The organism is Spirosoma oryzicola, from assembly GCF_021233055.1.
Classification (GTDB): Bacteria; Bacteroidota; Bacteroidia; order Cytophagales; family Spirosomataceae; genus Spirosoma; species Spirosoma oryzicola.
This window is the reverse complement of the sequence record NZ_CP089542.1, coordinates 115,343-173,013: the sequence shown is the minus strand read 5'-3', so window position 1 is coordinate 173,013 and position 57,671 is coordinate 115,343. Positions and strand designations below refer to the sequence as shown.

Here is a 57,671-nt window from a genome sequence, read left to right as displayed (position 1 = left end):
ACTGGATCGTCAGTCGAGCTTTAGGACCAGTTATGGGTAGCGCTGAACTAGCTGCTTCGTTTGTCCAGTCGAGCGAATCCAGATTATCCGTTTTGTACTCCACAAAAACCGAGTCGGAAGGCTGGGTCTGTAACGCTTGCTTTTGGCAGGATGACAGGAACCCGGAAAAAGCAACCATATTAAGCGAGCCTATGGCCAGCACTAGGGCGACGAACCTATTTTTTATACACATGGTCTATACATGTACACTTACCGTGTAAACATAGGCTATGTAACGAGAAATAAAAAATAAGATACTTATTTCGGGAGTTAGCAATTCTGGTGGTGCTGCTGTATTATGAGAGTGTATATTTGGGCCGGGCAATCAGATAAGCATTCGGACTAAGTACCGAAGCTTTGGCATCGTTGCAGTCGCCCAGCGCCATGTTGTCGTCGCGAGTAGAGGTGGTGTTCCCTAGTGTCGGGGTTGTCGGCACTGATTGAGGCAGACCAGAAAGAAAACTTCCAGATAGGTACGTATCAATGTGCGCATGTATTCAGCAGCGGATTATTTCTAAAAAAATAATCCGCTGCTGAATACGAATTTTTAGCTACGATTTTTGTCAGAAACGACTCTATCCATCAGCAACTGTATGTTGCCCCGACAGGTAGGGAAGGTTTTACTCGTTATTTCAAACTCCCCATACCGCCATCGACGCCAATCACTTGACCCGTAATCCAGCTAGCCTGGTCCGAGAGTAGGTAGGCGGCCATACTGGCGATATCATCGGGAGTTCCAAACCGACCCAGGGGATGCCGCTTGTTGGCAGCCTCCCGCTTCTCGTCGTTGCCCAGCAGACCTTGCGCTAGTGGCGTATCAGTCAGGGAGGGGGCCACTGCGTTGACCCTGATCTGGATGTTGGCGAACTCAGCGGCCAGCGATTTTGTCATGCCTTCTACCGCCGATTTGGCGATGGCTACCGACGAATGGAGTCCCATCCCTAGCCTGACCGCTACCGTACTAAACAGTACCACGCTGCTACCTTTGGCCTGTTTGAGAGCCAGGTAGGCTGCATGAACGGCATCCACTGCTCCTAGCACGTTAATTTCCAGATCACGTCGGTAGTCGTCGATGGTGAGTCGCTGGAAAGGTTTCAGGTTGATCGTACCCGGACAGTATACGAGTCCGTGTAATTCGCTGGGAAGTTGCGTGAGGGCGTCGGCTGCGGACGACTGTGTCACATCCCAGGTCATATGGGTCGAGGTTATGCCTTCGGGAGCCTGGCGTCCCGCTGTAAACAATGTTGCGCCCTGGGCTTGTAATTGGTTGGCAAGCGCATGCCCGATACCCGAACCGGCTCCGACAATCAGGATATTTTTTCCATTCATAAAACTGGTACATTAGCGTCATGGGTTGACTGCTTGTTGGACCAGAAGGTTTGAATCGCCCTCCGAAACCGAGTCAGATTGAGGATAATACCTTACTCTACTTATCCTCCGAATAAACCCACGATCACGCCAAGGGCACCAACCAGCGAGAGAATCAATCCAATAAAGGCAACCGTCCCCGTACCCAGAATAAGCAGCAACAAACCACCAACTAGCAATACGGCTCCCCCGATTAGCTGACCCATGCTGTTAATCATGGTTTTATTAGGCTGATTTGGAGCGAGTTGATGGGCGATTCGTTTGTTTAGTTTACGAATGATCAGCCGGTCTACCACATTCAGTTTGTGGGACTTCTTAACCGGCGCAGCTACCTCTTGCTCGTGCGACGCGATCAGTAGTTGCCTGGCCCGGCTTAGGTGCCCGTCAATTGCCTTGTTCTCGACCAGATTCTGATCGTTTCGGACATAGGCTTCACCTTCGGAAATTGGCTGAACTGGGAGCGCGGCCGTCTGATCCGGTATTGCTGTGGGTACGGTCTGGGTGTTTGCCCGCGTAGGAGCCACTGCTGAACCCTTTTGAAAATAAGCGACCGGGCGGCTACAGGATGAAAGCACCGCGATTCCGAACAGAGCCGCGTAAAAATGATGGGTAATTAAAGTCGTCATGTGTTGAGAACCCGAAGCAAATGCATATCCCGCCCCGGTTGCCTGCAAAGAAACGGGCATTTTGCCAGGCCGGAATTAAATCGGCGTTAACTCACCTCATGAACTTATTTAAACGTTTTTGTACGTCTATACTAGCTTTTCGAACCTCTGCGTTCCTCATGACGCGTATGCTGTGTCTAGCGGTTAGTTTTACAAGAGCGCAAAGTGACCGCCAACGACAACCAAAATTGATTGTCTTTGCGTTAAATCAACGGGCTAGTCGTTGCAGCTCTGCCAGAAGCAGCTTATCACTCGGTCGTTTGGCATCCGCTGAAATTAGCTTGCCCTGCTTGTCAAAAAGTAGGTAACGAGGAATGGATTTGAGTTGATAGCGTTTAGCCAGAGCCGATTGAAACGAATTGACTAGCAAGTAACTATCAGCCGTCGATACACCTACGGCCTTTGCCGCATTACGCCAGGCATTGGCGTCTTCGTCCATTGATACGTAAATAAAATCGATTTTATCGTTGGCTAGAGTTTCTCTTAAACGGTGAGAAGCCGGTAGCTCAGCCCGGCAGGGCGCACACCAACTCGCCCAAAAATCTACATAAACTACCTTGCCCCGGTAGGCCGCCAGCACGTCCGTCCAGGTTGAAGAGCGGTTGGAAACATCCAAAAGTAGAACGTCAGTTGACCCCGCATTACCGCCCATTTTTAGAAACTGCATGGATTGATCGATGTAGGTAATGTAATCAACCGTTTGGCAATCCGTCTTAAAATGGGGCAGTAGTTGTTGAGCCAACACCGGATCAAATTCGGGATTAGCTTGTCGTTCCTGCTTGCGCCGGGACAATGTTTTCATGACATGAAACAGCAAATAGTCACGCGTGCCAGCGGAAAAAAGGCGATTGGCTTGCTGATACAACTGGGCAAAATCGAGCTTTCCGTTCGACTGCTGACCCATCAGTCGTAGCAACGTGCTCGCAGTTTCGCGGTATATCGGCATTGGCAGACAACGCTCATGCTGAAAATAAGTAATATAGCGGGCGATTGAATCGGGTGGAATCTGGCTGGGCTTATGGTAGAGCAACCCGCGAACATACTGGTAGAAAAAGAAGTCTTTCCAGGCGATTAATTGATCGGGGTCCAGATGGTGTTGCCGGGCATAGTGCTTAAGGAAGTTCAGGCGGCTCTGGTAGCGTTGGTTCAGTGTATAGGCGCGGTGGGTAAAGGTTAGCTTTGCGTAAGCAGGACCTGCCAGATACTCGGTAGTAAACTCCCAGATTTCTTCTTTTGCGGGTTTGTTCGTCAGCTTATAGGCCTGGTGCAGATTCGCCGTGGCAGACAAAGAATCCGAAGTCGTTTTTAAAGCTACATGCTGACCTACGCCGGACGTGATGGTGTATGAAGTGTTGGGCGTGAGCAGGTAAGACGCCTGATTATGAGCGTTTCGCACGAACAGGGGCTGTCCATCGGTTTGCCAGCTCGCCTGTTCAACAGAATTGGATAAAATAGAAAGCTGTTGATTATCGAAGCGGTCCATCACCTCCAGATAAACGGGTCCTTTCGTTTGGTTAATCAGCACTACCGACCCCGGCGATTGCCCGCAACAAAGTTGAGCCAGCAGAAAAAGTCCTGCCACTATGCTTACCGCATTCATAGTCAATAGTGATTTATATTACCTCGCTAAATAACTGGTTGAAGCATGAAATAAAAACCGTACTTAGCCACAATAGCTATGTATTTATCGTTCGTGATTTTTTATTTTTCTGAACGTGCTCATGGATTTGGTACAACCGTATAAGAGCTACTGCTTAAACCATTCGTAACATCCGTTGCGACTTCATAATCGGTAGTAAGTTGTTCGACTCAAACTTATCTCAAAATGACGAGCGTGTAGTCAGGTAGTTTCTCTAGCGCAGGGTAGGTAAGGAGATATTACGATATGGTTTGTATTAACTTAGCTGGTGTGTTACTCCTTTAAATGAAGGATAAAATTTGCCGTAAGGTCAAGCACCATCAATAGCCCCAAAGCTGAATCGATTTTATATGTCCGCCAATTTCGACGCTTTTCATCAAGCCATCTTACAACTCAATCCCAGGGTTACTCAGCTCGAATGGGATTACTTCCAGCAGGGCTTGACCGAACATACCTTAGCTCCGAAAACTTTTTTCATTGAGGCTGATAAGCCGAATCAGTTGCTCGGCTTTGTCACCTGTGGACTCATTCGCGGCTATTACACTACCGAAGCTGGCGAAGAAATGACCACTATCTTTGTCAGCGAAAATAACTGGGTTACTGATTATCCATCCTTGCTGATGAACAAGCCTAGTCGCTATAATTTTCAATGTTTAGAGCCGACTACGCTGATCACTGTTTCCTACGGGCACATCCAGCAAGGCTACGAACAATTTGTTGGTTTTGAACGAAATGGCCGCCTAATCGCCGAAGCCATTCTCCAGCAGCAACAGCAACGCATCGAAAGCTTCCAGTTTGATTCCGCCGAGCAACGTTACCTAGACTTTATCGGCCAGAACCCGGACTTATTTAACCGCATCTCCCTGACGCACCTGTCTTCTTTCCTGGGCATTGAGCGGCCTTCGCTGAGTCGTATCCGTCGAAAAATTGTGGGTCTGTAACGCTTTGTAACTTAAGTTACAGGTAGAGGTCTGCGGTCCAGGATACCTTTGTCTATCACGTAAACGCAGGAACTCATGTACCACTATTTTGTCAAACAACAAGTAAAAAAATCATTCGAACTGGTCAACCAACGCCGTTTCAGTGAACTGATCAACGATATGGTTCTGAACGTCCGTCACAGCTTTGCGGGGGACCATGCCTTGGGCGGGGTACGAAACGATCAGGCTGCGGTTAAAGCCTGGCTGGAACGCTTAGCCCGCGTTACGCCCAATCTACACATTACCATCCATCACATCAATATCGAGGGCTGGCCTCACAACACATTAGCCATTGTTCGCTGGACGGCAACTGCTACCCTGGAAAACGGAGATCCTTATGTAAACAAGGGGGTTCATTTCATAACCCTGAAGTGGGGAAAAGTAGTCGAGCTGGATGTGCACGAAGATACCTTGACTGTCTATAATGGACTGGAAAAACAGTACCAAGCTGGCATTCAGGAAGCCAAAGCCCCACAGATCATTAGCTAATGTAATTCGTCAATGATAAATAGAAAACGATTCGATTGATTACATCTGTCAGGAAGGGGGACATGTGGACATAGTTCAAGAAGTTATCGTCCTGTATGACCGTCGATTCTCAGCCAAAGTAAGTCAGAGCCCTCATCTCCGACATACGAAGCAGGAAAAGAGATTTAGTTTAACTTGGCCTTTAGTGTTGTTAACAAATACACGTATAGTTCGTCAGATCCACTTGTTGAAACAACGTGGATCTGATGAACTATACTGCTAAGGAGAAAGAATCTAAAACCTTACTATTAGCGGACTAGAAACGACTTTCCGTTGACGGTGATCTGAGTAGCTTCTACGACAGTCTGTTTCGAGAGTCTGACTTGTCCTTCGCCAACTGGATGCACATAGCCTTCTACGGAAATGGTGCTTTCTTTTGGTGCGATCGACACGAGTTGACCAGCTACGTGAGGAGGTACCCGTACCAGCGTCTGGTCACTCAAACGCAGGCCGTTTACCTGTCCCTGTCGGTCAACCTGATACTCGACTACTTTCCCTTTCACGCTAGTAGGTGTTGGGGTAGGAAGGACAGCCGGAGCGGCAGGGGGCGTGTCGGTCACAACCGTGTTACCGTTCGTCAGGCTCACCAGTCGAAACATCGTTGTTCCTTCAGGAGTCGTGTCGGATACACCGCTCACCGTTACTTTACTACCTGTTTTGCCAGCGGCCTGGATGGCCTGTCCTAAGTGAGAAGGAAACTCGACCGCCACTGTTTGCGATCCGGTGTTCAGCGTAAACCCATTCAGAACAGATTCGTCGTTGGCAGTGAACTGTTGAACCGTTCCTGAAAGGCTTGTCAGAGCAACGATGCCTGACGTTTGAGGTGGGCGAGGACCTGCGAGTGCGATTGGTCCGGGTTTACCGGGGCCAGAGCCTACGGGAGGTTGTGCCTGTGCGGTAAACGTACCCGCTAGTCCAACTACTAAAAGCAGAAATGGGATCTGATGTTTGCGTTTCATAACTTTAAATGATTGATTACGAAGGCAAACCTACCATGCTTGTCTGGGTACGATCTGAAAAAAATATTAATTAATCTTAAGCTTAAACTTAAGGGAGCGGAGTAGCGCGATACTCTAGAACAGGGCCTTATTTAGTTGCTTATCGTTGATCATCACGTTGAGTGTCTGTTTGTAATCAAGCATTATTTGGGACAAATAAATCGTTGATGATCCAGCCGAAGTGTCGTTCGGTTGAATATGTCTCTGACGTAGTATCCCTCCTGTTTTTGCCATTCAGTAACCGACAATCCGGTACACAAACGTGATTGCTTTATCGGGTACGAAAAAAGACCGGTCATTCCTTTGAAACGACCGGTCTCCTAATGTGAGCGGGACTACAATCAGCAGTACAAATGATAATTGCTTATTAGAAATAATGGTAATACAGCCAGATTGTGCCCAGCGTGCAGAGTAATGGAATAGTCATTACTAATGCGCCTAACTTAAGGAATTCCCACGCACTGACCACTTGCCCTTCCCGACGTAGGGCTACCAGCCAAAGGATCGTAGCCAGCGAGCCTGTCACCGATAGATTAGGTCCCAAATCGATGCCAATCAGGATCGCACTTTTAATTGCTTCGGGGACTTGACCAGCCTGAACTACCGTACCCGCAATCAGACCAGCAGGCAGATTATTGACCAGATTACAGGCAATTGCCACACCAATGCCACTAAGCCAGGTTGTGGTCGATACCGAATGAGCGGTACTGGTCTGTAGTATTGTGGTCAATTCCTGAATAACGCCCGTCTTGGCTAGGGCCTCTACCAGTACAAAAAGACCAGCCACCAGGGGCAGCACCGCCCAGGACACGTCTTTGATGACAACCCAGGGATTTTTTCTGGCCCGAATCAATACCAGTGCTGAGGTAAGAATACCGGTGATGGCCGTTGGCAGACCCAGAGGTTTATCCAATGCCGACGCTCCTAATAGAATAAGCGCGGTGGCGGTAATACCGATAATAGCCAGCCGCCCCCCTGGTGATAGAGTCGGAATCGTAATATCCTGAGCGACAGACTCGCGCAAGGCTTGCTGTTGCGTAAAGTGCAGAATTACGTAGGTAGTAACAATCGCTACAACGGAGGGCAGGGCATAGTGCGCTAACCAGACCGTCAGAGGGGGCATGTGTGTGCCATAAATGACCAGATTAGCAGGGTTGGAGATGGGTAATACAAACGAAGCGGCATTAGCGATGAAGGCGCAGATAAACAGATAAGGCAATGGATTTTTAACCTTCGCAGTTTTTACGGCAGCTGCTACAGCTGGTGTAAGCACAACGGCCGTAGCGTCATTCGACAAAAAGGTAGTGACTACGACACCTACCAGGTAAATCAGGGCAAAAAGCCGGCTGGCCGATCCGTTGGCCCGCTGCGTTGCGTGGGCGGCCAGCCAGTTGAAAAGCCCCTCTTCCCGAGCGGTTTCGGCTAATAGCATCATGCCCGTCAGAAACAGGTATACATCCATTCCTTTGGCAATACCTGACAGGCTTTCGGTAGGGGTGATCAGGCCAAAGATGAGCAACAAGACGGCTCCCCCCACAGCCCAAATAAATTCCGGAGTTTTAAAAGGTCGGAAGATGACCCCGGCAATTGATAAAATAGTGATCGTCCAGATCGAAAAAGAAGTCATATGTAGTGGGTTGATCGTACTTAGGAAGTTGGCTTGCCATTTCGGTTAGGGCCTAGCTGAGTCCCGAAAATTCCGTTCTCAGGACAGGCTCCTATTGAATCGGCATCGCTTCCGTTTTTTACGCGTTTAACTTGGTTTGTGTGTGGTGGTGCAACTTGTATAGTATGTCGCCCCGGACGGCCGCTTATGTCGATTGCTTCAACTGTCAGTTCCATCCGCTGACTAGATGGAACGCTAATCGTGGCCAACCAACTGCGTTGATCGCTCGATAAGGTCATTGGCGTCCAGTCATCTTCATTAAACCGGCAGGCCACGGATTGAATCGTATTGGCACCTAGAATACTGGCTCGTTCCTCCACGGTGTTAGAGGGCGCGGGGGTTTCGTCACGGCGAAGCCGGTAATCAGCGGGATTTGTAATCATGACGAACGGAAAGGCGTCGTGAAGTGCTTTAAAACGCCAACTGACAGTCTCGTTGTCAACGGAAACCAACGAATAGCCAACAGGACCTTCCTCAATCTGGCCCGTAGACCGGGTTGCCGAAAAAACCACATGCCCATCGTTGGCCAACTCGTTATAGTGCGTATGACCCATATCGACCAAAACCACATCATGCCCGGCGATCAGACTATTCAATAAATAGGTTTCCTGTGGATCGACTAGATCAGCCGGATATGTGTGCATGAAGATAATAATCCGCTCACCATTGACATGAGCTGTTGCTACCTCGCGGCTTAACCATTGCTGCTGCGTATTGCCCAACCGGAAATCAGGTCCCCCACTGCCGCTACCACTCATATCCAAAAAAAGGCAACGAACGCCCCGTATAACACTCGATATTGGCAGGAGTTCTGCTTGTAATTGTCCATAAAATGCTGCCAGACTTTTCTGCTCCATGTCATGATCACCGGGAATACAGTAGACCGGAACGCTTAGCATCTTCAGGGCCGTAGCCACCCATTTGTACTGGATCGGTAAGCCGTTATCCGCATTATCACCCGGTAAAACGACAAAATCAAGCGCCGAGCCGCATTCAGTTTCAAGCTGGGCTACGATTGATAAAAAGTCTACGTAGTTCTGCTGTTTGGGCTGGGTAATGTGTAAGTCGCCTAAATGGGCAAAAAGTAATGGTCCTGTTGGATTCATAAACGCTGGCATGCGTATTTTCTCAAAAAAGTTGGGTAAGTGCCATCAATACTTTGAAACCAGATAGATGCCTACTACCAACAACGTGGCCCCGGCAATCCGACCTAGGCTAAGCGGATGCTGCTCCATACCAAACCAGCCATATTTGTCGATTAACAAAGACATCAGTATGTTAGCGGTGATTGTCAGCCCCGCCAATGTCCCAGCCCCGACCTTGTTGACAAACATTAGCCCGACCACGACGGCACCAGCCCCTACTAGGCCACCCAACGGTGCCCACCAGGGCATTTCGGAAATACCTTCTCCGGTTGGCATAGGTTTGGGTAGACACAAAAATACGCAGCTCAACAGGGCCACGACAGGCAGAAACGAGATAACACTGGCCAGCCAAGGGTTGCCAATTGATTTTAGTAGAGCCCCGTTCATGGGAGGCCCCCAGGCTTGCAGCGCACCAGCCGCAATGATAAGTGGATAAAGCCAGGCTTGGTTCATCGGTAGTATAGTTTGAGTTGATTGTTTAATGGATAAAAACGGGATGACAGCGATTTGTGCATTTGATTGAACAGGCAGTCGCTAGTGGAGTAGTGATGTATAGGCTTATTTCGGCCATAAAAAAAAGCGCCTTATGAGGCCAGTGAACGTCGTACTTATTTAGGTTTTTAGATGCAGATTGAGCCATATATCGAATTTTGTTGAGTAATAAATTGACTCCTGCTCTAACAGGATTCTTCCAGCGCATAGACGCCAACTACGAGCCGTGGTAAAGCAATTCTGCTTCAATGAAGTTTCGCTTAGATTACTATTAATTTATCTTCAGTTATCGAAAAGAACGGCTCTCTCTTCGATAGAATGACGATAAACGTTACGGCCAGTGCTTACTTCATTCGAAAAACTATGCCACAATTACTCGACTTCTTCCAATCACTTGTCTGATAGTGCGTTAGTGATCGAAACGCGAAAAAACCTCGAATTATAGTGGAGTATTTTTACTCAATGATGTAGAGGTGTAGCTACGTAAGACGTTGTTATAGAGTATATTATATTAAAATTTAATTAAAAATTGCTGTAATAATACTTATCGATAAAAATGGCGTTTTCTACCAACTGTCCCCACATGTAAATAATTCATTTGAACTCCGACAGGCTGCCTAAATACTGGCTAATGCGCTGACTAGAGTATTTTGTAAAAAAATGTGACTACAAGTGATCACAAACGCAAATGGCTAGCTATAACTATACTAACGGGGCTAAAAGATGAATTTGTAGATAAAGAGGAAATTAGTTGGAAATTGAAGATTGGTTAGTTTAACTGAGAAGGAGGGCAATTATGTTGGCTTGCTGTCGCCACACCTTAATATGTATAATTAATTGCTTAAGTGCGTTTACTCAATTGTTCTGCTACAGCAAATGAATGCATAAGTTTGTTGGTTGGTTAATTATTAGGTTTTCTTGCTCATTCGACCGGATTGAATTCGTCAGTCTGATATATTAATCTAAGTTGTAAGAAAGGGTTTGATTTGACCGAAAAAACAGACAGAGCTTGACGTAGACTACCTTTGAAGTGGGAAAACAAGAGCTAAACATGGCCAGCTATGTCTGAGAAAGCAATGCCAATTTGTTGTTTTTTACCGAGCTGACTTCTGTAGTTTTTACAAGAGGTGAGACCTAGTTTTTGTCATATTCTTCACCCTTGGCCACAACCGCATACACGCGATGGATGAGCTTATTAGTGGGGCTTTCGCAAAGCCGTTTGTCGAGAGTAAGCGTTGGACTGATTACTGGCTGTACATTCAGAAAAGCTTTCGAGCCATCATGGGTAAAGGCATAGATGAATACAGTCAGGAAAACTAAGCCGTCACTTATCAACATTCGCTGGTTGTCAACGAGCTTTTGGCGAACGCAGCCGATGCTATCATTGGTCTCTACAATTCGCTACTGCACGATCTACGTATATCCACTTTGCTATGCATACTGGCCAACTCGGCCTATGAGTCCTTGAAACCTGTACTGACACCTATTGAACTGGTTTCTGCTTCCGCAAAACACGTTGGACAGATGGGCCATGAATACGCCCTGTCTATTTCACCGCGAAAAAGCCTTTATCACATCAACCATGTTGGTCGTGAACAGTCCACCGGGAACGAGCAAGACAACTTTACAGCAAAGTATTGTGGCGAATGTAGTCGTTAAACATGCCCTAATGGGGGGCGACCCGGTCAATATTCTGGCCTATTCGACTAATAACCAGGTAGTGACCAGTGTCATAGATAGCTTTTCGACGGTCAAACCGAAAGTAGGGTTTTTCTACGAGCGCTGGTTACTCCAGTTAACCGGCTTTGGGTCATATCTATCCAGCGAAAGTAAAGTGATCAATCCGAAGGTGTTGCACCTTGAACGAAGACAAAGCGGGTTTCATCGCGAGGTTGAAAACGGGAACCCTCTCATTGGTGATGAGGCTTTTAAACGGGCGGAATAAGGGCGGTAATCTTATTTTTATGATGAACTGGAGCGGGGCAGAAAATATAACATGTTTTATTTATCGGTTCATTACTGGGAAGGCTGCTAGATTACTGCCAGGCGCTGGATTGGGATCAGCTGTCAAAGTAGGGTATTAGGCACAGTAAAAATCGTTAGCATTGTTTTGCCATGCTGACGCCCTATTTTGTCTCTACGTTTTATATCGCTCCTCGTTTTTTCATCTATTCAAAATTTGTCACTAGAACCACCAGTGGTAATGTTTATGAAACCCCACCTTTGCAGGCTTTCATTGATTTGTTGATCGTGTACGAAGCGGGTCAGGTATCGCCTGAGGTAGGGGCGGCTACCTTTGCCCTAGCTAGGCGATCCCTCGTTGTGGGCGACACCTTAAAGATCGAGCCGGTATGGAACGTACCTAAAAAAGTGGACTACGCTAATTTGGTCCGGTATGAACTGATTCAGTCTGCGGATGATCAGACCGCTATTGAAGACCTGCTAAATAAAGGCTTCCTTAGCTGCTCAGGAAGTTTGATGAAACCGTCTCCCTATCAGTCATATCCTCAGGGCGAGTGGGGGATGCTGCTGATCGAACACCGCCGATTTTTTGACGAAATCATTAACTACTGCAATAAGCTGGCCTATAATGGGTTGTTGTTGACTAAGTCGTCCTTCGGTGAAACGTCGGTGATGGCCGAGCGGACAGCGGCAAACATGCCATTAGTCATGCCGTTGCTGAAGCGGTTAACGAGTAGCTAGCCCGCTTTGACAGGAATCAAAAAACCGTTAGCCAGCAGCGTACCCAGCGTTGATACGATCAGAATGGGGCGTCGGCCAATTGCGTCAGCGAGTTTACCCAACAGGGGGCCGGAAAATAGTTGTAGTCCCAGAAAAAGGGCGGTAGCCCCCGCCAACCACAGCGCTGGATAAGTCCGATTTTTAACAAATTGAGGCATCACGGGCGTAACCACAGCACCAACGACCACATCAACCAACACAAGCGAATAAACCAGCAACAACCGATACCTTTTGCCCATGTCCGAACAAAACTTTGTGCTAACAATATGTTTGGTTAGGTCAGCTTATCGACTTGATAATCTGTATACTGGCCTGTACGCCCCGGTGGATTGACACGGCTCTTTTCAATTGCCGGGGGCCTGTTCCATCGTGAACCGATTAGGCGTAGAAGAGCCGGTGAGTAGTCTAAGCGCTAGCCAGGCACCCAGCATTGCCAGGCCACACCCTAACCCGATAACCCAGCTGGGGCATTGACTGTAAAGCACGCCTGACAGATAGATGCCCACCAGATCGGCTTGATTACTAAGGGCCATGTAGAAGGCGAACTGCGCTCCGGCTACCTGCGGACGGCATAATCCCATCAGCACGGGCAGGGCCGCAATACTGAATAAAGGTTCCAGCGTTTGGCGCACGACCAGCCCGCTCGTGGCCACAGCCGGGTTGGCCCAGCCACTATGACCCAGTGAAAAGCCAACATGCAGGGTGGCCATCGCCAGTACCATTCCGCCCAGCAGTCGTTTTGAGCCGATGCGGTCCGATAGCCAGCCGCCAGCCAAGGCCAGTGCTAAGGCAACCAGCGTGCCATAGGTGCCGCTTAGCACCGAAACGGCCGTGTCCGTCCAACCGGCTTCTCGAATCAGGTACAACCCATATACCCGTTGAAACAGCCGCTCGCCAATGAAAACAATCGCTACCGATCCGAACACGATCAGGCTGTGCCGGTCCAATAAGGCCCGAAGTAGTTTGCCGATCAAGCCACTCATGGAGGTAGGTTGATTCGGACTGGCGGCAACAGGAAGCTGTCGAAAGGAAAGCCACGCATCGCCGGCCCGTTCACGGATAAAGAACGTTAGTATCGTTAGTACGAACAATAGGGTTGATTGAGCCAGCGCAGCCGCATGGAACCCTTGGTGATGAATCACCAGTGCCAACCCGGCGGCTCCCATCGCCTGGCCCGTCACCATACCGCCCTTCATCAGGGCGTTGACGCGACCCCGTTCGGGCGTGGGAACACTCGTGATCGCCATTGCGTCGACGCTTACATCCTGCAATGAAGCAAAGACGCCGTGTAAGGCAAACGACCACATCAATTGATCGATGGTATGAACCGGGTCGGTGGGCAGGAGCAGCCCTAACGAGGCCAGAAAGGCCATGATTTGAGCGCCCAGCACCCAGGGGCGTCGTCGGCCCATAGCCGAGCGCTGAAACCGATCGATCAGGGGACCCCAGATGAATTTGATTCCCCACGGCAGACCCACCACCGTACCGAAGGTGGCCAGACGACGGGCATCGACCCCTTCAGCGGCTAAATAGTTGGTTAGGGCGGTCAGGGCCAGGCCCGACGGAATACCCTGCATCACATACAGGTAGAAGAAGGTTCCGTAGCGAAGGTGTCGGCTTTGGTCGAGCGTAGTCATGCCGGTTGAGGTGGCCGTTTTTGTTTAGGAGCGTCTTGCTGGTGGAATACTAATACCCCGGATTCTGCACCAGAGCTGGGTTTGCCTGCGTTTCCTTCAACGGAATGGGCAGGAAATAGTTGCGGTCGCTGAACCGGCGTTCCTGCACGGAAGGATACTCGTAGCGTAGCTTTCCTAAACCGTCTTTGGTAATACTGGCCCGGCGAATCGGCAGGTTTTCGGTTGTTGGGGCGATTTTCCACCGCCGTACGTCGTAATAGCGATGTTCTTCAAAAGCCAGCTCGATCTGACGCTCCCGTCGAATGCGTTCCCGCATTTGCGCCTGCGTCAGCCCCGCCCGCAAGGGAGGCATCGATACCCGGGCGCGGAGCTGATTGAGAGCGCTGTACACACTGGCGTCCGGGCCGACGGCTTCGTTCTGCGCTTCGGCGTAGTTAAGCATAATCTCGCCCAGTCGGAAATAGATCCAGGGGGCCTGACTACCGCTGGCCGACCCAAAATCGCGGGTTTCGTTCATAAACTTACGCAAATAGTAGCCCGTGGGCGAGGTGTTGAACGACTCAGGCCCATCCGGACTATCTAAGCCGCCCGGCCGAAACGTTTCCACCGCCCGACCCCGATAAGAAGCTCCATTGTACAGAATGGTAGCCGCCAGCCGTGGGTCGCGATTGGCGTAGGGATTTTGGGAGTCGTAGCCCGAACCTGCTGCGGTGATGGACAGGCCATCCATCGTTTCGTAGTCATCCACCAAATTCTGCGTCGGCACATTACCGCCCCAGCCGCCATAGCCATTGGGACCGTTCCATCGTTCGAGATTCTGAAAGCTATCGCCCTGTTGACTGGCTTGTCGATTAAAAATAACTTCGGAATTGTTAGGCGTTAGAAAGAGTTGCTGGTAGCTTGGATACAACTGGTACACATTCAGCTCCATGACCGCGCGGGCCGCCTGAGCGGCTGTTTGCCAGCGTGTAATGTCGTTCGTGCCCGCGTAAAGTGGCGAGGCCGCATAGAGTAGCATTCGGGCTTTCAGCGCCAGCGCGGCTCCTTTCGTGGCCCGGCCCACATCCGCTCCCGTGTACGTTGCTGGTAACAAGGCGGCTGCCTTGTCGGCTTCACTGACCACAAAGCCGATGCTCTCCGAAAGGCTGGCCCGCTTCACCTGCGTATAATCGTCGCCCAGGGTGAACCGTTGCGTGAGCAGTGGTACGCCCCCATAATTGCGAACTAAGTCGAAATAGCGAAACGCTCGAAGGAATGTCATTTCGCCCGTCAATTGCCGACGCTGAGCCGAATCCATTGGAACGGTGCCGATGCGGTCAAAAAACTGATTGGCATCCCGGATATAGCGGTAATTTTTGCTCCACGGGTTCATGTTGCCATTGTATTCGGTTGGGCCACTGCCCAGAATAGCTAGATTGGAGGGCGTTATTTCGCTTTTATTGATGGCCCACATGCCGTAGTCGTGACTAAACAACGACTCGTCCGAAGCCGATGCCCACAACAACTCGTCGCCGTTCCAGTTGAAGCCAAAACCCAGGTCGCGGTATTTAGAATTGACGAACGTTTGCACTAACGCCGGATCGCTCCAGACGGCCTCATCGGTGATGCGATCCACGGGCGCTTTGTCTAACAGATCGTGCGAGCATCCGCCCAGACCTAGTAACGCCGTAATAATGACCAAAGAAAATAATGATTTCATCTATGTTGACGGAAAGAACGTTTGACCGTGGGCGAAAAGGTGCCGGACTAACTTTTCAATAAGCGCGGTCCGGCGCTCCGCGTGTGGATGAATTAAAACCGGGCGCTGAGTCCCAGATTATACACTTTCTGCTGGGGATAGAACCAGCCCTGCGCCGAACCTCCTTCGGGATCAATGGTTTTCAGCTGATCAATCGTCAGTAAATTAAAGCCGCTCAGGTAAACTCGCAGGGATTGAATCTTCGCTTTGGTTAGCAACGTTTTGGGCAAGTTATAGCCTAGTTGTACGTTCTTCAGGCGCGTAAAAGCCGCATTTTTCAGCCAGTACGTATTCTGATAAGCCCCGTTGACGCTGTTAAGCATTTCGCTGGCTACGCGTGGAAACGTGCCGTCTGGATTATCGGGTCGCCAGCGATTGGCCGCGTCCTGAGCAAAGAAATTGCCTGTTGAGCCTGATTCCAGCAGCAGGTACTGCGCTACATGAGCCTGTCCCTGCACCAGAATGGCTAAATCGAGCCCACGCCAGCTTAGGTTGATGGGTACACCATAAACGATCTCGGGTACATTGCTGTATCGTGGCCGAATCCGGTCATTAGCATCGATTGTTCCATCGCCATTTCTGTCTTCCAGCTTGATATCGCCCGGACCGGCTCCCAGTACATGCGGATAAGCGTCAACCTCGGCCTGATTACGAAAAATGCCGAGGCTCTGATACAATAAGCCTCCGTAGCTCGGATCGCTGATTGACTGCCCCGTTTGCTGCTGGTAATCAGGCAGGCCCGCCACCTCGTCAAGAAACTGCACCCGGTTGCGGGCAAACGTAAAATTGGTACCCACCGACAGGTTGATCGGTCCGTAGGTATTGTTGTGAGTAATCTGAAAATCGAATCCCTGATTGGTTAGTCGGCCCAGATTTTCGTTGGGAAGCACAAGCCCCGTGTAGTCCGGCACAGATACGTTTCGGCGGATCAGAATGTCATTGCGGGATGTGTGAAAATAATCGAACGTTACGCTTAGTTTACCCTCGAACAAGGTCGCGTCGAGCGCTACGTTAGCCGTCCGGGCTTTTTCCCAGGTAACATTGGTATTTGGTTCTGAACCGGCGGTTAGCCCCGGTTGCCGGATGGGTGTATCGCCCAGAATGTAGCCCGCATCGAAGCGATAAGCCGCCAGGTATTGATATTGCGCAATGCGGTCGTTACCCAGCAATCCATACGAAGCCCGGAACTTCAGGCTATTGACGAAAGCCGTTGTCGGGGTTTTAAACCAGGGCTCGTCGGAAATGCGCCAGCCCAGCAGCAAAGCCGGAAAAAATCCAAATCGGCGCGCCTGAGCAAAGTTCTGCGAACCGTCGTAACGGCCCTGTACCTCGACCAGATAGCGGTCGTTGTAGTTGTATTGCAATCGACCAAAGTAGTTCTGTCTCGCGGAGTAAAACGGCTGTCCGCTCACCCGGTCGCTTTCACTTCCCGCAAAAAACTCTGGAATCTGGGTACTCACAAAATCACTGCGGTAGGCTGTAAATACATCAGTTTTGTAGGTGCTTTGTTCATAGGCCAGGAAACCACCGAGCCGATGCAGACCCAGAACGCGGTCGTAGTTGAGCCGGGCGTTCAGGGTAATTTGCGTCGAATTGGTTTGCCCTTGCAGCAGTCCCGGCACCGATGGCGCGTTGAGCTGTGGGGTATACTGACCGGTGGTCTGGTTGTAGTTGTAAGTGGTCCAGGGAATAGACCACTGCTTGTTAGCCTGATACACCTGATCAATAGCGGCAAACCCATCCACGAATAACCCGTTCAGAAACGGTATATTCTCCCGGAACCGGATGGTCGAATTGATGTAGCCCCGCCGGTCCCGCTGATAACCGAGGGCGTCGGTTACTTGGAGCAAGGGATTCCGTCCCTGGTCGGTACCGGAGCCCGGCAGACCGTTCGGGTACCGATCGACCAGCGTTGGATAAGCGCGTAACGCATAGCGAAAAATACGCCCTGCCGAATCGAGCGGATAGTTGCGATCTTCCTGCCGCCCGTTCAAGTCGACCCCGATGGTCAGGTTTTTGCCGACGTTCGCGTCTATATTAGCCCGCAGGCTGTATTGGTTGTACTTGGCCGTTCCGTTCCGGTAGATACCATCCTGAAACACATTACCCACCGATACCAGATACCGAACATCATCATTCCCTCCGCTAATGCCCAGCGTGTGCCGGTGTTGCGGGGCAGCGGACCGAAGCACCGCCCGCAACCAGTTCGTATTGGGGTAGTTGATCGGATCGGAACCATTGCCAAACTTTTGAATCTGCTCCGGCGTGTACCGCTGGTTCAAGCCGCCAGCCGGGTTTGCGTAGTACTGAATTTCGTTTAAGATTTGACCGTACGTGGCGGCATCGGCCATCTGGGGTAAGCGCGTAGGAGCCGACAATCCTTGATTAAAACTATACGTGATTTGTGGTTTACCCTTCACACCCCGGCGGCTGGTCACCAGAATAACCCCGTTAGCGGCCTGCGCGCCGTAGATCGACGCCGACGCATCTTTCAATACCGATACACTTTCAATTTCATTCGGGTCGAGCCGGTCCAGACCACCCAGTCGATTGGCGACACCGTCGATAACAATGAGTGGATTGGCATCCCCCAGCGTCGAGCGGCCCCGGATAAAGAACTGCGAACCGTCGCGGCCCGGCTCGCCCGACCGGTTCAGCGCAATCAGACCGGGTGTTCGTCCCGCCAGCGAGTTGGCCAAGTTAGGCTGTGGACTCTGTACCAGGTCCCGACCGGCTACCTCGGCTACGGCACCCGTCAAAGTCGACCGTTTTTGAGTACCGTAGCCAACTACAACGACTTCGCTGAGAGCCTGCGCGTCTTCTCTGAGTTGTATGGTTAGCGACGTTTGGGTGCCGACCGGAACCTGCTGGGTTACATAGCCGACAAAACTAATCGTTAGCGTGGCTCCTCCATTCGGGAGTATCAGCCGAAAACTACCATCTGCCCCCGTAACGGTTCCCTGATTGGTTCCAGTTTGGCGAACCGTTACGCCCGGTAGAGCCTCCCCCGTTGTTGTCGTAATGAAACCGGTTATCGTGCGTTGGGAGTTGGCCGTAACTGCTGACTGGGCTGGCTGAGCGGACAGCGTAGCCAAGCCGCCGGGTAGAAGTCCTACTAACAAAGACCATAACACCCAGTTGGGTAGCGAATCGATCATAAAAGAAGGTAAGATTGCTTAACAGTTGATTTTGTAAGGAGCGCTATTGTTCAAGCGTGAGGAATGGTTATGAAAAAAACGGTGATGCGCCTAGCTGCGAGCCGCTTAGGCTTGAAGCTGATCCTGTTCGTTTACGCAGTGCGCTTGAAAAAGAACGGCAGCCCTACGACTGGCCGGATTGAAGCCACTGCTGTTTAACAGTTAGAATGAGTTGGTTTAAATGAGATACGGTGGAAGGTTTGACAAAATAACCGTCGGCTTTTAGCGCTTGAGCGCGCGCCCGATCCTCTGCGCTATCCGAGGTAGTCAGCATAATTACGGGTAAACCGGTGTAGAGTTGATTTGATCGAATGTGCTCAAGGGCTTCCAAGCCGCCCATCCGGGGCATATTCAAGTCGAGCAATACGAGATGAGGCAGCATAGATGCTTGGCTTAAAGACCTGAGTAATGCTTCACCATCAGCGAACACGTCAATGGTTACCAATGGAATATGCTCAGCCAGTGCCTGATGAATCATAAACTGATCGTCTTCGTCGTCATCTACGACAAAGATCTGCTGAGGGAGAACTGGCGTCATCAAAACAATTGACTGGTTAATGGGTGCAAGCTACCTATTTTATAGTTAACTTGTATACTATATATGCTAACTAAAATATAATAAATTGAAGCGTTTAATAGGACACCAATTGTTTTGATAATGTATTATAGCTTATAGTTGCCGTGCTCCTTATTTGCAATAGATCTTTCCAAAAACGGAGGACATCATTAGGTCCCTTATTTTTGGATAACGCCAAGCGTGGCTATTCCAGCCCTCTAACTGGTTCATTCGCTGGAATATCTATCAACTCTGCGATGTGAGGGTCGGTAACGATTGTATCCGTTAGGCAATACGCTTGGGCTCTGGAGCTGTTGCTGCAAACCCAGACAAGCCCTTCCGCCTTAGCCATCAGTTCCTTTGACGTGCATTTTTCTCAACTCAAGGTTTAGCTAGCGGCTTCTTTAGCCTATCCATGGCCTCATCAAGCTGTCCATCGCTCAGAAGTGGCTTTGCTATCACGATTTCACCCGCTTTTACCGCTTCATTAGCGCCGGGCTGGGGTGTCAAGGAAACTCTTTGATCAACTACAGTTACCCGCTCACTCCACATTAGCCGATGAGTTTGCTCTTTCGATACGATAAGTGAAACGATGAGTCAAAACGGCAAGTGGAATTAGGGCTAAATTAGTGAGCCGCTTGGCTCGCTTTTAGGCTGTCCCTAAGCAGCCTTGGTAACAGCCAATCTCGAATTTAAGCCGTTTAACCTACAAGTTAGTAATACAGATCAAAGCTATTTTTCGCGGGATTTTAAAGCTTTTATTAGCCTTGCCCACAGCCCTTCGTATCTGCCCATTAGCGACTTGTATCAAGCATCAAATTCCATAGCGGCTTAGAATGCTCAAAATCGCTGGCCGGATCGTTTGGAGCATTCGATCGAAACCCAAATCGTTGGGATGAATCCCATCCGTTGTGCCTTCCTGGTCATGCCCTAATAGACCATCCGCCCGGATCAAATAAAGGTGTTTATCCTGCTCCTGAAGTTTCTTAATCTCTTGATTGCTGTAAAGATCTTTTAACGCTACGACTGCCGCAACCTGCTGGTCAAAAGTACCCTTCTCACGCGCCACAGTTTGAATAACAATGATAGGTACCTGTGGATGAAACCTACGAATGGTATGAATCAGATTGCTCATGCGGGCTAAAATTTCCGCTGGGGACGGGTTAGGAAGGCAATCCAAAATATAAGCATCCATTGCCAAGGGCGCGATCATATCCGCAACCTCCGGTTCCATTTTGCCGCTACCGCTGAAGCCCAGGTTAATAAAATTATAGCCCGTTTCTCGAGAAAGCCGGGCCGGATAAGCTAGTCCTGGTCGGCTGGCGGACGCACCCTGGGTAATACTGGACCCATAAATCAGAATATTTTTCTTGAATGGGTTATCCGCTGGACTAATCGATGCGCCAGAATCAATGCCGATTTCAAGCGAAAGAGTCTCATCATAGGTAGGTAAGAAGAGCAAACAGGTTTTGTCCCCCGACGCCATATGTTCCACGATCGTAGCTTCCGAACAGGTGTGGGATTTTGGACTCGCGACGCCGGCGTATTGCCAGCGATTATCGCGCTGGATGTACAAATCCATTCCTTCGTAAGCAATCCCCGTCATGTTGCCACTTGGGGCATGCGAACTAGTACACCACTTAGCCAAAATGCGGGTGCTATTGGTCTTAAAGCTGATCGCTAATCCTGCTGAATTCGTAGCCAGTCGCTTGACATTGGCTGGAATGGCCGGATAGGCAGCTGTATCCAGCCGGTGGTAAAATGGTTGGCTGTTCCAGGCCTTGCCAGTCAAGGTAAGCCTACGGGCATCAGTAAAGATAACCGACGGCTGCTGCGCTCCTACCTTACCCGTTAGACCAAGAGCGAAGCAGATTAGGAACAGCCGACACCAAAATTGAATCATAGTTTCGACCAAAAGGAATAATTTGGCTATTAGCTGCAATGAAACGATTGAATGCGTGGCTCTTCGGTTGTAAAAGTAACCGCATGGTAAGCGATTCAAGAGCCTTTCCAACGTATAGCACAACCTATTAGATCGTACATAAGGCTATAAAGTGAGACGAGATAGCTTCTTACCCCCTTGAAAAGCTTTTTCAGTAGTACATAGCCAACTAAAATACCTGACCGACGCAGGCATTTCACTAAGGAGTAGCTGTCCACCATCTCTGGTCATCATCACCCTACTCGTTTGGATAGCATTGACCAGGACAACGATACGAGTCGTCTTTTCGTCTTGTGTTCTCCGCCTTGGCTTGACTATTTATATACCTTACTCCCTACTTTTTAGCGTTACAATCGTGAATATTTCATTCTTCTCTTCGGAGGATAATGCCAGAAAGCGTTCGTACTGCTTTAGTACATCAGCAATAACCTCTCGTTGCGTAAAGTATTCAATGTTATAACCTAATCGGTTGTCACCAAAGTATGTTCTAGGAATATACGATTTGTTGCCAATTACGCCAGGAATGTTGCCTTCATTGACTAGAAAGCTGGAGATTGTTTTGGCGTGATTACGAACCCCATAGGTGAAATCTTCAAGTCGTTCATGCTTGATCGTTAGGGCGACATCTGCTGGTTTCTCTTTCGTCTGCACGGTGGTAACAATACCCTTGCTGTTAAACTCAGCGGAAAGCTCTTCCAAGGCGGGGGCAACCGTTTCCATCATAAAGTGATCGACATGGTCCTTCGTCTTAAAGGAAACAATCCGATCAAGCCGTTCTTTCCAAAACTCACCTGACCAATTGCTGGTGGCGGGTGAAAAGCCCTGGTTTTGGTAATGGTTATCGACAATCAGGCCTTGTATCAGGCAATAGCAGAACATCAGCATAATCATCGAAAAGGGCAGCGCTGTAATGAGGGTCATCGTTTGTAAAGATTGCAGCCCACCCGCATTGAGCAATACCAGGGCCAGGAGAGCCAGCAGTGCGCCCCAAAAGATTAATTGCCATTTAGGCGATTCGGCCGCATTATTAGAAGCAATATTGTTCATGACAAAAATGCCTGAATCGGCGGAAGTCACAAAAAAGACAAAGATGATGAAAATGGCTAACGCACTGCTAATGCCTGCTGCAGGGAAATAATCTAAAAACCGAAAGAGCAACTCATCGGCACTACTGGTTAGCTTACTTAGTGAGCCTCCTGCGTCATTCCGATCCAGCCAGGTTGCGCTATTCCCAAATATGGTCATCCATAAAAAGTTGAAAGCTGTTGGGATCACAAGCACAGCCGCGATAAATTCCCGAATTGTGCGCCCCCTTGATATTTTCGCAATAAACAAACCTACATAAGGTGCCCAGGAGATCCACCAGGCCCAGTACAAGATTGTCCAGCGAAAAAACCAAGGCTGAGTGGCAGGCTCATACGCATGGGTGTCAAAGGTTAAGTTAAAAAACTGATTCAAATAATAGCCAACTCCCTCTGAGAAGGTACCTAGCAAGAAGACGGTTGGTCCCACTACAAGAATAAATACCATAAGCAAAACCGCACTAGAGACATTAAGTTGGCTCAGGAATTTAACGCCTTTATTCACCCCAGAAGTGGCCGATAGGGTGGCAATAATCATGATAACAGTAACAATAGCAATCTGGTAGCCAAACCCTTTACTTTGCATTATACCGACTTCCACAAGTCCGGCATTAAGTTGTACAACGCCAAAACCCAACGTCGTTGTAATGCCGAAAAAAGTACTGCACAAGGCAAAACAGTCGATAATGTCGCCCGCCCTACCGTTTATTTTGTTTTTCAGAACTGGATACAAGCAACTGCGCAGCGATAGGGGTAGCTTATAGCGGTAAGTAAAGTAGGCTAACGATAAACCTACCACGCCATAGATTGCCCATGCATGAATTCCCCAATGGAAAAACGTATACAACTGAGCATCTTTGGCCCGCCGAATATCATCGAATGCCCCAAAGGTTGGGTCCGAAAAATGAGCGATAGGCTCGGCAACGCTGAAGTACATCAGACCAATTCCCATTCCGGCTGCAAAAAGCATCGATATCCACGAAAAAAACGAGTACTCTGGCTCAGAATCATTGTCGCCCAGGGTAATCGAACCGTATTTACTAAAAACCAGGGCCAGAAGAAAAAACACAAATAGGGTTACTGACCAGATATATACCCAGTTTAGATTAGTAAAGATCCACTGCTGAACTTGTCCTAGGAGAGTAGCCGTCAACTCAGGGAAGAAGCTGGAAATAAATGTAACGGAGAGTATAAAAAGTAAGCTAGGTACAACAATTCCTTTTTTAAATGTGGTCTGTGCCGATACTTGTTTTAGCCTGTTCATAAATCAGTTGTCGATTTCATCCATCAGCGATAACGTACACTTGCCGCTCCATGTTCTGACGTGTTTGGTCCCTTAAGCTCTCTTCTTTTAAGGTATTCCGTTAGTGGCTTTATGCAGTTGGGCTCTGTGAGAAGCAGTTCTCTTTATGACTAACACGAATTAATTTCCTGTAGTTATAAAGGCCGCTGAGTATAATGAATGACCATTCATATATCGGCTACTTGTAGGGGCATTTGATAAATGTTTAAAGCACACTAATGTTTTTCTAATCGTACTCCAAGCTCGCTCTAACCTTAATTGCCTAATTTGGCCGTTTAATCAAAATCCTTTGAGGAGGATAGGGTCTTTTCTCGCTCAGAAGAAAAGTACTTTACTGACGTTTTTATCTGCCTACTATGCTTACGACGCTGGTTATTCTGTTTTTGCTCGGTTATGCCCTCATCACCGTAGAACATTCGATTCGTATCAATAAAACCGCAACCGCCCTCATTACCGGCGTCCTTTGCTGGACGGTGTATAGTCTCACCCTATCTGACCCGGAGCCGGCTTTGGAAGCCCTGGGCCACCATCTGGCCGAGATTGCCCAAATTCTCTTCTTTCTGCTGGGGGCCATGACCATCGTCGAACTGATCGACATTCACGGGGGCTTTACTATCATTACCGACCGCGTCGCTACCCGCAACCCCCGCGTCTTGTTGTGGCTCATTGGCGGCTTGACGTTCATCTTATCGGCCCTGCTGGATAACCTGGCGTCGGCGCTGGTGATGGTCTCGGTAACCCGTAACCTGGTTCGGCAGGCTGAGCAACGAAAGCTAATTGCCGGTATGATCATCATTGCCGCTAATGCCGGCGGAGCCTGGTCACCCATTGGCGACGTAACGACAACGATGCTTTGGATTGGTGGACAAGTGACAACCGTCAACATCATGAGCCAACTCTTCTTGCCCAGTCTGGTTTGTCTGTTAGTACCTTTGCTGTATCTGAGCTTTACCCTGAAGTCTGAATCCCCAGACCGGGAGTCTAAAGGGCACAAGTATACCAGCCGCCCCTACATTGATCCCACTGCCCGGCGTGATCGACGCGTGATGTTTGCCGCCGGTTTGTCGGCCATCGTTATGGTGCCCATCTTTAAATCCATTACTCATCTCCCCCCCTATATGGCGATGCTCTTGGCGTTGGGCTTTGTGTGGGTGGTTTCGGAACTGATTCATGCCGATAAAGACGAGCAGGAGCGGCAGCGCTTTTCGGTAGCTCATGCGCTGAGCAAAATTGATGTGCCGAGCATTTTGTTTTTTCTGGGCATTCTGCTGGCAGTTGGCAGTCTGGAATCGGTTGGAATCTTAGAGCAGGTAGCCACTTCCCTAAATGAATCAGTGGGTAATCTAGATGTGATTGTGGGCATTATCGGTGTTGCCTCGGCAATTGTTGACAATGTGCCCATTGTGGCCGCTGCGATGGGCATGTATGATCTAGGGGCTTATCCTGCTGATCATAAATTATGGGAGTTTCTGGCCTACTGTGCAGGAACGGGCGGCAGCTTGTTAGTGATTGGCTCAGCCGCAGGCGTGGCCGTTATGGGCATGGAGCGGTTAGAGTTCGGGTGGTATCTACGACGAATCAGTGGTCCAGCGTTACTAGGTTATTTAGGTGGTGCGCTAACTTATTTGGCTGTGTATGCGGTGAGCCACTAAAGCACAAGATGAAGGAACACGGTTGATCCAATCCATCGTCAGGCAAATCCTAGGTAAGGCTTTTGATATTCTCTACCCGTTTATTGCAAACCTTGAGAACTATTTTTCTTACCTTAAAAACAATTTAGTGAAGCTTAGCGGAAATAGTTTGAACACAGATTAGTTGCAGATGTGTACTAACATGCTTGATCAACTTTAGTTGTTTGATGGGACGATCAGTCAGGCTTTACAAAGCTTGCAATGAGTCCTCACTTACTATTAAGTCGTACATTTAGTCTGTATCCAATCCATACGTTCGTATGAAAGTACTGTTAGTAGAAGATGAAGAGCGGTTGGCTTTGTTTGTGCAGAAAGGATTGGAAGCTGAATCGTACCGGGTTGATGTTGCTTACGATGGCTACGTGGGTAAACAGCTCTTCACGCACAATGAATATGATGCTGTAGTACTGGACATAAACCTGCCTCAAATTAATGGTATCGAACTTTGTCGCCAATTTAAGGCCGATAACTCGTCGATGCCTATTTTGATGCTAACGGCGCTGGATAGCCTGGACGATAAAATGAACGGATTCAATGCCGGAGCCGACGATTATCTGTCTAAACCCTTCGAATTTATTGAGCTTCTGGCCCGGCTTCGAGCCATTACAAAACGATACAATATCAGTAATCAATCGCTGCTGCGATTAGCGGATCTGGAATTAAATCTGAACACGAAAATCGTAACGCGGCACGGCCAACGAATTGATTTAACGACCAAAGAATACGCGTTGCTCGAATACCTGATGGCTCATCGGGGAAAGATCATTTCCCGCACTGAATTAGCCGAAAAAGTCTGGGACCTTTCCTTCTACACAAGTACGAATGTCATCGATGTGTACGTGAGCTACCTTCGTAAAAAAATAGATCGCGATTTCTCGCCTAAACTGTTGCATACGGTTGTTGGTATGGGCTATGTACTTCGCGAAAATTAACCGTACGCTATGCTGATTCGTAACAAACTGACGCTTGTTTTTATCCTGCTTGTGATTACGATTCAGCTGGCTTTTTCGACTTTTATTTACCTTTTTTATTCGATCTACCGCGAACGGGCCTTCTACGTACGTCTCCAGGCAAAAGCGCAGCTATACGGCCGTATCATTCTGGAACGGAAGGCGTTGCGTAACCCGCTCAATAGCCTACAAGCCATCGATTTTGCGACAATTACCGGAGAGCATACCAGCCTTTTTGATTCCACGGGCACTATTCTCTTCACGAACCAGAGCAAAGACTACCAGCAAAAGGAAACGAGTTTACTGGCTACGCTCAGCCAGAAAAAATCCGTTCAGTTCAATATCGAAAATGAGAAAGGGATTGGCATTACGTATACGTATGAGAATCAGCCTTATTCGATTTTTGTGACCGGCATTAATCGGCTCGGTGATACCAGTGACCAATACTTGCGGGTGCTGCTGCTAATCGCTAACCTGGGCGGTGGGGTGCTGATTATGGGGGCTGGCTGGTATTTTTCGGGCCGCTTTTTACAGCCCATCGCACGCATGGTAGCCGACGTTAACCAGCAATCCGATTCGCAATTAACCATACGGCTCGATGAAGGAAACAAGCGGGACGAACTGGCGCAACTGGCGATGACATTCAATGAGATGCTCACCCGCTTGCAGACCAATGTTGAGAATCAGCGGAGCTTTATTTCGCACGCGTCCCACGAGCTTCGTACGCCCCTGACAAATATGCTCGGTACACTCCAGACGTCGCTTAGTTACGATAAAGTACCGGACCAATGGCGCAGGAGTATGGAGTTAGCCGTGCTGGATAGTAAGCGCATCATCGAACTAACCAATGGGCTGCTGAGCCTATCGAAATCCGAGAATGTAGCCGTTGCCCGTCAGCCCATCCGGCTAGACGAGTGCATCGAAAAGGCGATGGCGCAAACCAAAGCCAAATACCCCGATACAGCCCTGTATTTTCAGTTTGGAACTCTGTCAGACTCCGACTATTTTGAGATCCTGGGTCATGAGCCGTTGCTAACCACCGTATTGACTAACCTCCTCGATAACGCCTGCAAATACTCACAGCAACCCGTCTGGATTGAACTAAGTACTGAACAGGCGAAGGGGCAATACGTTATTACCATTACCGACCAGGGAAGAGGTATTCCGGCTGAGGACCTGCCCTATTTGTTTGAGCCGTTGTATCGGGGCCGCAACGTAGGCAAAACCGAAGGATACGGCGTCGGTATGGCCGTGGCCAAGCGGCTTATTGCGTTTCACAAAGGGACCATCAACGTTCAGTCGGTATTGGATCAGGGAACGACCATCACCGTCCGGCTGCCCATCTACTCCGACACCGCTACGCCGTCGGAGCCCGCTACGATTTCATAAGATCTAATGCCGTTCTCAGACGGTTCTAATCTCGCGACAGCATCTTTGTGGAGTCAACATTACTTGTTCTCCCAATGCATGATACCCACACACGTTCTCTTTCTCAGTCCAACCCGACAAGCGGATCAACACGTCCGTGTCTACTGATAATGAGTTTGTTGCGGTTCTGTTTCTCAAAAAACGATGCTAGGCGGAATCCACCAAAGGTCATGGTCGTTAATCACGTTAAACGAATTATATATGGTATCGTAGGTCTGATCGGAACCTGCGGTCAGGTGCAGGCGCAGGACCCAGTTGTTCAACGGCTAACCTTGCCGCAGGCAATGGAACTGACGCAGCAGAACTATCCATCCATCAAAGCCAAACAGGCCCAGCAGGAAGCCGCCAACTACCAGGCCGAAGCTGTCCGTAACCAGCGGCTGCCCGAGGTGCAGTTTCAGGATCAGCACACCTTCGCCAGTTTCAACAACCTGGCCGGTGCGTACTTCCCGAATGAAGGGTCGGTGATTCCGGTTTCGGGGGCGGCCCGTCCCGCCAGCTGGCAGGGCGTTTGGGGCAGCTTTACCAGCCTGCTGGTCAACTGGCGCGTATTTAATTTCGGGCGTCTGCAAGCCAACGAAGCCGTGGCCCGGCGGGGGCAGCAAGCGAGTCAGGCCGATACCGAGAATGAGATCTTTCAGCAGCAGGTCCGGGTGGCCGACGCGTACCTGAACTGGCTGGTACTGCACCGGGTTGTTGCCGTTCAGCAGGCTAATCTCGCGCGTACGCAACAGTTTGAACAGGCCGTCACCACGCGGGCAGCCGCTGGCCTGCGACCCGGTGTAGATTCATCGGTGGCACGGGCCGAATCGGCGAAAGCGCGGCTGCTGTTGCTCGAAAGTCGTCAGAATGAACAGACGCAACTGCTGCAACTTCACGAGATGATGGGCGTTCGAAGCGGTGTCTACCAACCGGATACGTCGTTCTACAGCCGTCAGCCTCAACTGGCCCTCGAATCGGCTAATGCTGGCGAAGCGCCATCGCTGCGGTTCTTGCAGGCGCAGGCTGAGCAGTCACAGGCGCAGGCCGAAGCCATTCGAAAGTCCTACTGGCCGTCCATTTTCGTGCTGGGTTCGTTCGGGGGACGGGGTTCGGGCATCGACAACCTAACGGGCGAGGTTAGCGGCAACTTCGGTCAGGGGATACCGTATCGAATTGGCAATTACCTGGTCGGCGTGTCAACCCGCTGGAATCTGTCGGCGCTACCCCGCATTCGCAACGAAACCCGGGCGGAGCAGCTCCGGGGTGATGTGTTCCGGCAGCAGTATCGACAGGAACAGCTTCGCCTAAATCGCCAGTCTGAAACGGCTGATTTACGCACCGCCTATGCGCGGCAGCAACTGCTTGAAGCGCCGATACAAACCACGGCGGCCCGGAATGCCTACACGCAGGCGACGACACGCTACCAGACCGGGCTGGGTACGTTGGTCGAAGTAGCGCAGTCGTTTGTGCTCGTGAACCGGGCAGAGGTAGACGAGGCCGTCGCCAACAACAACCTGTGGCGATCGCTCCTGCTGAAAGCCGCTGCCCAGGGCGACCTGTCTGTTTTTCTGAATCAACTTACTCACTGATCTATGCATGGTTTAATCAAAGCAGCCTTACGCCATCCGATTGCCGTGATGGTGGGGATGCTGGCTATCGTTATCTTTTCGACCTTATCGATTCGAAAGATTTCCGTCGATATTTTCCCCGAGCTGGATCTGCCCACCATTTACGTCATTCAGCCGTACGGGGGCATGGCGCCGGACCAACTGGATGGGTTCGTCGCGGCTCAGTACCAGAACCTGTTTCAATACGTAACGGGCGTTCGCAACATTGAAATCAAAAGCACGCAGGGCCTGGCCTTGCTGAAGCTGTCTTTTTATCCGGGAACGAACATGGGACAGGCGGCCTCGGAGGTGACGACTAACGCCAACCGGGCCAGAGCGTACATGCCCGATGGCACCGTACCGCCCCAGATCGTTCGGTTTGATGCCAGCTCGGTGCCCGTTGGTCAGCTGGTTTTCAACTCGTCGACACACTCGCTAAACGAAATCCAGGATTATGCAGCGTCGCGCATTCGGCCTATGTTTTCCACGATTCCGGGGGTTGCGTCTCCGCCACCCTTTGGCGGTAACCAGCGAACGGTGGTGGTGCGGGTTGACCCCAGTCTGCTGCGGAGTTATAACCTGACTCCCGATGATGTTGTCGACGCGATTTCCGACAGCAACCAGCCCTCGGCGGCTGGTAATGTGCGCATTGGCAAGCTGGCGTATATGTCCCCCGTTAATTCGCTTATTCAGAACGTCAGCGATTTTCTGGACGTACCGATCCGGAAAGGAAACGGGCCGAATGTGTACGTCCGCGACGTGGGTACGGTTGCCGATGGCGCCGACATTACCGTTAGCTACGCGCTGGTCAACGGGAAGCGGGCCATCTATATTCCGGTGGTTAAGAAAGCCGATGCGTCAACGCTGGACGTGGTCAAGAACGTACGAAACACGCTGCCCGCTTTACAGGCTGCCGTTCCGGAGGATGTGAAGCTGTCGTACGAATTCGACCAGTCGGTTTACGTCGTCGAAGCGGTCAAAAACCTGATTAGCGAAGGGATTCTGGGCGCGGTGCTGACGGGCCTGATGGTCTACCTGTTTCTGCGCGATCTGCGGAGTGTGCTGATCGTTGTCGTCACCATTCCGCTGGCGATTTTATCGGCGGTGCTGATGCTGGACCTGTGGGGGCAGACCATCAACACGATGACGCTGTCGGGGCTGGCTCTGGCGATCGGCGTGCTGGTTGACGAAGCCACCGTGACTATTGAAAACATCCACCAGCATCTGGAGACGGGGAAGGCGAAAGGCCGCGCCATCTGGGATGCCTGTAAGGAAATTGCCTTACCGAAGCTGCTGATCCTGCTTTGTATCCTAGCCGTTTTTGCACCGTCGTTCCTGATGGAAGGCATTCCAAAATCCATGTTTTTGCCGCTGTCGCTCGCCGTTGGCTTTGCCATGATCGCTTCCTTTTTGCTATCGCAGACGCTCGTGCCGGTACTGGCAAACTGGCTGATGAAGAGCCACAACGGTCACGCTACCGCCGATCACGCTCATGAGGACGAGGCCCCTGAAGTCGAAAAAATTCGTCTGGAAAACCAACAGATTCAATCCGAAGCCAGACTGGTAGATCAGCACGGACCCGATACCCAAAAAGTGGGTGGGTTTGAGAAATTTCGGGTGCGCTATACCCGGCTGGTAGAGCGGATTCAGCCGTATCGAAAAGTGACGGTGCTGGCTTATCTGGGCATCAGCCTGGCGTTAGTTGTCTTCGGTTTCAGTCGGTTAGGCACGGATATTCTACCCAAGGCCAACACGACGCAGTTTCAGATGCGCTTGCGGGAGCCCGATGGTACCCGGCTTGAGGTGACCGAACGGGCCACCCGTCAGGCACTCAAACTTATCAACGAGATTGTCGGGCCGGAGCACGTGCGGATTACGTCGGCTTACGTGGGTACGGTCCCGTCCAGCTACGGTACCAGTTCTATTTTCGTGTACACCAGCGGGTTCCACGAAGCCATTATTCAGGTGGCGCTTCACGAAGATTACCACGTCAACAATGAACAGCTGAAAGAAAATATCCGGGCGCGGGTTGCTCGTGATATGCCCGACACGAAAATCTCGTTTGAGCCCATTGAGCTGACCGAAAAAATTATGAGCCAGGGGGCGTCGACACCCATTGAAGTAACCGTCGGGGCTAAAAACATTGGTCAGGCGCATCAATTCGCGAAAAAGGTTGTGAGTGAGTTACAGGCCATTCCGTACCTGCGCGACGTTCAGATCACCCAGCCGCTGGCCGTGCCTACCCTGTCGATGAAGGTCGATCGGGTGCGGGCTGCAAAGCTCAACATGACGGCGGAAGAGGTGTCTCAATCGATGGTAGCGGCTACTTCGTCGAGCCGGTTTACGGAGCGCAACTTATGGATCGATCCTAAATCCGGCCTGGGCTATCAGGTGCAGGTCACCATCCCGGAGTACCTGATGAACAGCGTCTCGGCGGTTGAGAATATTCCGATCAAGTACGAAAACGGCAACCGGCATATTCTGGCTGATGTGGCTTCGGTAAGCACACGACTCACACCGGGCGAGATCGATCGGGAAGGTCCCAATCGGCTGGTTACCGTGACCGCCAATATTGTGGGTAAAGATCTGGGAACCGCCGGGGCAGCCGTTCGGAAAGCGGTCGACAAGGCGGGCGAACCACCTCGTGGCGTTGTGGTTAAAACCAAGGGACAGATTCAGCTGCTGGCCGATACGCTTAGCAGTCTCCAGACCGGTCTGGCCATCGCTATCGTCGTCATATTCCTCTTGCTGGCTGCCAATTTCGAGTCGTTCAAATTGTCGCTGGTGGTCCTGTCGACCGTCCCCGCCGTGCTGGCTGGCTCGCTGCTGATGCTGCTTGCCTGCGGAGCAACGCTGAACCTGCAATCGTACATGGGCATGATTATGTCGGTGGGGGTGTCGGTGTCGAATGCGCTGCTGCTGGTGACGAATGCTGAGCAGGTCCGCCTGGTGAACGGCAATGCCAGTTGGGCGGCCCGGATGGCGGCCAACACCCGACTGCGCCCCATTCTGATGACGGCCATTGCCATGATCGCCGGTATGATTCCTATGGCGTCCGGGTTCGGCGAAGGGGGCGATCAGGTGGCTCCGCTGGGGCAGGCCGTTATTGGCGGACTCTTTTTCTCCACCGTAGCCGCGCTGCTGATCCTGCCAAACACCTTTGCCTGGGTGCAGGGGAAATCGTCGCTCGATTCTACGTCGCTCGATCCCGACGACGAAAACAGTCAATATTATCACCAGGAACACGCCTTGTTGTAGGCATTCGAACTATGAAACCACGCACCATACATACGAGTCTCTTTCTGCTGCTTATGATGAGCCTGATGGCTTGTTCACACGATGAAGAGAACGAGAAAAAGGAGGAATCAGCCGCGCTGCCGCCAACCTACACGCTGGCAACCGTTCGGGCTGTGAACAACTCCCGCGACCTGACGCTACCCGCCGATTTGAAGCCGTATTACGCAACCCGCATCTTCCCCAAAGTGAAAAGCTTTGTGCAGAAGGTGGCTGTCGATCGGGGTTCGCGGGTGCGGAAAGGGCAGTTGCTGGCCGTTCTGGAAGCCCCCGAACTGACGGCTCAACTGGCCGAAGCGCAAACAAAAATTACGCTGGCCAACAGCTCCCTCACCAATGATAAGGCGCTCCTGAACCGCTTGTTAAAAGCGTCGCAAACGGCGGGAGTGGTGGCGGCCTCTGAAATTGATCTGGCCCGGAGTCGGGTAGCCGCCGACAGTTCGCTACTGGCGGCTGCCCAGGCAAACGTGAAGGTTGCCCGTCAGATGACAACGTACCTGCGCCTGGTCGCTCCGTTCGATGGCACCATCACCGAGCGTAACGTATCGGCGGGGGATCTGGTCGGACCCGACGGCAATACCGCCAACGCCGTGCCGCTTTTTGTGCTGGAAGACAACAGCCGGTTGCGTCTTACCCTGGCGGTGCCGGAATTATACGCCGATGCCGTACGGGATGCTGTGGGAATCACCTTTTCGGTGCCCGCGCTGCCGGGGCAGACATTCACGGCCAAACTGGCCCGAACGTCGGAAAGCCTACAGGAAAACGTCCGGGCGCTGATTACGGAATTTGACGTGCCAAACGCAAACCGGAAGCTCAGCGCGGGTATGTACGCCGACGTTACGTTGCCGCTACACCGCCGGGTGGCTACGCTGGTTGTGCCCGCAACGGCTGTCGTCAATTCAACCGAACAGGTATTTGTGGTCGCTGTCCGCGATGGGAAAGCCCACCGGGTAAGCGTGCGGAAAGGGCTGGATCTGGGCGAAGAAACTGAAGTATTCGGCTCGCTCCGGGTGGGCGATCAGGTCGTGCTGGCCGCTTCCGACGAAACGCAGGATGGCGACATCATCAAGGCCGGTTCGGCGCTATCGGCCCATGTCAAGTAACGAAGTAACGGTTCAGGGTGAATCGATTCGCATAAGCTAGGTTTTTTCTTTTCGTTATGTTTTTCTCTCGTCGCTCAATCTATCTATTCTGGGTTGGCTGCTGCTCACTATTGCCGTTGTGGGGAGCCGCCCAGCCTGTTTCTGACACGCTGCGGGTTAGCCTGCCTCAACTGGAAGAACGGTTTCTGAGCCGTAATTTCCAGCTGCTGGCGCAGCGTTATCAGATTAGCGCGGCCGAAGCCGAGGTTATTCAGGCGGGTTTGCGCACGAATCCAAACCTGGAGGTAGCCACCAACCTGTATAATCCCAACACGGGGAAGGTGCTGCCCCTGTCGACACCGCCAGTCTCCGACATCAACAACGATGTCTACAACAGCGGTTATTACGCGGCTGAACTTCAGCAGCTTATTCGGTTGGCGGGTAAGCGGACCAAACTCGTGGCGCTGGCCGAAAGTAACCGCGCGTTGGCGTCGATCACCTTCCGCGACATCCTCCGAACGTTGCGGTATCAACTCTATACGTCCTACGCGAACCTGCATTACGACCTGGAAGCGATCCGGCTGCTGCGTGGCGAAGAAGAGCGGCAGGGACGTCTGATCGAATCGTTTCGACTGGCGCTGAAAACGGGTGGCGTTTCCCGCTACGAGTTAACGCGCCTGGAAGTGGATCGGCGGGAACTGCGCACCAACATCGCCACGTATCGCAGCCAGATTGCCGAAGAGCAAGCGACGTTGCGGGTGCTGTTGCGGCAAACGACCCCTGAATTCATCCTGCCCGTTCAGGTTCCTGACGCAGTCCCGGCCTTGCCAACGGTCGAACTGTCGATTGATTCGGCGCTGGTCAACCGGCCGGATGCCGCCCTGGCACGGGAGCAGATCATCAACGCCGAACGGCGACTGAATCTGGAACAGGCCAGCCGCACCCCTGACCTGACGGCGGGAGTGGCCTACGAGCGGTATGGGAACACGTACGTGAACTTCACGGCCATTAAGCTGAGCATGGACCTGCCGTTTTTTAACAGGAATCAGGGCGGTATTAAAGTCGCCAAACTGGGCATAAAAAGTGCGCAGGCTGGGCTCGACAATCAGGAAAGCGTTGTCCGCAACGAAGTAATCGAAGCCTATGAGAAGCTGACACTCTATTACGAGCAGAACGCCACGTTGCCCCCCGACTACCTGATTCAGTTGCAGAACATATCCGTCGAAGCCACAAAAGCCTACAATAACCGGGTCATCAGTTTGCTCGACTATCTGGATAAAATCCGTACGCATCAGTCGGGTATCCTCAATTACATCGCCCTGCGGAACAACATTTTCCAGGCGCAGCAGCAACTCAACTTTACGACGAATACCCGTTTTTTCTAACAAGCTATGAAATCCCTAAACGCCTTACTACTTACTGTTTTCGCGGGCAGTGCGCTGCTTTCGGGCTGCCAGAAGCGGGAGCATAGTGCCCCGACGTCGGCGGCCGATTCGACCAGTAGCTACCTGATCGATACCGTCCGAAGTATGCCTCCCCAGCAGCAGTTGACGCTCAACGGGTCGGTCACGTTCGACCGGGACGATGTGATTCAGGTGTTTCCGCTGGTCAGTGGGAACGTCGAAAAAATCAATGCGCCCCTGGGTGCTTACGTGCAGAAGGGACAGGCGTTGGCGACGATTCGGTCGGGCGATATTTCTACGTATGTCAACGATTACCAAGCCGATAAGGCGGATCTTGAAGTAGCCCTGCAAAGCGAAAAAAACGTAACGGCGCAGTACAAAGCCGGGTTTGCCTCGGAAACGGATTACCTGACGGCGCGCAGTGCGGTCAAAAAAGCGGAAGAAGAACTCAGTAAGTCGGCCAATATTCTGCGGGTCTACGGCGGCAGCAGCAGCTCGGGCAACCCGTATTTCACCGTAAAAGCGCCCATCGCGGGCTACGTTGTGCAGCGGGACGTCAACGCCGGGCAGGACCTACGCTCCGACAGTCAGAATCCCTTATTTACCGTTTCCAGTCTGAAACAGGTCTGGGTGATGGCGAATGTGTACGAGCAGGATATTCCGCTCGTTCGGCAGGGACAGCCGGTAACGGTTCAATTGTTAGCCTATCCGGACAAGGTATTCAAGGGCACCATTGATAACGTGAGCAGCGTGCTGGACGAGCAGGCCCGCGTGCTAAAAGTCCGGGTTGTGCTGGCGAATCCAAGCGGGCTGCTCAAACCCGACATGTTTGCCACCGTCCATGCGCAGCTGAACAGTACCCCCAACGCCCAGTCGCAACTGGCCGTCCCGCAAAAAGCCATCGTCTTCGACCGGGATCAGTACTACGTGGTTGTTCAGACCGCTCCGAATAAATACGCCGTCCGGGAAGTGGCCATTAGTCAGAATACAACCCGCTACGCATTCGTTACCGGCGGTGACTTAAAAGCCGGCGATCAGGTGGTAACGGAAGGTAGCCTGCTCATCTACAACGACTTAATGGGCTAAGCCAATTTTGAATGAGTGAATGAGTGAATGAGCGAATATGGCTGGCGCAAGCTACTCTGCCGGATGGTATTCGCTCATTCACTCATGCGCTCAATCATTCATTAAACTATGAATAGCTTCATCCGCAGGATTATCACGTTTGCGCTAACCAACCGGTTTGCTGTTTTTTTCGGTGTTTTTCTCATTGCCGTCTGGGGGGTGATCTCGTTTCTGAATACGCCCGTCGAGACATTTCCCGATGTGACCAACACCAACACCATTGTTATTACGCAGTGGCCAGGTCGGTCGGCCGAAGAGGTCGAACGGTTCGTTACGGTTCCGCTCGAAACCGAGCTAAATTCCATTCCCCGCAAAACGACCCTGCGTTCGGTGTCGCTGTTCGGGCTGTCGGTCGTGACGATGATCTTTGAGGATGGGGTCGATAATTTTACCGCCCAGACCAACGTCTCGAACCGGGTTGCGGGCGTGACCTTGCCCGAAGGGGCCGACGCCGAAGTGCAGCCGCCTTACGGGCCCACCGGGGAAATTTATCGGTTTACGCTGGAGAGCAAAACAAAGGACGTTACCGAACTGAAAACCATTCAGGACTGGGTCATCGACCGGCAGATCAAGAGTGTTCCGGGTATTGCCGACGTGGTTAGTTTCGGCGGAAAAGTAAAGACCATCGAGGTCAGCTTAAATCCAACCTTGCTGACGAATTACGGCTTTTCGGCGCTCGACGTTGACGAGGCTATTCAGCAAAGCAACGTCAACGTAGGCGGGGATATTATCAAAAAAGGCAATCAGGCGCTGGTCGTTCGCGGCATTGGTTTGCTGACCAAGCCGGAAGACGTCGCGGGTATTATCATCGACAACGTCAACGGGGTACCCATCAAAGTGAGGGATGTAGCGACGGTCAAGGAAGGGTTTCAGCCCCGGCTGGGCATCGTCGGGCGCGACAAACAGGACGACGTGGTGGAGTGCATCGTAGTCATGCGGAAGGGCGAAAACCCCAACGAGGTGATCCCGGCCCTGAAAGCAAAAATTGAGGACCTCAACACGCGCATTCTGCCGAAAGATGTCAAGATCAAGACGTTCTACGACCGAACGACTCTCAACAATTATACGCTCCATACGGTCGGTGAAAACGTCGTCGTGGGGATTGTGCTGGTGACGTTTATCCTCCTGATTTTTCTGGCCGACTGGCGGACCACGCTGACTGTTGCCATCGTGATTCCCCTGGCGCTGTTGTTTGCTTTTATCTGTCTTCGACTGCGGGGAATGACGGCCAACCTGCTGAGTATCGGGGCGCTGGATTTTGGGATCATCATCGATGGGGCCGTGGTGATGGTCGAGGGGTTGTTTGTGATGTTGGCCCACCGGGCCGAAAAACTGGGCATGACCAAGTTCAACGGGCGGGCCAAACTCAGTTGGATCGCGCAGACGGCCACCGAAATGGGTAAATCCATTTTCACGTCCAAGATCATTATCATCACGGCGCTCCTGCCCATTTTTACCTTCCAGAAAGTAGAGGGTAAATTATTTAGTCCGCTGGCGTGGACCATGGGTTTTGCGCTGCTGGGATCGCTGGTCATTACCCTCACGCTGATTCCGTTGCTGTGTAGTCTGCTGCTCAGGAAAAACGTACGGGAACGGCATAACCCGGTCGTTGCGGGCCTGACCAAAATATACCAACCGGCTCTGCAATGGGCCATTCGGAAGCCACGCACCATCATTGGCATTGCGTTGAGTAGCCTTGTTTTTTCGCTGTACATATTCAGTGCGCACATAGGGTCGGAGTTTTTGCCCCAACTCAACGAAGGGTCTATCTACGTACGGGCCAGTTTACCCTATTCCGTATCACTGGACGAAAGCTATTCATACACCCGAAAGCTACGGGCCATCTTCAACGAGTTTCCGGAAGTGCGGGGCGTTATCTCGCAGACGGGCCGACCCAACGACGGAACCGACCCGACGGGGTTCTTCAACAATGAGTTCTTCGTGGATTTGTACCCAAGCGAAGACTGGACCCGGTCGATCACCAAGGACGAACTAGTCGAGCAAATGCAGCAGAAGCTGGCTCGGTTTAAAGGGATTTCCTTCAATTTCTCTCAACCCATTTCGGATAACGTGGAAGAGGCCGTTTCGGGCGTAAAGGGCTCATTGGCTATAAAAATTATCGGTGACGATCTGACCACGCTGGACAAACAGGCAACCGAAACGTTCAACGTCATGAAGCAGATTCGGGGGGTGAGCGACCTGGGCGTGTTCCGTAACCTGGGGCAACCCGAGTTCCGCATTACGCTTGATCCACAAAAACTGGCCTTGTACAATGTTCCCACGCAGGATGCACAATCGGTCATTGAAACAGCGGTTGGTGGCAAAACCGTAACGCAGTTTTACGAGGGCGAGCGGAAATTCGATATTAAAGTCCGCTACGATGAGCGGTTCCGGTACACCCCCGAGCAGATCGAGAATTTGCTGATTCCGTCGCGTTCAGGCAGTAAAATTCCACTGCGGGAGCTGGCGTTTATCGGAACGCATAGCGGGCCGGCGTTTGTGTACCGGGAAGGAAACTCCCGCTTCATTGCCATCAAATTTTCCGTCCGTGGGCGCGATCTGGGCAGCACCATTGCCGAAGCGCAGGAGAAAGTGGCGCAGACGGTCAAGCTACCCGACGGCTACCAGATTCGTTGGGCGGGCGAATTCGAAAATCAGACGCGGGCCGAGCGGCAACTGGCGATTGTTGTGCCCATCAGTATCACCATCATATTCCTGATTCTGCTGTTCACCTTCAGCAGTGCCATCGACGCGGCCGTTATCATCCTCAACGTGCCCTTTGCCCTGATTGGCGGCATTTTAGCCCTGTGGCTGACCGGTTTCAATTTCAGTATATCGGCCGGGGTGGGGTTCATTGCCTTATTTGGCGTCTCCGTACAGGACGGTGTGATTCTGGTGAATCGATTTAAGGAAAACCTGCGGAATAAGATGCCTATGCTCGATGCCGTGCGGGAGGGGGCGCTCTCGCGGGTTAGGCCCGTCGTCATGACCGCTCTGATGGCTTCGCTGGGTCTGCTGCCAGCCGCCTTATCGACAGGCATTGGTTCCGAAACGCAAAAGCCGCTGGCCATCGTCGTTATCGGCGGACTCATTACCTGCACCATTCTTTCGCTGCTAATCCTGCCCGTCGTCTACAACCTGATTTACAGACACATTGACAGGCAACGGATGAAAAAAGAAAAGGCCAGACTCACCTCAGACATAACGGTATAAAACACGGAAAAATGCTCAGATTCCACTCTTCGGTAACCATGTATTGTCTGACGGCCGGGTTAGCCTGCTCTACTGGCGAATTACTGAAAGCACAACCTGTTGCTGGCAACGAAACACCTGTCAACGGCTTTATCGAAACGGGGGGCTTCGTCGTGAATGGAGCTATGCCGTTCTGGTTTCGGGCGAATCAGTCCGGCATAGTACCGCTATCCGGGTCAACAGGGCAGTTGCGAATGGGCTTGTACCGAGACAACTACCGCGTTGATCGTAGGGATAGTTTGATAAGGCCAAAAAACATTGACTGGGGGTATGGCCTTGAAGTGGTAGGCAACACTGGGCAGCAAAACCAGCTGATACTACCCGAAGGCTACCTGCGTGTACGCTGGAAACAATTCGAAATCTACGCGGGCCGCCGACGGGGGATGGTTGGTCTGGTTGATACGTTGCTTACGTCAGGGTCGTATGCCTGGTCGGGTAACGCCTTACCCATACCCAAAATTCAGATTAGCACCATTGGCTATGTTCCTATTGGCCTCACAAAGGGTTTCGTAGCGATCAACGCCTTATTCAACCATGGCTGGTTCTCTTCGGGATTTGTCAGAAATAGTTACCTGCACCAGAAGGCACTTTACATTCGTCTCGGAAAGCCTACCGCCAAGGTAAACCTGTATTTTGGAGGAAACCAGGAAGTTCAGTGGGGTGGATTTGCTCCAGGTTTAGTGGGCGTGCCTGGCTTGTCGGACAATATGGACGGGCGTTTTGCGTCGGATTTGGACGCTTTTTACCGAGTCATTATGGCCACATCTGGCACCGGCTACGTTCCTCCGCAGGGTGTCATCTCGATAGATCAGGGGAATCGGATCGGTAACCACCTGGGGTCATTTGACGGCGGTATTGAACTAAAAATGAAAGGATACAAGGTGTTCGCGTATCGGCAGAATTTGTACGAGACCGGGGCACTGTTTTATTTGACGAACATCACTGATGGCTTACATGGCATTCGCATTCAACGGTCGCAACCAAATCGGCGTCCATTTTCAGTTGATCGCTTCCTTCTAGAGTTCTTCAATTCAAAAAGTCAGGGCGGTCCAGAGTTTGTGATTGATGACCCGCAACGACGAGGACGAAACAACTACTTTAATCACTCACAATACCAGGACGGTTGGACGTACCAGGGCCGTACTATTGGAACGCCATTCCTAACCGCAAGGGGAGAAGCTAATCCTTCTTTGCCCCAAAATTACCCAATCACGAATAACCGGGTATCGCTGTGGCACATGGGTATCGCGGGGAAAATAGGGCAGCAAGTAAACTGGCTGACAAAGCTGTCATACAGCCAGAACTACGGGACTTATGACTTTCCCTATCCAGCCGGTACGAATCAATTGTCGGTTCTGCTGATGGTCAACGCTTCCGTACAACTCCCTATCTTGAAAAGCTGTCAACTTAATTCGTCGTTCGGCTTGGATACCGGCCACCTGCTACCCAATTCGTACGGTTGTTACTTCGGCGTCCGAAAAGCCCTCTTCGACGACGTTAATTATCTTCTAGGAAAAAAAAGAATTACAAATTGAACTAGGTTTCGCTTCGGACTTGTATGCTGCTAACTGCAATTGACAGCTATTAAAAATAAGCATCTCATAAAATGCTCCCGATTGAGATGAAAGCATATTTCGGTGTGAGCAGCTTAAATGAAAGATACTATGACATTTCTACCCAAAACTTGCCGATGACCCCTGATAACGGCTTATGGCGGCCAATTAACTGATATTAAAAAAAAAGTGCCGGAGTAAACCCCGGCACCTGTCAATGCACATGCATCTGGTATTTAAAATGAACTCACCCGCAGCCGGTCGCCGGTTACGGTCTTGCCCGACAGTGAACTGGTAGCAACCCCAGCGTTTAGAATCGCTGACTTGATCTGTGAAGCCGTAGCTGATGGATTGATTGATTTGTATAAAGCGATCGCTCCTGTTACGTGTGGCGTCGCCATCGACGTACCGCTGTAGGCACCGTAGGCTGGTGTTGTTCCGGTGTACGGCAACGTCGACTGGATATTTGATCCGGGTGCGCCAATGTCAACCGTTTGCGCGCCGTAGTTCGAGAAGCCTGACAGAGCACCCGACGACGTGATTGATGCAACAGCGATTACGTTGGCATTGGTGTAGTTGGATGGGTAGTTTGGTGTAGCGTCGTTATTATCGCCCACGCCATCACTACCGCCGTTACCAGCAGCAGCCACGAATAGGATACCCGCGTTGTTAGCCCGACCAATCGCGCTTTGCAGCGACTGTGAGTAGCCACCACCGCCCCACGAATTGTTACTAGCTACGATGTTTAGTCCGTGACGTGTTTTCAGGTCGGTTAGGTAGTCGATGGCTTTGATAGCCGCCGTTGTCGATCCACCACCGGAGCCCAAGAACTTTAGCGAAATCATTTTTACGCTCCAGCAGACACCCGCTACACCCGCACCATTGCCGCCACGGGCACCGATCGTACCGGCAACGTGCGTACCATGGTCGTCACCCGTACCATCGTATACGCTGGCGTCGTTGGCGGCAAAGTCCCACCCATTTACGTCGTCAATGTAGCCGTTACCGTCATCATCAACACCGTTTACTGTTTCGTATGGATTTACCCAGGCGTTGGCGCTTAGATCGGCGTGTGTCGTCATGTACCCTTCATCGATAATGCCGACGATAACCGAGCTCGATCCGGTTTTGTTGTTTGCCCAAGCTGTTCCGGCTGCGCTGCCAAACTGGTTGGTAGGCGATGTAGATGGACCGTACATACCCCACAGCGAGCCGTTTGTATACAAGGGGTCATTAGACGTAGCCTGGTGGGTATAAATGAAGTTGGGCTCGGCAAATTCCACGCCTGGCACGCCATTCAGCAGGGTCAGCACCTGCGCGATTTCTTTGCTTGTTTTTACCCGCAGAATGCCGTCACTGATACCAGCATCCTGCATTGTTTTAGTCAAAATCGTCTCGGCAACGGTACCACCAATCAGGTTAAGGATAGGCAGGCGGCCAACGGCGCTCAACCCGTTGGAGAACTTGATCAGCACTTCCCCCGGCACGTATTGCTCACCAGTTGCCAGACGCGCACTCGCCATTGTGTTCACCGGCGTTGGCGTTTCGATATCAAGGTCAGACTTACAATTGCTAACAAGGAATCCTGTTGCCAGCACAGCCGTTGCCATGCCCAAACGATTCATTACAGATTTCAGCATAACTATTGGTCTTAGAGTTGATTAACTGTATTTTTAATTGGTATTTAATTTTACAACAATACGTTGTTCTGCCTAGTGTAGATTCCCTACTATATATATTAATTTTTTTACATAATTACATATTTAATGTATCTCATTGATTAACAATAGACTACATCAGCTACCTCTCAGTAAATTTTTTTTTAAATTTTTGCACTAAGTAACCCCTATTTGGGCACGTCAACCATGTACCAAGCCACCTTTACCGCCCGGCTGGTTTGACGAGAAGATCATCGGTTGATTATTGAACTGCTGAGAAATACGCGTTAGAATTGGTGGGTACTGGTTGCTAACCGAGTTTGTTGTTAGCCATAAATTGTAGGTGCAGAGAACAATGAATCATATTGTACCGAAATCGGCTATATGACTCAGTTGACTTAATTGCATGAAACTGTTAGGTTCGCTGCGTTCATTTATGAAACAGCTATACTTTCTCTCGATATCTAGCGGTTTATGCGCTTTTAATATATTCGGGTAGTAAATTAAAGGGAGGTACATCACGATCTGACTAAGTTATCCAACCGACAGAAAGAAATTTTACGGTTACTAGTGCCATTTTTCTTTTGTGATTGTGTTGTCTTGGGCGTGACATAGAAGTGTTGTGAAAGTCAAAGCCAGAGACGCTATAGTTTTTATAACAGTTGTATTGTTGATACGTGAATTAGTCTGTAAAGAAGGCTACTTCTTTTTTATGAAAGAACGTAGTAATGAGTTTGGCGTTGGCTCATAGCTGAGCTAAGGGGTCTATCACGGCTTTGGCCAACGGCTCTAAATTTATAAACACTTGGTTTTTTAGGCTCCACTTCAGGTGGCTCTATAGCAACTCGACCGGATTTAGTTCTGGACTCTAGGCTGGTCAGCGTTCCAAATGGATTCGGCCTGCTCGCTGGCTAAGCCAGTTCTTAAACAACTCACTACAATGAATGGCTGCCCCCTCCGCAAAGGCGGCCCTGCCAAATCACCAACAAGTTTCGTTTACGGTATCGGCTACACAAGCGCTCCAAAACCAGACGATATCCTGACTTGTGAAGGGCTGATCCTGGCCACCTAGATAGATCCGTCCGTTGGGCGTAATAGCGGCTATCAAGCCAAGGTGAGTGCGTCCTGCTTGCTCTACCACGATTGGGGTTTGGCCTTTAGGGGCTCACTTATGAGCCAGCATGGGCAAATAGCTAACCGACGGTCCGCCACGTGGCTGATTTATCAATATCGACAATGACACGTCCGTCAGCCTTAGCTTTTTTTAAGCGCAGGTAAGTGTTCCTCTCGCCACTGTTGGACGGCAGCTGGGTTTTGCTGACGCGCCTTTTGCGGTGGTCGCTTCGGCGATCCGATTCTGACGGCTTCAGCCGACACGTTTGCGCAAACGACCTACTTGGGATGGGTCTTTCGATAGTGAAATTACCAGCCAGGAATATGACCGCTATCACAACCAGGCACCCTATTTAGGGGAGGATGGGTCTATCGGCTATACCGACGAAAACATAAAAGTGTATGTCATTCGCCGAGCTGATGGGAGTGATGTCTATATTCAGTTGAGTGGAAATAGTGCTTCGGGCAAACTCAACATTCTCCAGAAAGAAGCCTTTAAACAAACAATTACCCTGCTCAAATCGGATCAGATACAACGCCAACTGGCCCAAACCGGGAAAGCGATACTCCACATAAATTTTGATGTCGATCAGGCGACGTTGAAAGCGGACGGGAAGGATGCGGTAAAGGAAATTATACCTGTACTGACTAGCGGCAAAAGTCTAAAGCTGCGAAGGCTATACCGATGATACGGGCAACGCTGACCATAACAAAACGTTGTCTGAAGAGCGGGCTAAAACGGTCCTTACTGAGTTGACTGCGTCGGGTATCGACCCATCCCGGTTGAAATCCGTAGGCTACGGGGCACAAAAGCCCTTAGCCCCCAATGATTCTGAAGAAAATAGAGCCAAAACCGGCGGGTAGAACTGGTAAAGCTATGACAGGCGAGTAGCCAGGGGTCGATCCGCCTTTCGAACGGCAGCCTATCCACGATTTCTAGATCGGTAATAGCCTACTGAAACGAGCGAAGAATGATAGACGGGGTAATTACTAAAGCGTCTTACCGATCCTCACGCCAGCATATTCTGTTGTGCAGGCGGGCTCATGTAGCCAATGGGCATGAAGTTTAGCTATAGATTATAAGACAATCTCTCAATTTCTCAAAACTCGTTCGACTATGTTTTAAGATTAGTTGGTTGCCTCAACATACTGTGTTTACTAAACACAACAAGAATGAAAATTATCGGACTGCTCATCGGGCGTTATTAGGCCAACCTTTGCTCAGATTGAGCCATTACAGACCCAAAATTCAACAGATTATTGATCATAAACGGGCAACCGTAGGGGTGGGTATCTATGATTTTGGCAGCCGATAAACATTTACCATCAATGGTGATAAACATCTGCCGATGCAGAGTGTATACAAGTTTCACGTTGCTCTGGCGGTACTGAACCAGGTAGACAAGGGGCGCTTCAAACTCACGCAGAAAATGCACGTAAAAAAAAGCGATCTGACGCCTAACCAGCACAGCTCGATGGGGGAGGCCTATCCAAATGGCGAGGTGGATCTGCTGCTGTTTGAACTGATTCGGTAAATTGTTGCCGAAAGTGATGGTAGCGCCTGCGACTATCGCTTCTGGTTGCTGGGTGGGCCAAAACAGGTCGACCTTCAATACTTTTCTTAGAACAATCCCTATAGTTGTATCAATCTAGATAAGGATAGTCAGGCTAGGCGGGAAGGTACGGGTAATTGGAAGGCTCGACATGGCTAGCGTAACCGTATAAAAAAATATCCGCTTTACACCATTGATACAGATGTAAAGCGGATATAAAAAAGTTTCGATTAATAGGTCAGTGACCAATAATCAGTACTCGAGTTCGTGACGGTTTCTACATAGAGGGTATACGTGCGACCGCTAACTTTTGTCACTGAAAAACTACCTGAAGTTGCACCCGAAATACCAGAGAATCCCCAGGGGCCTGGACTAGACGTATAACCTATCCAGTTATTGTAAGGGTCTGACGGAGGGGGAGGGCTACCAGCAGGATTCGTATTGTAAGCAGAATTGTGATGCCCGTACCATGAATTTCCTACACCATCCTGCACATAAAACCGATTTGGGGTATCTCCTGCGTTAAAGGAGATCGTAAAATTACTCCCGTTAGCAATGTTGCTTAGGTCCAAGGGATAAGCACCATAACTGTGGAAACCTTGACCCGAAGGATAACTCCCACTAAGAGAGCCCCCAAAAACATGCTTGGTAATAGAGGAATTAGCTAGAACACGTTTGTTTGTTGCTTTGACTTCTTTTAGGCCCGGCAGGGTATAATCAAAACGGAACGAACTAAGGCTCGTACCTAGTAAAACAGCAACTAAAAGGACGACAGATAGGGAATAGGTTCTCATGTGGTATGTTGGTTTGAGTTAATACTAAGTTAACTTATTTATCTTTTCAAAACCTATTATCTTTTATCTAAATTTACAAATTTTAATAAGAATTATGCAATTATAGTACCAGTCATGAATGTTGATGTTATTAGTATCGCTACTACTATTTTTTATTTATAAATAGAAAGCTTGTTATTGATATTCAGTGCCTAGTTTGGCTAGGCTTTATGGCTTGAGTTGGCTTGCTCCAAACTGTCGGAGATTATAAACGAAACTAACGAGCAGATAGCGCCTGATCGCCAGGTTTTGGCCGTCTTCAACATACGTGTCACCAACCGTGCGTGTCAGGCTGCGATTCTGGTTGAGTAGGTCAAATACTTGCAGGCGTAGCTCTCCTGCGTCCTGTTTAAAGAGCGAGTAAGTGACATAACCGTTCCACAAAACATACTGCTGATTATAGCCTGCTGAACGCCCAGCAGTTGTTGTGATGGATAAATCGGTAACTAAGCGCAGACCGAGGGGCAGTTGACTACTAATGCCCGTTTGTAGCGTAGCGGTCAAGGCCTGATTTGTCCCATTGTGTTGCAACGAATACGAAGTTGCTTGATAGGAAATCGTTCCAGCCAGATTAACGGTTACCCTGGGGCCTACCGTTGTATTAAGCCGAACCGTTTGTCCAGCCAATAAGGCTAGTGAACGATTCAACTGGTTATTAATAAACGTTACTCCCCGATTAAGATTTACTTGAGTTGTCAGGCCAAACGACCCAATCAGGGGACGTAAATGCATCTGCTGTCCTACAGTCAGCAGGCCAGTGAGTGTCAAGTATCCGTCGGTATTAATAGGCTGAGTGGTTTGAACCCCGTTGGCGTCTATATTGGTTGCCAGTACGATTCGGTGGCGCGTCAGTTCGGCCGTCAGCATTGCTGATGTGGATCGGCTGGTTTCGGTCTGGAATTGGTTGTAATTAAGGCTAACTGAATGCGTATATTCTGGACGTAAATTCGTATTGCCTGTCTGGACAAACACCGGGTTTGTTACATCAGCGACTGGTTGCAGCTGAGTGACGGAAGGGGCAGTCATTCGGGTTTGATAAGTAAGCTGTATATATCGATTGTTACCTAACTGTGGCTGAAAGACCGCATAAGGAAGTAGGGTAAGGTAATGCCGACTAAGCGAGGTGCTAGTAGTTTGATTGAAGGGTTTCAAACGGGCCTGCTGCATATCCAGACCAAGTGTGTAGCGGTACTTTGTCTGATGGTACTGCCAGCCCATGCCAAAACCATGCGAAAGAAAGGCGCTCTGAGTTTGATTACTTAAAGTGGGGTTACGTTGTTCGACTGTCGGATTGGTTGGACTACGGTCAAATACGGTTCGATTTGATGTGCTTTGATTTAAATTGAGTTTGTAATGTATTTCCAGCGAGTGATGGTCATTGAACGGTTCTGTGTAAGCCAACGACAGATCATCGGTCGTTGATCGGGTATGTTGAGACGTTTGCTGATCTTGTACCGAATACAGGCTGTGCTGTGCGGAAACTGACGAATAGGCGGTTGTTACAGATTGGTTAAGTCCGTTGCTTGTCAGTTCATTAACTGACAAGCTATTATTTACTGAAAGGGTACGACCCGGCCGTCGAAATCGATGCATCCAAAGTACTGTTGGGGCTAATAGCTGATTTGTACTTTGCATCCGATTGTCGATTACACTTTGATTATTAAGTCCCTGTTGACCGTTCTTGGTTTGGATGGTCATAGCGGTTACCGTATTGTTCGTGTAGCTGTTTCCTGCTAAAGTGATTCGGATGAGATTCATTGAATCCATCTGAAAGTTAACCCCCATCGTAACCCGATGATTGAGTAGGCGACTCGACGTTTGGTTGCTAGTCGTTGTGACGAGAGACAGTTGTGCACTATCGGGTATAGCCTGATTAGGCTGTATTGTTTGTCGGCGTAGGCGTTGTTCTTGCTGGTTGTCGGTACGGTCAACTAAATAGCTAAAGGATAGGTCAAGCCGCTTGCCCAACTGGTTCGAATAGTTCAGACCAGCCCCTGCCGACTGGATAATACCCGATGAGAGCCCCGATCCACTGCTGGTAATAGGTAAACTGTACCCTGGCTGATTCAAATTATTAGCCTGTCCCAATAGAGAAACTTGTCGTCTTCCCGAAAACTGATTTACACCACCTCCGATCAGGTAGCGCCCATCCGTGCCGTAGCCCACACCTTGCTGACCGAACTGACCTCGGCGTGCTTCTGGTTTGGTGACAATATTAATCGTTCGACTGCGACTCCCGTCGTCAACGCCTGTAAACGTAGATTGATCAGATCGTTTATCGAATACCTGAATTTTATCAATTAGGTCGGCTGGCAAGTTGCGGGTCGCCATTCGCAGATCACTGCCGAAAAATGGCTGGCCATTAACAAATATTTGTTGGACGGCTTTTCCCTGCGCCATCACTCCGCCATTGCTCGCCACCTCTATGCCAGGCAAATTACGGATGAGATCTTCCACCACGCTGTTTGGACGATTGCTAAAGCTGCCTGCATCAAATTCAAGTGTATCATTTCTGACCCGAACAGGTTGGCGCTGTTGAACCCTTACTTCCCTCAACTGGATGGCTCTTGGTTTGATAAACAGCGTTCCTAGATCGGCTATCGGTCGTGCTCTCGATAAGACAACTGACTGATGAAGTGACCCATATCCTACGTAAGTAATCGTTAGCCAATAAGTACCACTTGTTTGGGTTAAGAACGAAAAGCGCCCCTGGCTATCCGCCAACTGAGTGGTTACCCGGAGCGTGTCGGAGGTTGACCGTAGCGATATGGTTGCCTGCGACAACGGATAATGGGTGACTGAGTCGACTACGACCCCCCGAACAATGAGGTTATTTATTGACTGGGCCTGCCCCCCCAAGCAGAATAATAGTAGTAATCCATAAGCGCATTGCATCGTAGGCTATCAGTTATTCATGCCCTCACTAGTTTTACTTTGATATTTAATCAACCTGCTTCCTACATGAGCTTCCTGACTTCCTGGTAACAAATTGCCATGAGTTATCTGTAGTGCGTACTATTTATTAAAACTTTTATTAGACGGTAGCTAGATTGGATCCATAATGTGTTTGGTTTGGTTGTTTTTCAATCCGTGAATAGGAGATTATAGTATTAATAAATACGAAGTTACTTCTCAGTTTAACAAGGAGAACAATGCTAGGCACAATATTTTACAATTAATTCTAAAATTTGTTAAATATAGGGTAGGCGATGGTTACTGGAGTGTTTCACTAGTTTATGCCTAGCCTGTCCAAGCGGGTATCGCAGACCCATTTGTCGTCTTAAATAGGTAGGGTATTGAACAGCAGTCGCTGAGCTGGATTTAAAAAAACTACCGGTCACTGTTGATTCAGCAACGTTCTTTCAACAGCCTTTACCCCTTGGCTGTTGAATCGTTCAGCTAAATGGCACCAGCAAACGTTTGGCCTACCTCTGGTCGTTGAGCTGTTTATCAAGATGGGGTTACCAATCATCTGATAGAGTTGGGCATCAGATAGGGCGCGTTAAAAAAAAGCTACAAAACCGTCACGACGCGAAAATAGCGTCTCAAACAAGGTCCCGTAATGAAAAAATGGAGATTTCCTGTGTCTCACTTGGAAACATTTTTAAAATACGTTCAATTTCCGCCAACTGTTCTCCTGGTTAGTAACCGATGGCTGCTGTTTATTGCATTTGGATTTATAAACTCTCTCCACTTATTTGTCTATATTCTGTGCTGGACATAATGGTCAGAATAGTAAACTAATTGGTTAGTTCCCCATATACCGGAGCCTGCTAAAACCAGCGATTTATATGGTTTAAACAAGGATTTGCTTATAATTTTTATTATATTTTTTCATTCTGGCGTACTAGGGCGCAGACGCAGTGAATTAGCCGCTTCGGCGGTCCGATTATTGCAGATAGTGTTTAAAACCAACATTCGATTTTTATCCTCCTTGACCTTGCGCTAATAACAGATTTGTAGCTATTCCTTGCTTTTAACAGCCGCCATAGAAGCTAGATGCAATAGAGTTTTTAATGACTTTCGATAGTAATGACTGACTCGAGTGCGTCCGCGAATACTACTTCCCGAACGATGTTCAAAAGGCGCTACGCCAGCGTGGCAATCGGACGAATCTAGCTAAGTCGATTCAGTAATAGCCTTTAACTCGTCAGTAACAATGATTATCTCAGTAGAATCAACACGGAGGTAATGTGATTAAAGAGATTTTTCAACTCCGTATTAGTCTGAATCAGGCTTTTGAGATTAGATTCTACTTGCTTAAGATCCTTTTTTAATGCCTCAAGCGAGTCTCCGCAGTGGCTTTTTAATTGTCGTTGCAGCTCTGGGTCACCGAATCGTTTTTGTTCTGTTAGGGGGACAGCCAGTTGGCTAATTGCAATCTATGGTGAAGCTGGCTCAACTCGATTAGTTGTTTCAAAACAGAACGAGTCGGTTGACAGATGGTAGACAATCTTGAAATTGATACGCGTATCGCACCGGCGAGCCGGTCAGCAACGCGAACCGCATCAATGGCATTCGACTTGCCCCGTTGCAGCCCACCAGCTTGTTTGATTTGGATTGATGCTTCCAGCCACAGGAAAAGCCTTATTGGTATAGTACTTCTAAGACTTGAGCACTGTAGATTCCTGTGTGTTCCAGACAGCAAATGATGTTGGCTAAAGTAAACAGAGGTAAGGCTATCAACTGTTTGACGACCTTATTAACTGCCTTCGGCGAATTGTCAGATTAAATTGATTAAGCCAGAAGATGTGTAAACTGCCCAATCGAGCGTGTTTTTCGACACGTCGATGCCAATGAAACAATACAACCGCATAAGATCTGTTTTTTAGAGGTGGTAATGCAAGTAGCGTGTCCCAATACTAAATACCTTGCTAACGGGTCTGTGGTCCACATTTTATATGAGCCGTACAAGTAGAGCTAGAGTGGGTAATAAATTGGCCGGCACGGGCCGCCCCACATAGGTCGTGAGCCTTTCCGTGCGATAGGGTAACCCACTCGGTTTTTCGTTAATTGGCAAGCTACCAAATCGTGGACTTAGTAGCCCTCAAACCTAAAGGCCGGAGCGGATAATTATTTAATCGAAGTATAAAAGAAATTAAGGCAGTGTGAAACCTCAAACAATGCCTAAAGTTAGTAATGCTTTTGTGTTAAAAAACCGCCGTGATATTGGTTTGCTTATTCGGCGGAAATCAGACTTTGGCTATACTATATAGTGCTGATAAATATGACATTGTTAAACTATAAAAGCCCTATTTTAATCGATGTTGCATAGTATGGCCATGACTTTGAGTTACCCGACTGATTTCTCTAAGGCGCTCAATTTGACGGGCGAATAGCCGATCGATTCGTTTCCTGTTGCGGATTGTGTTAATATCCGGATTGGCCGATCTCAATTGGTCGACGGGAAGGAGTATCGGGGGAAAATTGCATCGACGCGATGGTCCTTTTTGCTTTCAGATTCAGTTGGTTACTACCCGTGACAAGCAATCTGTGTAATTCTTTTTGCTACCCGGTTCTAATATTGATATAACAGGACTTCAACTAATGCATTTGGCCTTGCCAGGCGGTAGTGAAGTATTTGGCGATGCTTGCTACAAGGGCTATGACCGGGGCACCGCATCGACAAGAAGAATTGCGTGCTGATTGCAAGTATATTACCTTGAAGATTTATCGAAAAACCAACAGTAAACGGCCAGATCAAGTTTGGTAAGTTGCCTATAAGAAGGGCCTGCTCTAGCGAATTGAGCAGGCATTTACAGGGGCATACGGCGGTCAGATTACGATGCGGTTTCTCAAGAAGATTCATGCCGTTACCGAAGCAGTTCTCTCATCAAAATCCTGTCGATAGACTCTCGAACCAAACTTGTGATGTACAACTTAAATTACTATTATAATACCTGCTCCTACATCTCAGTGTCTGTCAAACTAGATCTATAGTGTATTTCTAATTAGGTAAGACTATTTCAGCACTCTTCGAATAAGCACACATTGCAAATCTTCGCCTTTACCGGCAACTGCTGGCTTACACTTTTCGATACTACGAAAGCCGACGCTTTAACAACTGATTAGAAATAGCCATCAAAAAACGCAATACCATTTTCCAACATGTTAGAATTGCTTAGTAACTGGATAATATCTGCATCGTATTGATTTAAAAATATTTTTCCTTTGTATAGTTCAAAAAATAGAAAAAGCGTGTCTATTGGTAATGTTCGATTAAAACAGAGCCAACCGTCAAGTAAGCACCCACCGTAACTGATAATCAACAGTATACGGTTAATCCTATCCTTTATTCTATGAAAAATAAACGACTACCAGCTAGTAGCGACTTTCCGGTTCGGACACGGCTATTAACCGTCTGTCTGGCAAGTACGGCTACGCTTTTTTCCTCACTGGCGGTGGGTAACCCCGCAACCGAGCGGGCGTATATACGCAATAGTAAGGAATTCAAACCTGCTATATCGATCCGAAATGGTCAGCTTGCGGACCGGTCTGTAGGCGGACGAATTACGGACGAGACAGGGGCCGGTCTGCCCGGGGTAAGTGTCCTGATCAAAGGCACGACCAGAGGGACAACCTCCGATGCCAACGGGAATTATTCGCTGACGGTACCCGACCAGGGGAGAACTGTGCTGATATTCTCGTTTGTAGGCTACCAGAGCAAAGAAGTGGAGGTAGGCTCGCAAACGTCGATTTCGGTTGCGCTGGTAACGGACGATAAAGCGCTGAATGAAGTGGTTGTCGTTGGTTATGGTACGCAGAAGAAAGCGGAAGTGACCGGGGCTGTGGTTGTCGCGACGGGCGAACAGCTCAACAAACGGATCGCGACCAACCCCGCTACGCTCTTGCAGGGGCAACTGCCTGGCCTTCAGGTACAGCAGTCATCCGGCGAACCGGGTAATGAAGGGGTTAGTCTGCGTATTCGCGGGGTCGGTACGTTTAGTGGAGCGGGCAACGATCCGCTGGTGATCGTCGATGGATTGCCCGGTAGCTTAACCAACCTCAACCCGAACGACGTTGCTTCGGTGTCGGTGCTCAAAGATGCTGCTTCGGCTGCTATCTACGGAGCCAGAGGGGCCAACGGCGTTATCGTCATTACAACTAAAAAAGGGAAGTCCGGGAAGGTTTCCGTCGGTTATACGTTCAACAACGGGATTACGCGGCCGACAAAACTGCCGACTGTCATTGACAACTCGGCGGAGTTTATGGAGCTGAGTAACGAAGCCCGGAGCAACTCGGGGCTGAATCCCATCTACCCGCAGTCGACCATCGATCTGTATCGGAACGCGACCGACCGGGTCAAGTACCCGAATCATAACTGGCTGGACGATATTTTTAGAACCGTTAACGTGCAGAACCACTACCTGAACGTCAACGGGGGGGCAGGGAATACGAATTACAGCGTAGGGTTGGGCTACACGAATCAGCCGGGCGTAATGCGCGGGTTCAATTTTCAGAAATACACGCTGCAATTTAACTTAAGCTCAAAGGTCAACGACTTCATTACGTTCGGAACCAACACCCTGCTCCGCTACTCAAACCGGAAAGGGCCGTCGTCGGGGGCCGGTGACACGTTTCTGGCTACGCTGGCCCAGTCGCCCCTGTACGGACCTACCTTGCCCGATGGCAGCGGCCTTTATACGTACAGAGCGTACAATGGTGAGGTGGGAAACAAAAACCCAGTCGCTTCTGCCGACAATGTGACGACCACGACCGACGATTACTACGCGCAGGTGAACGGATTTATCAACGTCAAACTAGCAGCGGGCTTGCAGTGGGAAACCCGGGGTGGTATTAATTTCGGGTACTGGAAATCCAACGACTTCCGACCTCGTATCCCGGTCTATTATTACTCCGATCTGAGTCAGGCGGGTCTGCTCGACGTTGGAACGCTGGGCTTATCGGTTAACAGCAATAACACGGCTTACACGGTTTTGTACAGTCAGCTGACGTACGATAAGCAGATCGGTAAAAATCATTTTACGGTGCTGGGCGGGGCGCAGCAGGAGCAGAACAAAGATCAGTCGCTGGGCGGTTTCCGCCGGGAATTTGCGACCAATACCCTGCGGGAGCTGAACGCGGGGCCGGTTGAAGGACAAACCAACTACGGTGGGGCTTCCCAGTGGGCGATTCGCTCGTTCTATGGTCGGGCCAATTACGACTACCAGAATCGATACCTGGTCGAAGCCAGTGCCCGCTACGATGGAACGTCCCGGCTACCGACCGCTACCCGCTGGGGCTTGTTCTACGCCGGTTCGGTGGGCTGGCGTCTAACCGAAGAAGCGTTCATGAAGAACATAACCTGGCTGAACGACCTGAAACTGCGGGCTTCGTATGGTAAACTCGGTAATCAGAATATCGGTACCTATCCTTACCAGAACGCGCTGTCGACGGCCAACTATCCGTTCAACAACAGCCTTCAGACGGGCTACTATGCCGCCGGTCTGGTCGACCAGTCGCTGACCTGGGAAACGACGCAGAGTGTCGATCTGGGTCTTGACCTGGCCGCGCTGAACGGACGCCTTACCGTTTCGGCCGACTGGTTCAACAAGGAAACGTATGATATTCTGCGCAGCTACCAGGTGCCGCTGTACGTTGGTCTGAATGCGCCGACGGTAAACAACGGGCGGGTTAGAAACACCGGCTTTGAAATCGAACTGGCTTACCGCGATAAGATCGGCAAGGACTTCACCTACCAGATCGGTGGTAACGTGCAGGCTTACAAGAATAGGCTGGTTCAGTACGGAAGCCGCGAAATTGGGGGGCAAACGATCCGGGAAGAAGGGCGACCACTAGACGAATTCTTCCTTTATCAGTGGGATGGTATCTTCCAGAGTCAGGAAGAGATCAACCGCTCGCCCAAGCAGCCCATTACGCCACAGCCGGGTGATTTGAAAATCAAAGACGTGAACGGCGACGGTAAAATTGACGCCAGTGACCGGACGTATACACCGGGGCGTTACCCGACGATATCGTACAACCTTAACGCGAATGCGTCCTGGCGCAATTTCGATCTGTCGGTGCAGGTCTTTGGCTCGGCCGGTCAGCGGCTGTACGTAACAGGCTGGGGCGCAGAGCCGTTCCGGCAAGGGTCTGTGCCCACGACCGACTGGCGCAACCGCTGGACACCAAGCAACCCATCGACAACGATGCCCCGCATCTACTGGGCCGATGGCTACGCACCCGTGCAGAACTATGCCTCTACTTATTTCCTGAAAGATGCCTCGTTTGTCCGGTTAAAGAACGTGCAGATTGGCTACACGCTACCTAATACGCTGGTTAGCAAGGCAAAAATGCAGTCGCTTCGGGTCTATTTCGCGGGTGATAATCTACTCACGCTGAGTAAGTTTCCGGGTCTGGACCCCGAACGTACAGCGGTGACGGATAACTACGTGTCCTATCCACAAAATCAGGTCTTTACACTGGGCGCTACCGTTCAATTCTAAGAGTATCCATCACATGAAAACGCCAAAAAGATTCATAATCGTTGTTGCGCTGTTGCTTACGGGCTTACAGGCATGCCGGGAAAACGCCCTTGAGGTTGCCCCACTGGAACAACTGTCGTCGGCCAGTTTCTGGAAAACGGAAGCTGACGTACAGTCGGCCCTGGCCGCCAATTATTCTTTCCTGAAAAGCGGGGGAGCTCCCGTCTCGCTTTACTGGCCCACCGGCTGGGATGCGCTGACCGACGACGCGTATGCGCAATACCCTTGGGATGCCGAAATCACGTCCATCAGCCTGAACGGACCGACCCCGACAACGGGCGGCTACGTCTACAATATGTATGCGACCAGCTACCGGGCTATCGCGTCTATCAACAACCTGCTGGCTAATATCAGCAAGGTGTCTATGGACGAAACGAACCGGAAGAAATACATGGCTGAAGCCAGCTTCCTGCGCGCCTACTTCTATTTTCAGCTGGCCCAGCTGTACGGCAACGTGGTCTATATCACGGAACCGGCTACCGACTCCTTCAAGCAGCCCCGCACCAGCAATACCAAGGATGAAGTGCTGACGGGCATCAACAAAGATCTGGACGTGGCCATTGCCAGCCTACCCGATGCGGCCTACTCGGATGGGCACGCGGTAAAAGGAACGGCGCAGGCCTTCAAGGCGCGGGTGTTGTTGTATCAAAAGCAATACGCAGCCTCAGCGGCCCTGTCAAAGGCGGTTGTCGACGGTGGTAAGTTCAAGTTGTCCACCAGCTACAGTGAAGTATTTTACAAACCGGGGCAGAACAACAATCCTGAAATTTTATTCTCCGTCAAGAACCTGCCACCCAACTCGTATCCGGGCATAGGTATTGACCTGCAACTGGGTAGCTGGGAATCGTTCCAGCCAACGGCCGATCTGGTGAGTGAGTACGAAAGCAAGGATGGGCTACCGACGGCCTCATCCCCACTGTATAACCCAGCCGCGCCGTACGAAAACCGGGACCCCCGGCTGCGCATGAGTATTTTCGTACCGGGCGACGGACCGTCGCAGGGGTGGAACAAATACAACGGTACGCAGCAAACCTTCCAGCCGTTTACCAACTCGAACACGACCGGTTTCGCCATCCGAAAAATGCTTGACCCGACGATATCTGACCCCGGTTACAGCACCGTAAGCAGTCAGGATCTGGTGTTGATGCGCTACGCCGAAGTGTTGCTGAACTACGCGGAAGCCGAGAACGAAGCCAGCGGTCCGGCGAATGCCTATGCGGCCGTCAACCAGGTGCGCGCCCGGGTCGGTATGCCGGCCTTACCGACGGGCCTTACGCAGGCGACCATGCGCGATCGCATTCGGCACGAACGTCGGGTCGAACTAGCCCTGGAAGGATTCCGCTATTTCGATCTCAGACGGTGGGGCATCGCCACGCAGGAACTGAATGGCTTTACGGTGGTGCCCGGTAACACGACCATGAAGAAGAAGTATTATGAATCACGATTCGATCTGTGGCCGATTCCGCAGACGGAAATAGACCGCAATCCCGGTCAAAAGCAGAACCCAGGCTATTAACTTAACTGCATTTCCTGATCGTCGCTACCGGCCTCGTACCACGTGTGAGTCTGGTAGCGCTACGTACTGGTTAAACAGCTTAAAAAACGGCAACTGGCTTGTCTGGGTCAGTGAACTTTATTTTCTTGTCAGTATGAAATTATTGGTAATTAGTTGTGCTTCGTTGCTGCTTAGCGTGGGGAGCCTGCGGGCCCAGTCGTCCCAGAAGTTATGGTATAATAAGCCCGCCGATCAGTGGGTTGAGGCTCTGCCGCTGGGCAACGGCCGAATTGGCGCGATGGTGTTCGGCGGAGTCGAGCAGGAACTGATTCAGCTCAATGAATCAACGCTCTGGTCGGGCGGCCCCGTCAAAAAAGGCGTTAATCCCCAGGCTGCTACGTACCTGCCCGCCATCCGGGAAGCCCTGTTCAACCAGGAAGATTATGC

General features: G+C 50.3%; 42 protein-coding genes (2 of these 42 running past the window's edge). 22 read left to right on the top strand and 20 right to left on the bottom strand.

Annotated features, from left to right (window positions below):
• The 5 genes from LQ777_RS27750 to LQ777_RS27730 all read right to left on the bottom strand — a co-directional run.
• Nucleotides 1-178 carry the start of a hypothetical protein gene (locus LQ777_RS27750; RefSeq protein WP_232563551.1) on the bottom strand. 578 nt of this gene lie to the left of the window's left edge, so the window shows 178 of its 756 coding nt (coding positions 1-178); the start codon lies at nt 176-178; its stop codon lies beyond the left edge, outside the window.
• A gap of 157 nt (nt 179-335) precedes the next feature.
• Nucleotides 336-476: a hypothetical protein gene (locus LQ777_RS27745; protein WP_232563550.1), complete on the bottom strand. Its 141-nt coding sequence runs from the start codon at nt 474-476 to the stop codon at nt 336-338.
• A 190-nt stretch (nt 477-666) separates the two neighbouring features.
• Entirely contained in the window at nt 667-1,368 is a 702-nt protein-coding gene (locus LQ777_RS27740) for an SDR family NAD(P)-dependent oxidoreductase (protein ID WP_232563549.1), read from the bottom strand.
• 101 nt (nt 1,369-1,469) lie between these two features.
• Entirely contained in the window at nt 1,470-2,033 is a 564-nt protein-coding gene (locus tag LQ777_RS27735; protein ID WP_232563548.1) for a hypothetical protein, read from the bottom strand.
• Between the two features lie 247 nt (nt 2,034-2,280).
• Nucleotides 2,281-3,672 carry a TlpA family protein disulfide reductase gene (locus LQ777_RS27730; protein WP_232563547.1) on the bottom strand — a complete coding sequence of 464 codons (1,392 nt, stop codon included), beginning with the start codon at nt 3,670-3,672 and terminating at the stop codon, nt 2,281-2,283.
• Nucleotides 3,673-4,061: 389 nt separating this feature from the next.
• Between LQ777_RS27730 and LQ777_RS27725 the strand changes: the two genes are divergently transcribed.
• Entirely contained in the window at nt 4,062-4,652 is a 591-nt protein-coding gene (locus tag LQ777_RS27725; RefSeq protein ID WP_232563546.1) for a Crp/Fnr family transcriptional regulator, read from the top strand.
• A 75-nt stretch (nt 4,653-4,727) separates the two neighbouring features.
• Entirely contained in the window at nt 4,728-5,180 is a 453-nt protein-coding gene (locus LQ777_RS27720; RefSeq protein WP_232563545.1) for a nuclear transport factor 2 family protein, read from the top strand.
• Between the two features lie 287 nt (nt 5,181-5,467).
• Here LQ777_RS27720 and LQ777_RS27715 read toward each other — a convergent pair whose 3' ends face one another.
• The 4 genes from LQ777_RS27715 to LQ777_RS27700 form a co-directional block, all read right to left on the bottom strand.
• Complete coding sequence (locus LQ777_RS27715) at nt 5,468-6,178, bottom strand: hypothetical protein (protein ID WP_232563544.1); 711 nt, start codon at nt 6,176-6,178, stop codon at nt 5,468-5,470.
• Nucleotides 6,179-6,584: 406 nt separating this feature from the next.
• Nucleotides 6,585-7,844, bottom strand: a complete 1,260-nt coding sequence (locus LQ777_RS27710; protein WP_232563543.1) for an arsenic transporter — start codon at nt 7,842-7,844, stop codon at nt 6,585-6,587.
• A 20-nt stretch (nt 7,845-7,864) separates the two neighbouring features.
• The gene (locus tag LQ777_RS27705) at nt 7,865-8,989 is read right to left on the bottom strand and encodes a metallophosphoesterase family protein (RefSeq protein WP_232563542.1); all 1,125 of its coding nucleotides are present in this window, start codon (nt 8,987-8,989) and stop codon (nt 7,865-7,867) included.
• A gap of 45 nt (nt 8,990-9,034) precedes the next feature.
• Nucleotides 9,035-9,481: a DMT family transporter gene (locus tag LQ777_RS27700; protein ID WP_232563541.1), complete on the bottom strand. Its 447-nt coding sequence runs from the start codon at nt 9,479-9,481 to the stop codon at nt 9,035-9,037.
• 1,221 nt (nt 9,482-10,702) lie between these two features.
• Between LQ777_RS27700 and LQ777_RS27695 the strand changes: the two genes are divergently transcribed.
• The 3 genes from LQ777_RS27695 (at nt 10,703) to LQ777_RS27685 (ending at nt 12,223) form a co-directional block, all read left to right on the top strand.
• A complete protein-coding gene (locus LQ777_RS27695; protein WP_232563540.1) occupies nt 10,703-10,840 on the top strand; it encodes a hypothetical protein in 138 nt (45 codons plus the stop codon).
• A 166-nt stretch (nt 10,841-11,006) separates the two neighbouring features.
• Nucleotides 11,007-11,465: a hypothetical protein gene (locus LQ777_RS27690; protein WP_232563539.1), complete on the top strand. Its 459-nt coding sequence runs from the start codon at nt 11,007-11,009 to the stop codon at nt 11,463-11,465.
• A 170-nt stretch (nt 11,466-11,635) separates the two neighbouring features.
• Nucleotides 11,636-12,223 carry a hypothetical protein gene (locus tag LQ777_RS27685; RefSeq protein WP_232563538.1) on the top strand — a complete coding sequence of 196 codons (588 nt, stop codon included), beginning with the start codon at nt 11,636-11,638 and terminating at the stop codon, nt 12,221-12,223.
• Here the strand turns inward: LQ777_RS27685 and LQ777_RS27680 are convergent.
• The 7 genes from LQ777_RS27680 to LQ777_RS27650 all read right to left on the bottom strand — a co-directional run bounded on the left by LQ777_RS27680 (nt 12,220) and on the right by LQ777_RS27650 (nt 23,678).
• Nucleotides 12,220-12,501: a hypothetical protein gene (locus tag LQ777_RS27680; RefSeq protein WP_232563537.1), complete on the bottom strand. Its 282-nt coding sequence runs from the start codon at nt 12,499-12,501 to the stop codon at nt 12,220-12,222. The two genes, LQ777_RS27685 and LQ777_RS27680, sit on opposite strands and share 4 nt — an antisense overlap.
• A gap of 105 nt (nt 12,502-12,606) precedes the next feature.
• On the bottom strand, nt 12,607-13,899 hold the full coding sequence (locus tag LQ777_RS27675) for an MFS transporter (RefSeq protein ID WP_232563536.1): 1,293 nt from the start codon (nt 13,897-13,899) through the stop codon (nt 12,607-12,609).
• Between the two features lie 49 nt (nt 13,900-13,948).
• Nucleotides 13,949-15,598, bottom strand: coding sequence for a RagB/SusD family nutrient uptake outer membrane protein (locus tag LQ777_RS27670; protein WP_232563535.1), 1,650 nt, complete (start codon nt 15,596-15,598; stop codon nt 13,949-13,951).
• Between the two features lie 92 nt (nt 15,599-15,690).
• Nucleotides 15,691-18,795, bottom strand: a complete 3,105-nt coding sequence (locus LQ777_RS27665) for a SusC/RagA family TonB-linked outer membrane protein (RefSeq protein ID WP_232563534.1) — start codon at nt 18,793-18,795, stop codon at nt 15,691-15,693.
• A 163-nt stretch (nt 18,796-18,958) separates the two neighbouring features.
• Complete coding sequence (locus tag LQ777_RS27660; protein ID WP_232563533.1) at nt 18,959-19,372, bottom strand: response regulator; 414 nt, start codon at nt 19,370-19,372, stop codon at nt 18,959-18,961.
• An 832-nt stretch (nt 19,373-20,204) separates the two neighbouring features.
• Complete coding sequence (locus tag LQ777_RS27655) at nt 20,205-21,293, bottom strand: SGNH/GDSL hydrolase family protein (RefSeq protein WP_232563532.1); 1,089 nt, start codon at nt 21,291-21,293, stop codon at nt 20,205-20,207.
• A 366-nt stretch (nt 21,294-21,659) separates the two neighbouring features.
• Entirely contained in the window at nt 21,660-23,678 is a 2,019-nt protein-coding gene (locus LQ777_RS27650; RefSeq protein WP_232563531.1) for a BCCT family transporter, read from the bottom strand.
• Between the two features lie 395 nt (nt 23,679-24,073).
• Between LQ777_RS27650 and nhaD the strand changes: the two genes are divergently transcribed.
• The 10 genes from nhaD (at nt 24,074) to LQ777_RS27600 (ending at nt 41,066) form a co-directional block, all read left to right on the top strand.
• Nucleotides 24,074-25,369, top strand: a complete 1,296-nt coding sequence (gene nhaD / locus LQ777_RS27645; RefSeq protein ID WP_232563530.1) for a sodium:proton antiporter NhaD — start codon at nt 24,074-24,076, stop codon at nt 25,367-25,369.
• A gap of 299 nt (nt 25,370-25,668) precedes the next feature.
• Nucleotides 25,669-26,340 (top strand): response regulator transcription factor, encoded by a 672-nt coding sequence (locus LQ777_RS27640; RefSeq protein ID WP_232563529.1) that lies wholly within the window; start codon nt 25,669-25,671, stop codon nt 26,338-26,340.
• 9 nt (nt 26,341-26,349) lie between these two features.
• On the top strand, nt 26,350-27,747 hold the full coding sequence (locus LQ777_RS27635) for a HAMP domain-containing sensor histidine kinase (protein ID WP_232563528.1): 1,398 nt from the start codon (nt 26,350-26,352) through the stop codon (nt 27,745-27,747).
• 209 nt (nt 27,748-27,956) lie between these two features.
• Nucleotides 27,957-29,357: a TolC family protein gene (locus LQ777_RS27630; protein ID WP_232563527.1), complete on the top strand. Its 1,401-nt coding sequence runs from the start codon at nt 27,957-27,959 to the stop codon at nt 29,355-29,357.
• A gap of 3 nt (nt 29,358-29,360) precedes the next feature.
• Nucleotides 29,361-32,633, top strand: a complete 3,273-nt coding sequence (locus LQ777_RS27625; RefSeq protein ID WP_232563526.1) for an efflux RND transporter permease subunit — start codon at nt 29,361-29,363, stop codon at nt 32,631-32,633.
• 11 nt (nt 32,634-32,644) lie between these two features.
• Nucleotides 32,645-33,772, top strand: coding sequence for an efflux RND transporter periplasmic adaptor subunit (locus tag LQ777_RS27620; protein WP_232563525.1), 1,128 nt, complete (start codon nt 32,645-32,647; stop codon nt 33,770-33,772).
• A gap of 56 nt (nt 33,773-33,828) precedes the next feature.
• Nucleotides 33,829-35,136: a TolC family protein gene (locus tag LQ777_RS27615; RefSeq protein ID WP_232563524.1), complete on the top strand. Its 1,308-nt coding sequence runs from the start codon at nt 33,829-33,831 to the stop codon at nt 35,134-35,136.
• Nucleotides 35,137-35,142: 6 nt separating this feature from the next.
• The gene (locus LQ777_RS27610) at nt 35,143-36,240 is read left to right on the top strand and encodes an efflux RND transporter periplasmic adaptor subunit (RefSeq protein ID WP_232563523.1); all 1,098 of its coding nucleotides are present in this window, start codon (nt 35,143-35,145) and stop codon (nt 36,238-36,240) included.
• A 108-nt stretch (nt 36,241-36,348) separates the two neighbouring features.
• Nucleotides 36,349-39,492, top strand: a complete 3,144-nt coding sequence (locus tag LQ777_RS27605; protein WP_232563522.1) for an efflux RND transporter permease subunit — start codon at nt 36,349-36,351, stop codon at nt 39,490-39,492.
• 11 nt (nt 39,493-39,503) lie between these two features.
• A complete protein-coding gene (locus LQ777_RS27600) occupies nt 39,504-41,066 on the top strand; it encodes a capsule assembly Wzi family protein (protein WP_232563521.1) in 1,563 nt (520 codons plus the stop codon).
• Between the two features lie 254 nt (nt 41,067-41,320).
• On the opposite strand, the gene LQ777_RS27595 is transcribed toward LQ777_RS27600, so the two are convergent.
• Nucleotides 41,321-42,724 (bottom strand): S8 family peptidase, encoded by a 1,404-nt coding sequence (locus LQ777_RS27595; RefSeq protein ID WP_232563520.1) that lies wholly within the window; start codon nt 42,722-42,724, stop codon nt 41,321-41,323.
• A gap of 958 nt (nt 42,725-43,682) precedes the next feature.
• Here LQ777_RS27595 and LQ777_RS30555 point away from each other — a divergent pair.
• The 4 genes from LQ777_RS30555 (at nt 43,683) to LQ777_RS27580 (ending at nt 45,390) form a co-directional block, all read left to right on the top strand.
• Nucleotides 43,683-43,814 (top strand): hypothetical protein, encoded by a 132-nt coding sequence (locus tag LQ777_RS30555; protein WP_255720927.1) that lies wholly within the window; start codon nt 43,683-43,685, stop codon nt 43,812-43,814.
• 307 nt (nt 43,815-44,121) lie between these two features.
• Nucleotides 44,122-44,544, top strand: a complete 423-nt coding sequence (locus LQ777_RS27590; protein ID WP_232563519.1) for a hypothetical protein — start codon at nt 44,122-44,124, stop codon at nt 44,542-44,544.
• Nucleotides 44,545-44,572: 28 nt separating this feature from the next.
• The gene (locus LQ777_RS27585; protein WP_232563518.1) at nt 44,573-44,719 is read left to right on the top strand and encodes an OmpA family protein; all 147 of its coding nucleotides are present in this window, start codon (nt 44,573-44,575) and stop codon (nt 44,717-44,719) included.
• 485 nt (nt 44,720-45,204) lie between these two features.
• Nucleotides 45,205-45,390 (top strand): serine hydrolase, encoded by a 186-nt coding sequence (locus tag LQ777_RS27580; protein ID WP_232563517.1) that lies wholly within the window; start codon nt 45,205-45,207, stop codon nt 45,388-45,390.
• A gap of 248 nt (nt 45,391-45,638) precedes the next feature.
• Here the strand turns inward: LQ777_RS27580 and LQ777_RS27575 are convergent, their stop codons facing one another.
• From LQ777_RS27575 to LQ777_RS27565, 3 genes are all read right to left on the bottom strand, one after another.
• On the bottom strand, nt 45,639-46,202 hold the full coding sequence (locus tag LQ777_RS27575) for a hypothetical protein (RefSeq protein ID WP_232563516.1): 564 nt from the start codon (nt 46,200-46,202) through the stop codon (nt 45,639-45,641).
• A gap of 207 nt (nt 46,203-46,409) precedes the next feature.
• Nucleotides 46,410-49,136, bottom strand: coding sequence for an outer membrane beta-barrel protein (locus tag LQ777_RS27570; RefSeq protein WP_232563515.1), 2,727 nt, complete (start codon nt 49,134-49,136; stop codon nt 46,410-46,412).
• Nucleotides 49,137-50,204: 1,068 nt separating this feature from the next.
• Nucleotides 50,205-50,300, bottom strand: a complete 96-nt coding sequence (locus tag LQ777_RS27565) for a hypothetical protein (RefSeq protein WP_232563639.1) — start codon at nt 50,298-50,300, stop codon at nt 50,205-50,207.
• Nucleotides 50,301-52,540: 2,240 nt separating this feature from the next.
• Here LQ777_RS27565 and LQ777_RS27560 point away from each other — a divergent pair.
• The 3 genes from LQ777_RS27560 to LQ777_RS27550 all read left to right on the top strand — a co-directional run.
• Complete coding sequence (locus tag LQ777_RS27560) at nt 52,541-55,690, top strand: SusC/RagA family TonB-linked outer membrane protein (RefSeq protein WP_232563514.1); 3,150 nt, start codon at nt 52,541-52,543, stop codon at nt 55,688-55,690.
• A 13-nt stretch (nt 55,691-55,703) separates the two neighbouring features.
• Nucleotides 55,704-57,245: a RagB/SusD family nutrient uptake outer membrane protein gene (locus LQ777_RS27555; protein WP_232563513.1), complete on the top strand. Its 1,542-nt coding sequence runs from the start codon at nt 55,704-55,706 to the stop codon at nt 57,243-57,245.
• Between the two features lie 133 nt (nt 57,246-57,378).
• Nucleotides 57,379-57,671, top strand: partial view of a glycoside hydrolase family 95 protein gene (locus LQ777_RS27550; protein ID WP_232563512.1) — the 5' end (the start) only. The gene runs 2,182 nt beyond the window's last position; only the first 293 of its 2,475 coding nucleotides appear in the window; the start codon lies at nt 57,379-57,381; the stop codon falls past the right edge of the window.

Coding starts and splice junctions, on each gene's coding strand:
- LQ777_RS27680 (WP_232563537.1), bottom strand. CDS start 12,501: ATGGGCAAAAGGTATCGGTTGTTGCTGGTTTATTCGCTTGTGTTGGTT.
- LQ777_RS27660 (WP_232563533.1), bottom strand. CDS start 19,372: ATGACGCCAGTTCTCCCTCAGCAGATCTTTGTCGTAGATGACGACGAA.
- LQ777_RS27705 (WP_232563542.1), bottom strand. CDS start 8,989: ATGAATCCAACAGGACCATTACTTTTTGCCCATTTAGGCGACTTACAC.
- LQ777_RS27635 (WP_232563528.1), top strand. CDS start 26,350: ATGCTGATTCGTAACAAACTGACGCTTGTTTTTATCCTGCTTGTGATT.
- LQ777_RS27720 (WP_232563545.1), top strand. CDS start 4,728: ATGTACCACTATTTTGTCAAACAACAAGTAAAAAAATCATTCGAACTG.
- LQ777_RS27700 (WP_232563541.1), bottom strand. CDS start 9,481: ATGAACCAAGCCTGGCTTTATCCACTTATCATTGCGGCTGGTGCGCTG.
- LQ777_RS27605 (WP_232563522.1), top strand. CDS start 36,349: ATGAATAGCTTCATCCGCAGGATTATCACGTTTGCGCTAACCAACCGG.
- LQ777_RS30555 (WP_255720927.1), top strand. CDS start 43,683: ATGAATGGCTGCCCCCTCCGCAAAGGCGGCCCTGCCAAATCACCAACA.
- LQ777_RS27575 (WP_232563516.1), bottom strand. CDS start 46,202: ATGAGAACCTATTCCCTATCTGTCGTCCTTTTAGTTGCTGTTTTACTA.
- LQ777_RS27665 (WP_232563534.1), bottom strand. CDS start 18,795: ATGATCGATTCGCTACCCAACTGGGTGTTATGGTCTTTGTTAGTAGGA.
- LQ777_RS27695 (WP_232563540.1), top strand. CDS start 10,703: ATGGATGAGCTTATTAGTGGGGCTTTCGCAAAGCCGTTTGTCGAGAGT.
- LQ777_RS27630 (WP_232563527.1), top strand. CDS start 27,957: ATGGTCGTTAATCACGTTAAACGAATTATATATGGTATCGTAGGTCTG.
- LQ777_RS27570 (WP_232563515.1), bottom strand. CDS start 49,136: ATGCAATGCGCTTATGGATTACTACTATTATTCTGCTTGGGGGGGCAG.
- LQ777_RS27730 (WP_232563547.1), bottom strand. CDS start 3,672: ATGAATGCGGTAAGCATAGTGGCAGGACTTTTTCTGCTGGCTCAACTT.
- LQ777_RS27610 (WP_232563523.1), top strand. CDS start 35,143: ATGAAATCCCTAAACGCCTTACTACTTACTGTTTTCGCGGGCAGTGCG.
- LQ777_RS27600 (WP_232563521.1), top strand. CDS start 39,504: ATGCTCAGATTCCACTCTTCGGTAACCATGTATTGTCTGACGGCCGGG.
- LQ777_RS27715 (WP_232563544.1), bottom strand. CDS start 6,178: ATGAAACGCAAACATCAGATCCCATTTCTGCTTTTAGTAGTTGGACTA.
- LQ777_RS27675 (WP_232563536.1), bottom strand. CDS start 13,899: ATGACTACGCTCGACCAAAGCCGACACCTTCGCTACGGAACCTTCTTC.
- LQ777_RS27670 (WP_232563535.1), bottom strand. CDS start 15,598: ATGAAATCATTATTTTCTTTGGTCATTATTACGGCGTTACTAGGTCTG.
- LQ777_RS27625 (WP_232563526.1), top strand. CDS start 29,361: ATGCATGGTTTAATCAAAGCAGCCTTACGCCATCCGATTGCCGTGATG.
- LQ777_RS27655 (WP_232563532.1), bottom strand. CDS start 21,293: ATGATTCAATTTTGGTGTCGGCTGTTCCTAATCTGCTTCGCTCTTGGT.
- LQ777_RS27650 (WP_232563531.1), bottom strand. CDS start 23,678: ATGAACAGGCTAAAACAAGTATCGGCACAGACCACATTTAAAAAAGGA.
- LQ777_RS27735 (WP_232563548.1), bottom strand. CDS start 2,033: ATGACGACTTTAATTACCCATCATTTTTACGCGGCTCTGTTCGGAATC.
- LQ777_RS27615 (WP_232563524.1), top strand. CDS start 33,829: ATGTTTTTCTCTCGTCGCTCAATCTATCTATTCTGGGTTGGCTGCTGC.
- LQ777_RS27555 (WP_232563513.1), top strand. CDS start 55,704: ATGAAAACGCCAAAAAGATTCATAATCGTTGTTGCGCTGTTGCTTACG.
- LQ777_RS27620 (WP_232563525.1), top strand. CDS start 32,645: ATGAAACCACGCACCATACATACGAGTCTCTTTCTGCTGCTTATGATG.
- LQ777_RS27580 (WP_232563517.1), top strand. CDS start 45,205: ATGCAGAGTGTATACAAGTTTCACGTTGCTCTGGCGGTACTGAACCAG.
- LQ777_RS27640 (WP_232563529.1), top strand. CDS start 25,669: ATGAAAGTACTGTTAGTAGAAGATGAAGAGCGGTTGGCTTTGTTTGTG.
- LQ777_RS27685 (WP_232563538.1), top strand. CDS start 11,636: ATGCTGACGCCCTATTTTGTCTCTACGTTTTATATCGCTCCTCGTTTT.
- nhaD (WP_232563530.1), top strand. CDS start 24,074: ATGCTTACGACGCTGGTTATTCTGTTTTTGCTCGGTTATGCCCTCATC.
- LQ777_RS27560 (WP_232563514.1), top strand. CDS start 52,541: ATGAAAAATAAACGACTACCAGCTAGTAGCGACTTTCCGGTTCGGACA.
- LQ777_RS27725 (WP_232563546.1), top strand. CDS start 4,062: ATGTCCGCCAATTTCGACGCTTTTCATCAAGCCATCTTACAACTCAAT.
- LQ777_RS27595 (WP_232563520.1), bottom strand. CDS start 42,724: ATGCTGAAATCTGTAATGAATCGTTTGGGCATGGCAACGGCTGTGCTG.
- LQ777_RS27740 (WP_232563549.1), bottom strand. CDS start 1,368: ATGAATGGAAAAAATATCCTGATTGTCGGAGCCGGTTCGGGTATCGGG.
- LQ777_RS27710 (WP_232563543.1), bottom strand. CDS start 7,844: ATGACTTCTTTTTCGATCTGGACGATCACTATTTTATCAATTGCCGGG.